This window comes from Caballeronia sp. ATUFL_F2_KS9A, from assembly GCF_023630765.1.
Classification (GTDB): Bacteria; Pseudomonadota; Gammaproteobacteria; order Burkholderiales; family Burkholderiaceae; genus Caballeronia; species Caballeronia zhejiangensis.
In genome coordinates this window covers 113650-170392 of sequence record NZ_JALQEK010000031.1, presented here as the reverse complement: position 1 = coordinate 170392, position 56743 = coordinate 113650, and the positions used below count along the sequence as shown (strand labels likewise).

Annotated in this window: 53 protein-coding genes and 1 pseudogene (2 of these 54 running past the window's edge); 23 read left to right on the top strand and 31 right to left on the bottom strand. The window is 63.1% G+C overall.

What is annotated here, in order from left to right; translation table 11 throughout:
* From chrA to NCS67_RS19615, 4 genes are all read right to left on the bottom strand, one after another.
* A protein-coding gene (gene chrA, locus NCS67_RS19630) for a chromate efflux transporter (protein WP_250436199.1) crosses the window boundary here: on the bottom strand, positions 1-115 show its 5' portion. The gene continues 1121 nt to the left of window position 1, outside the view; the window shows 115 of its 1236 coding nt (coding positions 1-115); its start codon is at positions 113-115; its stop codon lies beyond the left edge, outside the window.
* 887 nt (positions 116-1002) lie between these two features.
* Positions 1003-1275 carry a hypothetical protein gene (locus tag NCS67_RS19625; RefSeq protein WP_250436198.1) on the bottom strand — a complete coding sequence of 91 codons (273 nt, stop codon included), beginning with the start codon at positions 1273-1275 and terminating at the stop codon, positions 1003-1005.
* 59 nt (positions 1276-1334) lie between these two features.
* On the bottom strand, positions 1335-2294 hold the full coding sequence (locus NCS67_RS19620) for an SOS response-associated peptidase family protein (RefSeq protein WP_250436197.1): 960 nt from the start codon (positions 2292-2294) through the stop codon (positions 1335-1337).
* 38 nt (positions 2295-2332) lie between these two features.
* The gene (locus NCS67_RS19615; protein WP_250436196.1) at positions 2333-2677 is read right to left on the bottom strand and encodes a hypothetical protein; all 345 of its coding nucleotides are present in this window, start codon (positions 2675-2677) and stop codon (positions 2333-2335) included.
* Between the two features lie 270 nt (positions 2678-2947).
* Between NCS67_RS19615 and imuA the strand changes: the two genes are divergently transcribed.
* The 4 genes from imuA to NCS67_RS19595 all read left to right on the top strand — a co-directional run bounded on the left by imuA (position 2948) and on the right by NCS67_RS19595 (position 9592).
* Positions 2948-3661 carry a translesion DNA synthesis-associated protein ImuA gene (gene imuA, locus NCS67_RS19610; protein WP_250436195.1) on the top strand — a complete coding sequence of 238 codons (714 nt, stop codon included), beginning with the start codon at positions 2948-2950 and terminating at the stop codon, positions 3659-3661.
* Positions 3585-5048 carry a Y-family DNA polymerase gene (locus tag NCS67_RS19605; RefSeq protein WP_250436194.1) on the top strand — a complete coding sequence of 488 codons (1464 nt, stop codon included), beginning with the start codon at positions 3585-3587 and terminating at the stop codon, positions 5046-5048. Before imuA ends, NCS67_RS19605 begins: the two co-directional genes overlap by 77 nt.
* Before the next feature lie 12 nt (positions 5049-5060).
* A complete protein-coding gene (locus NCS67_RS19600) occupies positions 5061-8207 on the top strand; it encodes an error-prone DNA polymerase (RefSeq protein WP_250436192.1) in 3147 nt (1048 codons plus the stop codon).
* Positions 8208-9133: 926 nt separating this feature from the next.
* The gene (locus NCS67_RS19595) at positions 9134-9592 is read left to right on the top strand and encodes an acyl-CoA thioesterase (RefSeq protein ID WP_250436364.1); all 459 of its coding nucleotides are present in this window, start codon (positions 9134-9136) and stop codon (positions 9590-9592) included.
* Between the two features lie 44 nt (positions 9593-9636).
* On the opposite strand, the gene NCS67_RS19590 is transcribed toward NCS67_RS19595, so the two are convergent.
* Both NCS67_RS19590 and hpnN read right to left on the bottom strand, forming a co-directional pair.
* A complete protein-coding gene (locus NCS67_RS19590) occupies positions 9637-10611 on the bottom strand; it encodes an MlaA family lipoprotein (RefSeq protein WP_175982338.1) in 975 nt (324 codons plus the stop codon).
* Positions 10608-13268, bottom strand: a complete 2661-nt coding sequence (gene hpnN / locus NCS67_RS19585; protein WP_250436191.1) for a hopanoid transporter HpnN — start codon at positions 13266-13268, stop codon at positions 10608-10610. The genes NCS67_RS19590 and hpnN overlap by 4 nt, the downstream gene beginning before the upstream one ends.
* Before the next feature lie 213 nt (positions 13269-13481).
* On the opposite strand from hpnN, the gene NCS67_RS19580 reads away from it, so the two are divergent.
* Positions 13482-14099: an MlaC/ttg2D family ABC transporter substrate-binding protein gene (locus tag NCS67_RS19580; protein WP_175982336.1), complete on the top strand. Its 618-nt coding sequence runs from the start codon at positions 13482-13484 to the stop codon at positions 14097-14099.
* A 27-nt stretch (positions 14100-14126) separates the two neighbouring features.
* Here the strand turns inward: NCS67_RS19580 and NCS67_RS19575 are convergent, their stop codons facing one another.
* Both NCS67_RS19575 and NCS67_RS19570 read right to left on the bottom strand, forming a co-directional pair.
* Positions 14127-14765: a response regulator gene (locus tag NCS67_RS19575; RefSeq protein ID WP_008354278.1), complete on the bottom strand. Its 639-nt coding sequence runs from the start codon at positions 14763-14765 to the stop codon at positions 14127-14129.
* Entirely contained in the window at positions 14755-16182 is a 1428-nt protein-coding gene (locus tag NCS67_RS19570) for a cache domain-containing protein (RefSeq protein ID WP_250436190.1), read from the bottom strand. The genes NCS67_RS19575 and NCS67_RS19570 overlap by 11 nt, the downstream gene beginning before the upstream one ends.
* A gap of 195 nt (positions 16183-16377) precedes the next feature.
* Here NCS67_RS19570 and NCS67_RS19565 point away from each other — a divergent pair, with 195 nt between their 5' ends.
* The 3 genes and pseudogenes from NCS67_RS19565 to NCS67_RS19555 all read left to right on the top strand — a co-directional run.
* Positions 16378-18462, top strand: coding sequence for a carbon starvation CstA family protein (locus NCS67_RS19565; protein WP_250436189.1), 2085 nt, complete (start codon positions 16378-16380; stop codon positions 18460-18462).
* An 11-nt stretch (positions 18463-18473) separates the two neighbouring features.
* Positions 18474-18668 (top strand): YbdD/YjiX family protein, encoded by a 195-nt coding sequence (locus tag NCS67_RS19560; protein WP_008354281.1) that lies wholly within the window; start codon positions 18474-18476, stop codon positions 18666-18668.
* A gap of 95 nt (positions 18669-18763) precedes the next feature.
* Positions 18764-18922, top strand: a pseudogene (locus NCS67_RS19555) (PIN domain-containing protein); the annotation flags it as partial.
* 66 nt (positions 18923-18988) lie between these two features.
* On the opposite strand, the gene hpnH reads toward NCS67_RS19555, so the two are convergent.
* From hpnH to NCS67_RS19540, 3 genes are all read right to left on the bottom strand, one after another.
* Complete coding sequence (gene hpnH, locus NCS67_RS19550; RefSeq protein ID WP_008354282.1) at positions 18989-20143, bottom strand: adenosyl-hopene transferase HpnH; 1155 nt, start codon at positions 20141-20143, stop codon at positions 18989-18991.
* Between the two features lie 13 nt (positions 20144-20156).
* Entirely contained in the window at positions 20157-21119 is a 963-nt protein-coding gene (ispH, locus tag NCS67_RS19545; protein WP_250436188.1) for a 4-hydroxy-3-methylbut-2-enyl diphosphate reductase, read from the bottom strand.
* A 94-nt stretch (positions 21120-21213) separates the two neighbouring features.
* On the bottom strand, positions 21214-21534 hold the full coding sequence (locus tag NCS67_RS19540; protein WP_152563215.1) for a hypothetical protein: 321 nt from the start codon (positions 21532-21534) through the stop codon (positions 21214-21216).
* 15 nt (positions 21535-21549) lie between these two features.
* Here NCS67_RS19540 and NCS67_RS19535 point away from each other — a divergent pair, with 15 nt between their 5' ends.
* Positions 21550-22752, top strand: coding sequence for a glycosyltransferase (locus NCS67_RS19535; protein WP_250436187.1), 1203 nt, complete (start codon positions 21550-21552; stop codon positions 22750-22752).
* 10 nt (positions 22753-22762) lie between these two features.
* On the opposite strand, the gene NCS67_RS19530 is transcribed toward NCS67_RS19535, so the two are convergent.
* From NCS67_RS19530 to hpnA, 4 genes are all read right to left on the bottom strand, one after another.
* Positions 22763-23281 (bottom strand): hypothetical protein, encoded by a 519-nt coding sequence (locus tag NCS67_RS19530; protein ID WP_008354286.1) that lies wholly within the window; start codon positions 23279-23281, stop codon positions 22763-22765.
* A gap of 104 nt (positions 23282-23385) precedes the next feature.
* On the bottom strand, positions 23386-24897 hold the full coding sequence (locus NCS67_RS19525) for a tetratricopeptide repeat-containing glycosyltransferase family protein (RefSeq protein WP_250436186.1): 1512 nt from the start codon (positions 24895-24897) through the stop codon (positions 23386-23388).
* A gap of 149 nt (positions 24898-25046) precedes the next feature.
* The gene (locus NCS67_RS19520; protein WP_008354288.1) at positions 25047-27293 is read right to left on the bottom strand and encodes an NADP-dependent isocitrate dehydrogenase; all 2247 of its coding nucleotides are present in this window, start codon (positions 27291-27293) and stop codon (positions 25047-25049) included.
* Positions 27294-27540: 247 nt separating this feature from the next.
* Positions 27541-28548 (bottom strand): hopanoid-associated sugar epimerase, encoded by a 1008-nt coding sequence (hpnA, locus tag NCS67_RS19515; protein WP_250436185.1) that lies wholly within the window; start codon positions 28546-28548, stop codon positions 27541-27543.
* 161 nt (positions 28549-28709) lie between these two features.
* Here hpnA and NCS67_RS19510 point away from each other — a divergent pair, with 161 nt between their 5' ends.
* Genes NCS67_RS19510 through NCS67_RS19490 form a run of 5 tightly spaced genes read left to right on the top strand, consistent with a single transcriptional unit; the run spans position 28710 to position 34810 of the window.
* Complete coding sequence (locus NCS67_RS19510) at positions 28710-31862, top strand: response regulator (RefSeq protein WP_250436184.1); 3153 nt, start codon at positions 28710-28712, stop codon at positions 31860-31862.
* Positions 31859-32704: a CheR family methyltransferase gene (locus tag NCS67_RS19505; RefSeq protein ID WP_008354292.1), complete on the top strand. Its 846-nt coding sequence runs from the start codon at positions 31859-31861 to the stop codon at positions 32702-32704. The genes NCS67_RS19510 and NCS67_RS19505 overlap by 4 nt, the downstream gene beginning before the upstream one ends.
* 2 nt (positions 32705-32706) lie before the next feature.
* On the top strand, positions 32707-33303 hold the full coding sequence (locus NCS67_RS19500) for a chemotaxis protein CheB (RefSeq protein WP_008354293.1): 597 nt from the start codon (positions 32707-32709) through the stop codon (positions 33301-33303).
* 22 nt (positions 33304-33325) lie between these two features.
* Complete coding sequence (locus NCS67_RS19495) at positions 33326-34465, top strand: hybrid sensor histidine kinase/response regulator (protein ID WP_175982330.1); 1140 nt, start codon at positions 33326-33328, stop codon at positions 34463-34465.
* 48 nt (positions 34466-34513) lie between these two features.
* The gene (locus tag NCS67_RS19490) at positions 34514-34810 is read left to right on the top strand and encodes an acylphosphatase (RefSeq protein ID WP_008354295.1); all 297 of its coding nucleotides are present in this window, start codon (positions 34514-34516) and stop codon (positions 34808-34810) included.
* Here the strand turns inward: NCS67_RS19490 and egtD are convergent.
* A complete protein-coding gene (egtD, locus tag NCS67_RS19485) occupies positions 34807-35775 on the bottom strand; it encodes an L-histidine N(alpha)-methyltransferase (RefSeq protein ID WP_033535963.1) in 969 nt (322 codons plus the stop codon). The two genes, NCS67_RS19490 and egtD, sit on opposite strands and share 4 nt — an antisense overlap.
* A 374-nt stretch (positions 35776-36149) precedes the next feature.
* Between egtD and rarD the strand changes: the two genes are divergently transcribed.
* Entirely contained in the window at positions 36150-37127 is a 978-nt protein-coding gene (gene rarD / locus NCS67_RS19480) for an EamA family transporter RarD (RefSeq protein WP_250436182.1), read from the top strand.
* Between the two features lie 205 nt (positions 37128-37332).
* Here rarD and NCS67_RS19475 read toward each other — a convergent pair whose 3' ends face one another.
* On the bottom strand, positions 37333-38040 hold the full coding sequence (locus NCS67_RS19475; RefSeq protein WP_239295346.1) for a hypothetical protein: 708 nt from the start codon (positions 38038-38040) through the stop codon (positions 37333-37335).
* Positions 38041-38191: 151 nt separating this feature from the next.
* Here NCS67_RS19475 and NCS67_RS19470 point away from each other — a divergent pair, with 151 nt between their 5' ends.
* Together NCS67_RS19470 and NCS67_RS19465 are read left to right on the top strand one after the other, a co-directional pair.
* Positions 38192-38509 carry a hypothetical protein gene (locus tag NCS67_RS19470; RefSeq protein WP_250436180.1) on the top strand — a complete coding sequence of 106 codons (318 nt, stop codon included), beginning with the start codon at positions 38192-38194 and terminating at the stop codon, positions 38507-38509.
* Positions 38510-38620: 111 nt separating this feature from the next.
* Entirely contained in the window at positions 38621-38971 is a 351-nt protein-coding gene (locus NCS67_RS19465; RefSeq protein ID WP_008354301.1) for a hypothetical protein, read from the top strand.
* A 91-nt stretch (positions 38972-39062) separates the two neighbouring features.
* Here the strand turns inward: NCS67_RS19465 and NCS67_RS19460 are convergent, their stop codons facing one another.
* The 3 genes from NCS67_RS19460 to NCS67_RS19450 all read right to left on the bottom strand — a co-directional run bounded on the left by NCS67_RS19460 (position 39063) and on the right by NCS67_RS19450 (position 41819).
* Positions 39063-39638 (bottom strand): lytic transglycosylase domain-containing protein, encoded by a 576-nt coding sequence (locus tag NCS67_RS19460; RefSeq protein ID WP_350029138.1) that lies wholly within the window; start codon positions 39636-39638, stop codon positions 39063-39065.
* Between the two features lie 105 nt (positions 39639-39743).
* The gene (locus tag NCS67_RS19455; protein ID WP_250436179.1) at positions 39744-41153 is read right to left on the bottom strand and encodes a DHA2 family efflux MFS transporter permease subunit; all 1410 of its coding nucleotides are present in this window, start codon (positions 41151-41153) and stop codon (positions 39744-39746) included.
* A gap of 117 nt (positions 41154-41270) precedes the next feature.
* The gene (locus tag NCS67_RS19450) at positions 41271-41819 is read right to left on the bottom strand and encodes a phosphonate degradation HD-domain oxygenase (RefSeq protein WP_250436178.1); all 549 of its coding nucleotides are present in this window, start codon (positions 41817-41819) and stop codon (positions 41271-41273) included.
* Positions 41820-41923: 104 nt separating this feature from the next.
* Here NCS67_RS19450 and NCS67_RS19445 point away from each other — a divergent pair, with 104 nt between their 5' ends.
* Positions 41924-42244: a hypothetical protein gene (locus NCS67_RS19445; protein WP_239295348.1), complete on the top strand. Its 321-nt coding sequence runs from the start codon at positions 41924-41926 to the stop codon at positions 42242-42244.
* Between the two features lie 88 nt (positions 42245-42332).
* Positions 42333-42926 carry a DnaJ domain-containing protein gene (locus NCS67_RS19440; protein WP_250436177.1) on the top strand — a complete coding sequence of 198 codons (594 nt, stop codon included), beginning with the start codon at positions 42333-42335 and terminating at the stop codon, positions 42924-42926.
* A gap of 6 nt (positions 42927-42932) precedes the next feature.
* On the opposite strand, the gene NCS67_RS19435 is transcribed toward NCS67_RS19440, so the two are convergent.
* The 3 genes from NCS67_RS19435 to NCS67_RS19425 all read right to left on the bottom strand — a co-directional run bounded on the left by NCS67_RS19435 (position 42933) and on the right by NCS67_RS19425 (position 44229).
* A complete protein-coding gene (locus NCS67_RS19435; protein WP_008354307.1) occupies positions 42933-43181 on the bottom strand; it encodes a hypothetical protein in 249 nt (82 codons plus the stop codon).
* A 341-nt stretch (positions 43182-43522) separates the two neighbouring features.
* Positions 43523-43894, bottom strand: coding sequence for a VOC family protein (locus tag NCS67_RS19430; protein ID WP_250436176.1), 372 nt, complete (start codon positions 43892-43894; stop codon positions 43523-43525).
* A gap of 11 nt (positions 43895-43905) precedes the next feature.
* On the bottom strand, positions 43906-44229 hold the full coding sequence (locus NCS67_RS19425; protein WP_175982322.1) for a hypothetical protein: 324 nt from the start codon (positions 44227-44229) through the stop codon (positions 43906-43908).
* Between the two features lie 245 nt (positions 44230-44474).
* Here NCS67_RS19425 and NCS67_RS19420 point away from each other — a divergent pair, with 245 nt between their 5' ends.
* The 3 genes from NCS67_RS19420 to NCS67_RS19410 all read left to right on the top strand — a co-directional run bounded on the left by NCS67_RS19420 (position 44475) and on the right by NCS67_RS19410 (position 48494).
* Positions 44475-46670 (top strand): SulP family inorganic anion transporter, encoded by a 2196-nt coding sequence (locus tag NCS67_RS19420; protein ID WP_250436361.1) that lies wholly within the window; start codon positions 44475-44477, stop codon positions 46668-46670.
* A 53-nt stretch (positions 46671-46723) separates the two neighbouring features.
* Positions 46724-47251 carry a DUF3280 domain-containing protein gene (locus tag NCS67_RS19415; RefSeq protein WP_250436175.1) on the top strand — a complete coding sequence of 176 codons (528 nt, stop codon included), beginning with the start codon at positions 46724-46726 and terminating at the stop codon, positions 47249-47251.
* Between the two features lie 172 nt (positions 47252-47423).
* Positions 47424-48494: a beta-propeller fold lactonase family protein gene (locus NCS67_RS19410; RefSeq protein WP_033535973.1), complete on the top strand. Its 1071-nt coding sequence runs from the start codon at positions 47424-47426 to the stop codon at positions 48492-48494.
* Positions 48495-48730: 236 nt separating this feature from the next.
* On the opposite strand, the gene NCS67_RS19405 is transcribed toward NCS67_RS19410, so the two are convergent.
* Complete coding sequence (locus NCS67_RS19405) at positions 48731-51034, bottom strand: TonB-dependent receptor (protein WP_250436358.1); 2304 nt, start codon at positions 51032-51034, stop codon at positions 48731-48733.
* 176 nt (positions 51035-51210) lie between these two features.
* Between NCS67_RS19405 and NCS67_RS19400 the strand changes: the two genes are divergently transcribed.
* Positions 51211-52215, top strand: coding sequence for an ATP-binding protein (locus tag NCS67_RS19400; protein WP_250436174.1), 1005 nt, complete (start codon positions 51211-51213; stop codon positions 52213-52215).
* Here NCS67_RS19400 and NCS67_RS19395 read toward each other — a convergent pair.
* The 7 genes in view from NCS67_RS19395 to NCS67_RS19365 are tightly spaced (at most 46 nt apart) and all read right to left on the bottom strand, a layout consistent with a single transcriptional unit that may run on beyond the window.
* Positions 52161-52835, bottom strand: a complete 675-nt coding sequence (locus tag NCS67_RS19395; protein WP_175982318.1) for a response regulator — start codon at positions 52833-52835, stop codon at positions 52161-52163. The two genes, NCS67_RS19400 and NCS67_RS19395, sit on opposite strands and share 55 nt — an antisense overlap.
* Positions 52832-54028 carry a pyrroloquinoline quinone biosynthesis protein PqqE gene (pqqE, locus tag NCS67_RS19390; protein ID WP_250436172.1) on the bottom strand — a complete coding sequence of 399 codons (1197 nt, stop codon included), beginning with the start codon at positions 54026-54028 and terminating at the stop codon, positions 52832-52834. Before pqqE ends, NCS67_RS19395 begins: the two co-directional genes overlap by 4 nt.
* Before the next feature lie 4 nt (positions 54029-54032).
* Positions 54033-54341, bottom strand: coding sequence for a pyrroloquinoline quinone biosynthesis peptide chaperone PqqD (pqqD, locus tag NCS67_RS19385; RefSeq protein WP_008354319.1), 309 nt, complete (start codon positions 54339-54341; stop codon positions 54033-54035).
* Positions 54338-55084: a pyrroloquinoline-quinone synthase PqqC gene (gene pqqC / locus NCS67_RS19380; protein WP_008354320.1), complete on the bottom strand. Its 747-nt coding sequence runs from the start codon at positions 55082-55084 to the stop codon at positions 54338-54340. Before pqqC ends, pqqD begins: the two co-directional genes overlap by 4 nt.
* 22 nt (positions 55085-55106) lie before the next feature.
* A complete protein-coding gene (gene pqqB, locus NCS67_RS19375) occupies positions 55107-56027 on the bottom strand; it encodes a pyrroloquinoline quinone biosynthesis protein PqqB (RefSeq protein ID WP_008354321.1) in 921 nt (306 codons plus the stop codon).
* Positions 56024-56596: a cytochrome b gene (locus NCS67_RS19370; protein WP_008354322.1), complete on the bottom strand. Its 573-nt coding sequence runs from the start codon at positions 56594-56596 to the stop codon at positions 56024-56026. The genes pqqB and NCS67_RS19370 overlap by 4 nt, the downstream gene beginning before the upstream one ends.
* Positions 56597-56642: 46 nt before the next feature.
* Positions 56643-56743, bottom strand: the final stretch of a protein-coding gene (locus tag NCS67_RS19365) for a formylmethanofuran dehydrogenase subunit C (protein WP_250436170.1). 721 nt of this gene lie beyond the right edge of the window; the window shows 101 of its 822 coding nt (coding positions 722-822); its start codon lies beyond the right edge, outside the window — the gene reads right to left on this strand; the stop codon is at positions 56643-56645.

The following is a 56743-nucleotide window of genomic DNA, read 5'->3' as shown; positions in this document are numbered from 1 at the left end:
CGATATGAGCGACCGGGCCGCCGAACGACGTCAACCCGAGCTTCAGAAAAACCGAAAGAACTTCAAATGCTGACCCCGACCGGCGCTGATCGGACGTCGATACGCTTTTTTCCATAAAATTTTCTAATCCCGGGGGGCGTTAAGCGCAATTTTGGAGGGGCGCGAACCAGTCATCTTCGGAAGGCTCGCCGAAGACTTCATGCGCTTTACAGCTGGCCGACGTCACTGCGCGCCGTCCGCCGGTGGTCGCTCGACGGACACGTCGTCCCATTCGACCGGAGCGTTCCGGAGAGGACTTAAGATATTTCTTCTTCTCGAGGCCGTGCAGGATCGGAACGTACACCGTCACAAGCTCAACCTCATTGTCGGCGTCCGATGGATGCACTATGTTCCGGTGCCTGGTCTATCCCTTTGCTGTACCGGCGTCTTTGTTCGAAGTAAAGCGCTGAAATGGCGCGGATGACCGAATGACGTTCAGCAACGGACGTCAAGCCTACAAGCGCTGAGTGACTCAGAAGGGTCGGGTCCAGCCGACGGCGTCGGACAGGGACCGGCCACGACGCGACATTTCGGACTCACCGTCGCGCTGCCGTTCGAATGGCTGCTCCGCCGCCGGCATAGTCGGTTGCAGACGACTTTCGTGCAACCGCCGAGAGGACCAGTGGGGGCGTGAAACCGGTGCGACGGGAGCGTTGAGCAGCTAGCGCTCCAGTTCGCGTGCCCGCGATCGCCGGGGCCTGCGGTCGATGTCGCACGAGCACGTCAAAGAGCGACTGGAAGCCGCTTGCCAGCACACCTCGTGATTCGATCGACGACCCCGCGGCTTAACCGACCGCTTCCGTTTCATCGCCGCGATACGCCGCGAATTTGGAAGTTGCACCGATGAAGCCGGTCCGTACCACACTTACGGTTCGCTCGGCCATGTGCGGCTGCCAGCGTTTGCGTATTCAGACGCCATCTAGTGGAAAATGGACACCTTAGCAACGGTCGGTTATTTTGGCCTTAATCACCGAATGGGTCGGTAGCGGATTTTGATTCGGTGCTAAGGTTGTACTCGGCGCGTACGGCCTTAAGTACACCATCTATGTTGCGTTCGAAGCCAACCGCATTTCCAAAGTGCGTCATGTTCCAGTTACATCCCGTTTTATCGGGCTCCTGCAGATGGGGCCGCGGCACTCGAATCTTTACGCCGTCTTCATCGATTTCCTGTAACCGATGGATTCGTCGGTCAACTTCTTGCTGAAGTCGAGAGGCATTAAGTGTCTTGCGTATCATTCGACGCTCCTTCTCTCGCGATGTTCCGTTCCACCAAGCTATGCTCGAGCAGCCGACCGTTACGCCGCAAGTCGATGCTCGTAGTATGGTCGGTCTCGATCATCAAGGATGGCATACATCGCATTCAAGTTGGACTGGCTGGGATTGAGCCACGCTTCGATATTGTCGACTTTGATGGGCACGATGCATCGGTCGTGGCCAGCGGCCTCGACTTCGGGCGGTGGCTCGTCCGTGATTGCGGCGAAGGACAGCAGGTCGGGCTGCCCTGGCGCGGTCCATCTGGACCAGAGGCATGCAACATGCATTAACTGGCCATTGTTTGGGCGAAACTCGAGGACGACGTTCTCGTCTCGGTCGTGCGTCTCAAGCAGCGTGTTCTCGTACTTCGCCTTCTTGACGTTTTCGTAGAAGACGTCCACTAGCATCACGCCATGCGTGTAGCCGAAGCAGGGCTTCCAGAAACCCTCGAGATTATCGCGTCGCGCGTTGTAAGTCCCCGGGTATTTGAAGTCGTAGTTCGCGGGCTTGCCTGCGATTCTGCACTGGTAGCGCATCGGCTTCACCACATATCTTCCGTTCTCCATCACAAGCACGGGCGCGTAAGTGCCGGGGAAGATGCGTGAGTCGCGCGGTTCTGGCTTGGTCCGATTGATGTCCTCGAGTCGGCGTAGCGAGGCTTCGATTTTGGCGGTCGCAATGCGCATGCTCTCGGTGGCCGCCTTCGTAACCTTCGACTGCAATGTGCGCTCGGCATCCGCAAGGCGCGTTCGCTGCTTGAATAGCTCCTGCTCAAGCTTCGTCGTCTGGTCTTGATTGTACCGGTCGATTAACGCTTTTATCTCGCTCTCGGCATCAGTCTGCGGTTCGCGAAACGCGTCGTCGACCGCTTTGGGAATCTTCGCCTTGCTGCCCTCGGCACGCTCGAAGTATAGGCGCGCGAATTCCTCGATGTCCATGTGTGCACCGAATAGCTTGACGTACTTGCGATAGTCCGCCTGAATTTGGGCCGAGTAGCACATGCGTTGCCTTCCTTTGGTCGATTGATTGGCTGACCGGCTCAGAGAGATTGTTTGCACAGTTTCATCATCTTCTGAACGACCGCGCTCGCGTGATTAAGCTTCATTTCGCCGGTGAACAGCACCTGCACGTCGCTCTGCCGTACCGCGATGCCAGCGGCCTTCAACTCGCGCTCGGCAATCTTCATCGCAAGCTGGCCAAGCAGCACTCGGTTAAGCCAATGCATCGATACACCGCTTCTCGCCAGCCAAAGTCGACTGCTCTCAACGACATGGTCAATGCGCCATTCGCGCGTCAGCGTGTGCGACGCAGCGACGGTTGCCACCAGGAAGCACAGCAAATCGGCGCGTGCGCCCGGCACTTCGTCTATATCAGGTTTATCCATTCCGTGGGTCCCGTTTGTTCTCCTTGCTCGAACTTCGGTGCAGTCGGTGATGGTTCGGTCGACGACGTGTTCAACCGGTCGGCGCCGTCAATCCCTTCAATCCTCCGCGCTGACTACACCGCGTTTCGTTCCGACGCAAGAACCGTCGCACCCCTAGGGTACCTCCGCACAAGCATAGCCATTCGACTTCCCAGTAGCGACTAAAAGGGGCAATTCACTGCTTCACTTTTTGCGTTACGATACTGTACATCCATACAGTGTTTTAGCAACATGGCCGCTCTACCTCAACACATCGAGTCGATTCATCCCAGCCTTTGGCGCGGGTCTCAGCTCGCCCGTGCGTATGGCAAGACGGTCGACACCGGATACGCCGCACTGTCGGCCGAGCTGCCGGGCGGCGGCTGGCCGCTCGGCGCGTTGGTGGAACTGCTTGTCCAGCAGCCAGGGACTGGCGAGATGCGGCTATTGAAGCCGGCTCTCCTCGAACGCAGTACGCGCCCCATCGTGCTTCTGCAGGCGCCGCACGTTCCAAACGCGTTGGCGTTCTCGTATCTCGGTTTGCCGTTGAACAAGGTGTTGAGATTACAGGCGCCCAAGACGGCGGACGCCCTCTGGTGCGCCGAACGCGTGCTGCAAGCGAAGAGCTGCGGCGCGTTGGTGTTCTGGCAGCAGCACATCAGGGCTGAAGCGCTTCGGCGCCTTCACGTGGCTGCCCAAGCGACCGAAACTTTGCTCGTGCTCATCCGGCCGTTGGCGAGTGCGCAAGACGCCTCGCCCGCAACGCTGCGGCTTGGAGTGAGGCCCGCTGATGGTGGCCTCGTCGTCGATGTGGTGAAGCGACGAGGCCCAACCAAAACCGAGCAGCTGTCCGTCTCTTTGCAACCATCGCCGATTCTATTGAGCCCTTATGGCCGTGTTCGTCGCCATCTTCCTGCCCAGGCTTTCGCTGGAGGTGTTTCGTCCGAGGTGGTCACCTCCGACTGAACACGGGTGTGCGGTGCTTGAACGCGACAAGGTGATTGTGATGGATGCGGCGGCACGAGAAGCAGGCGTGCTACCGGGGATGAAACGAGGCGGGGTGACGACGCTCGCCCCGGATGCGGCGGTGTACGACCGGAGCGTCCAGCTCGAGGCGGAGATGCAGCGTGCAGTCGCCTTTGGCCTGCTGCGCTTCTCGCCACAGGTCGCGCTATGCGACGAACAAACCGTCGTCATGGACGTGACCGCCAGCCTGCGGCTCTTCGGCGGCATTCGAAGCGTCTGCTCGCAAATTCGACGCGTCGTGAAGTCGATAGGCGTAACCGTTCGCATGAGCGTGGCGCCCACCGGGCAGGGCGCCTGGCTGCTTGCCAAGCGCGGCCGTTGCCGCGTACTCAAGATGCGCTCGCTCGAGCGGCATCTTGACTCGTTACCGTTTATGGTCGTACAGGAAGTCCGCGCATTCGCTGACTGGTTTCACGGTCTCGGCTGCCGAGCGTTGAGCGACATCCGGCGCCTGCCGCGCGCTGGACTAAAGAAGAGGTGTGGTGTGGATTTGTTGGATTCTCTCGACCGTGCTTATGGTCTGTCACCGGAGCTATATGAATGGCTCGAGGTCCCGCCAAACTTCAGCGCGCGCACCGAGCTTCCGGACCGTGTCGAGCATGCCGAAGCGGTGCTGTTCTCCGCACGTCGCCTCATCGTGCAGCTCTGCGGCTGGTTGAGCGCGCAACAGCTTGCGCTCACGCATGCGACGGTGTCGCTTGAACACGAGCGCGGTCGCCAGGCGGTCGAACCGACCATTCTCGAAATTGCGCTCGCAGAGCCAACGTGGCACGAAGAGCATCTCGTTCGTTTGCTGAAAGAACGGCTCGGTCGCACGGAGTTACAGGCGGCAGTTATCGCAGTGCGCTTGACCGCGTCGAAGGTTCAACCAGCCGAGCCGCCGTCGGAGGACCTATTCCCCGACCCGGGCGGTTCGGCGGAAGACCATAACCGCCTCCTTGAACTGCTAGTCGCAAGACTGGGTGCTGAGAACGTGCTGCGCCCGGCGCCGACGTCCGACCACCGGCCCGAGCTCGCGAACCGATGGGTGTCCGTCCAGGACGACGCAAAGTTGTCGGTGCCGCCCGAAGGTTTGCCACGTCCAACATGGCTGCTCGAGGAGCCGCTTCGCTTGATGATGAAGAACCATCGTCCGTTCTATGGTTCACCGCTCAAGCTCGTCTCGACGGGTGAACGCATCGAAGCGGGCTGGCACGATGGCGAGCTGGTCACGCGCGACTACTACGTCGCCGAGGCGAGCGACAAGAGCTGCTACTGGATATACCGCGAACGCCCGAGCGTGAAGACGGAAGAAGTCCGATGGTTCCTCCACGGCCTGTTCGGATAAGCAGGTGTCGTCGTGGACTTCCCCTCGTCGGCGTTGCCGGACTACGCGGAGCTATTCGCATTCACCAACTTCTCTTTCCTCCATGGCGCTTCTCACGGCGAGGAATTGGTGCTGCGCGCATCGCAACTCGGCTATTCTGGGCTCGCCGTTACCGATGAGTGCTCGCTCGCGGGTGTAGTGCGCGCTCACGTCCAGGCGAAAGAAGAGAAGCTCCCCCTCATCATCGGGTCGTTTTTCCGGCTTGTGAATGCAGACAAGAGTCCGGCGTTCGGGCTCATCTTGCTGGCTCAAAACCGCAATGGCTACGGCAACCTCTCCGAACTCATCACGCTGGGCCGCATGCGGGCAGCCAAGGGCGAGTACCTGTTGACCCCGAATGACATCTCGAGGCCGGAGAGAGAATACGCACATCTGAGAGGCATGCCCGATTGCCTCGCGATTCTCGTGCCAGATTTCCCCGCAAAGGAAGGCCCACTTGCTGCTCAGCTTGAGTGGATGACCGATGTCTTCGCCGAGCGCGCGTGGGTCGGTCTCACGCTGCATCAGCGCGCGATGGACGACATCCACCGCGGTGTAGTTGAGCACATCGCCGACCAGTATCGCGTTCCGGTTGTCGCGACGGGCAACGTCGTCATGCACGTGCGGTCGAGAAAGCCGCTGCAAGACACGATGACGGCAATCCGAATTGGGAAGCCCGTTGCCGAGTGCGGTTATGACCTGGCGCCAAACGCAGAAGGGCATTTGCGCTCGCGGTTGCGGCTCGCGAATCTCTATCCACCGCATACGCTGTCCGAAACGCTCAATATTCTGGAGCGGTGCAATTTTTCGTTGGAAGAGCTTCGATACGAATACCCCGACGAACTGGTCCCCGAGGGGTTCACGCACGAGGCCTACCTGCGACAGGAAACGTACATCGGTGCACACCGTCGGTTCCCGTCCGGCATCCCGCACGCGGTGCAGGAGCAGATTGAGCACGAATTGCAGCTCATCCGTGAACTGCGATACGAGGCGTATTTCCTCACCGTCTATGACATCGTCCGCTTCGCTCGCAGCCAGCATATCCTCTGCCAGGGGCGCGGTTCCGCTGCTAACAGCGCCGTGTGCTACTGCCTCGGCGTGACCGAGGTCGACCCCTCTCGCGGCAACATGCTGTTCGAACGTTTCATCTCGAAAGAGCGAGGCGAGCCGCCTGACATCGACGTCGACTTCGAGCACCAGCGTCGCGAAGAGGTCATCCAGTACATCTATGGCAAGTACGGTCGCGACCGCGCTGCAATCGCTGCTGCGGTGTCGACCTATCGTCCAAGAGGCGCCCTGCGTGAAACCGGCAAGGCGCTCGGCATCGACCCACAAATCGTCGACAAGGTCGCCAAGTCGCATCAGTGGTTCGACCATTCTCAGGACCTGCTCAGGCGGTTCGAGGAGTCCGGCCTCGACCCTTCCAATCCACTTATTGCGATGTGGGCGACGCTGGCCGCGCAGGTACTGAATTTCCCACGCCACCTGTCGCAGCACTCTGGTGGCTTTGTCATCAGTCGCGGCAAACTTACGCGGCTCGTGCCTGTTGAGAATGCCGCCATGCAAGACCGCAGCGCCATTCAATGGGACAAGGACGACTTGGAGGCGCTTGGCCTGTTGAAGATTGACGTGCTCGCGCTCGGAATGCTGTCGGCAATCCGTCGCACGCTCGACATTGTGTCCGAGCAGCGTGGCGAGCGCTTCGAGATGCAGGACATTCCTGCCGAAGACGAAGCGACGTACGAGATGATTTCGCGCGCCGATACAGTGGGCGTCTTCCAGATTGAATCGCGCGCCCAGATGAGCATGCTGCCGCGCATGAAACCGCGTGAGTTTTACGACCTCGTCATCGAAGTCGCTATCGTGCGTCCGGGTCCTATTCAAGGCGGCGCCGTTCATCCGTATCTGCGACGTAGGCAAGGCCTCGAGCCCGTAAGCTACCCAAGCGACGCGTTGAAAACAGCGCTCGGCAGGACGCTCGGCGTGCCCATCTTTCAAGAGCAGGTCATGCAAGTCGCCATCCTGGCTGCCGGCTTCACGCCGGGCGAAGCAGACCAGCTTCGCCGGGCAATGGCAGCGTGGAAACGCAAGGGCGGCTTGGACAAATACTATGACCGTATCGTTGGCGGCATGCTCCAACGAGGCTATGGCAAGGAATTCGCTGAGTCCATCTTTCAGCAGATTCACGGCTTCGGCGAATACGGTTTCCCCGAGAGCCACGCGGCAAGTTTTGCGCTTCTCGTTTATGCAAGCAGCTGGTTGAAATGTCACGAACCCGCCGCCTTCCTCGCGGCGATGCTCAATAGTCAACCGATGGGCTTCTATTCTCCGTCGCAACTGTTGCAAGACGCCACTCGTCACGGGGTGAAGGTCGTTCCTGTTGATGTGACCATCAGCGGGTGGGATTCTGTTCTCGAAAAGCAAGCTGACGGCTCTGTGGCAGTGCGCCTCGGACTCTCGCTACTGAAAGGCATGAAGGACGGTGCTGCAGAGCGAATTGAGGCGGCACGAGCCGTGAGACATTTCTCCAGTGTCAGCGACCTCGCAAGACGTGCGCAACTGGACCGTCGTGACTTGCAAGTGCTGGCCTCAGCAAATGCACTCTCGTCGCTCGCCGGGAACCGGCGCGAGGCGCTTTGGCAATCAGTCGCGGCGGTCCCGGACCGCGACATTCTTGCCGAAGCGCGAATCGATGACGAGACGCCGGTCCTTGGCGCGCCGTCGGAGGCCGAGAACATCGTCGCGGACTACAACTCGACAGGCCTCACACTCGGACGACACCCGCTCTCATTGCTACGCCCGACATTACTCGAGCAGCGCCTAATGCCGGCCTCAACTTTGATGACCTACGGAAACGGTCGGCTCGCTCGAGGCTGCGGCCTAGTCACGGTACGTCAGCGACCGGGTACGGCGAAAGGCGTCATGTTCGTGACGATTGAAGATGAGACCGGCAACGTGAACGTCATCATCTGGCCGTCACTGTTGGAACGCCAGCGGCGTGAGGCTCTCGGTGCGGCGTTGCTAGGCGTCTATGGCACGTGGCAATGTGAAGGCGACGTTCGACACCTCGTTGCGCAGCGGCTCGTAGACATGTCTCATCTGCTTGGTGGCTTAAACACGGTGAGTCGGAACTTCTGTTGAGAGACAAATAGCAAGATTGGTGGCTCCGACTCATCTGCACATAAGATGGTGACCGGTGGCACGACCGTCTGAGAGTCTACGAGAGAACGCGTCAGCAGGAGAGAACGATGGGGCACGCCAGAAATATTGTGCCGAGGCTGCGGCAGTTGCTCGTATAGCCGAAGCTGCCCGTGAAGTGCAAGCTGCCTCTGTTGCAGTCGAGCCTTATTATCGAGACGAGCGAAGCGGCGGTCCGTCAACGTTGCTTCTCGCTCGCCTTACGGCCGCTCTGGCTGACCTCCAGCAAGCTCGAGAGGCGTTCACGAAGCTGCTGGCGTCCGGAGCCGGTTCGCCGGAATAATGAATGCCGGTTTGCCGGCGACCAGCGATTGACTTGGTATTCTTCTGTCGGCCCGGGAAGGGACCGTTCGTCCGGTCCGCGCGCCGGACATTACCGACCGGATCGTCGGCGTTCGTGACACCATAGAGGCATCGGTTTGTTCGGGAGAGCGTAAGCTTCCGTAGGGACATTAGGACGTACTCGCGAGTCGAATGGCAGTCACTCCTAGTCATAAAGGGATCTAAAGCCTCAAGAAACTCTAAAGCGGCGGGACCGTTGTCGAATATGGGTCCCAGTGCGCGCCAGTAAGCGACGCCAGAGCCGTCCCTGAACCAGCCTCTATACCCAACTTCAGTCCGCTCGAAGATTCCCATCATGAGGTCCCAGGCGCATTGAACGGCGGGCCAGTCGCTACGCACATTCGTATTAATATTACGAACAAAAGCAACGGCTTTGGGGCGCCAAGAGCGACGGCCGTATCGCGTTCAGCGTTGGGGGCACGGCCACTTATCCGCCCCTATCGCGTGTCCATTTCATCAACGTGAATCGTCAACGCTTTTCGCAATGGTGCCAACCTTGCCGCGAATGCTGGAGCCCTCCCTCAAATATAGGCTCCTTTGACGATAATGGTAGTCTGGAAGACGAGGCGCTCTTCGGCGGCAGCCTGTTGCGCTGGATCGACGAAGAAGCCGCGATCTACGCCATCTCGCAGCTGGGCAATCAGCGCGTCGTGACCAAGTTCATGTCGGAAATCAACTTCGTGAGCTCGGCGCGGCAGGGCGACATCATCGAACTCGGCATCACCGCGACGCAATTCGGCCGCACGTCGATCACACTGCGCGCCGAAGTGCGCAACAAGATCACGCGAAAAAGCATTCTGACCGTCGAGAAGATGGTGTTCGTCAATCTGAACGAACAGGGCGAGCCCTCGCCGCACGGCCGGACGCAAATTCGCTACGCGGATGAATTGTTCGAAGCCTATCGCCGCGATCAGGGCGTCGTCGAAGCGCCGAAAGTGTCGGGCGACGACTTGCTCGAAGAAGTCGCGGAAGAAGCCGCACATTAAAGAGAAAACGGGCGCCGAAGCGCCCGTTTCGTTTTACGAGCTCGTCACTTCGCAGGCTGCGCTGCGGGATCGTCGTACTGCGGCAATCCCTGCGCCTTGCTCGAACTCGGCGACGGCTGAGTCTTCGGCGCGTTCTCTTCCGGCGCAGGCGATTTCCCGCCGACGCCACCGGCCGGCGATGCCGCCGCGCCCGGATCCACATACGTCGGCAAGCCTTGCTCCGTGCTGCCGCCGCCGGTTTCGCCCGGCGCGCTCGCGCCTTCGGGCGCCGATGCGCCTTCGTCGCCGTAGTCGGGCAGCGAGCTCGCGCCGCCGCCCGTCAGCAGATACTGACGCCGCTGCGTATACGCGTCGCGCACGAACGCGTATTTGTCGAGGGCGGCAGCGGAAAGCAGATCGGTCGCGCCGATCAGGTCGGCCCGCGCGCTCACGAAGTTCAGGCCGAAGAGCGGCCAGCGAATCTCCGCATCGGAATAGCTCAACGGATTCACGCGCCAGTCGACGAGCCACGTCGTCGAGTCGCGGAACGAGCTCGGGCCGAGCAGCGGCAGCACCAAATACGGTCCCGATGGCATGCCGTAGTGCCCGAGCGTCAGCCCGAAATCCTGATGATGCTTCGGCAGACCCGCCGGCGATGCGATATCGATCAGACCGCCGATGCCGAATACCGAGTTCATCGCGATACGCATCAGATCTTGCGTCGCATCGGTGATCTTCAACTGCAGCAGGTTGTTCGCGAAGTTGGAGAAATCGCCGAGATTCGAGAAGAAGTTGCTGACGGCCGTGCGGAACGGGCTCGGCGTGTAATCGACGTAGAACTGCGCGACCGGCTTGGCGACATAGGTATCGAGCGTGTCGTTGAACGTGAAGATCTTGCGGTTCATCGGTTCGAGCGGATCCTTCGGATTGCGATCCGGGCCGGTCGCGCATCCCGTCGTCGCGAGCGCGCCCACAATCGCGAGACTCAAGCCCAATTTACGCACAGCACGAGCGGTCAAAGCCGTCGATCCCGACTTCATTCTTCAATTCCTCTTAGGTTGTCATGTCGTTGCGCCGCCCTGAGCTTCGCGCGCGCCGCCGCGCGCACCTTGCGCGGCTTGCCCATCAATACCGGCTGAAAGACCACCGCGCCGATCAGCGTGCAAAAGAGCGACAGCGCCAGCAGCCGTCCCATGCTGGACGTGCCCGGATGATGGGAAAACCACAGGCTGCCGAATGCGGTCGCGGTCGTGGCCGCACTGAACATAACGGCATGCGTGAGACTGGACTGAAGCAGCCGGGTCTGGCCGGAACGCCACGCCATCACGAAATAGATCTTGAAGGCGACGCCGACGCCCAGCATCAGCGGCAACGCGATGATGTTCGCGAAGTTGAGCGGCATCCTGAAGACGACGCACAATTCCAGCGTGACGATCGCGGAAACGAGCAACGGTACCAAAGTTCTCAGAACGTCGCCAAAACGGCGCAGCGCGATCCACAGCAGCACCGCGATCGCGATCAGCGAATAGAGCGCCGCCTGCTCGAACGCCTTGATGATCGTTTCCGCCGAATGACGCACGGAGATCGGCCCGCCGATCGCGTTCGGCTCGGCTTTCTGCACGGCATCGGCGAAGTGCGCGAGCAGCGCGTCGTCGTTGGGATCGACGCCAGGCGGAATCTTCGGCGCGACATCGACGAGCGCCTGGCCGTTCGGCGTCACGAACGACGCGACCATGTGCGGCGGCAACGTTTCGCGCGTGATCTCCGCCGGCGTGAACAGCGCGCGCAATTGCGCGAGCGCGATACGCAGCGGCTCGGCCATCGCATGCTCGGCGCGATCGCGCGTCGCGGCGTCGGCTTGCGCCAGCTTCGCGAGCGTTTCGGACAGATGCTTCGCTTCCTTATCGCCCGGACCGGGATGCTCGTCGGCGGCGAGCGAAAGCTGGCTCGATACGCGCTTCAACGCCGCCACGCGCACGGCGTCCGTCACGGGCGAGGCCGTCTGCTGGTCGAGCGCGGGCAAAAGCTGATCGGCGGCGGCCTCGATCAGTTCGAGCTTCTTCGGCTGATCGCCGGGAATGAGCGACGAGAGCGTCGTGGCGCTGCCGACTTCCGGCAGCTTCTTCAGCTTCGCGGCGATGGCATCCGCATCGGCGAGCGAGGGCGCGAGCACGGCGACGTCGTTCACCGCGCCTTCCGGCGAGTCCTGCAGCGAGATGAGCGTCGCCATCGACTCGGTGTGCGGATCCTTCAGATGCAGCGGATTGAAGTCGAATCGCAGATTGAAGAGCAGCGGCAGCGCGCCGATCACGATGACGAGCGTGCCGATCAGCACCGGCTTGCGATGCCTGTCGAGGAACTCGTCGACGGGCGCAAGAATCGGAAAGCCCGGCGATTGCGCTTCGCCCGGCGGCGCGAACACCTTGATGAGCGCGGGCAGCAGCGTCATGTTGGTGGCATACGCGACGAACATGCCGACGCCCGCGATCAGCCCCAGCTCCGACACGCCGCGATACGCGGTCGGCAGAAACGAGAAGAAGCTCGCGGCGGTCGCGGCGGCGGCGAGCGTGAGCGGCACCGCGACATGGCGCGCGGTTTCCGCCAGCGACACATCGAGCCGCTTGTGCTTGTAGCGCTCTTCGCGATACTTCACGCCGAACTGGATGCCGAAGTCCACGCCGAGTCCGACGAAGAGCACCATGAACGCGACCGAGATCATGTTGAGCGCGTGGACCATCATGAGTCCGAGCGCCGCCGTGATCGCGAGCCCGACGAAAAGCGTGATGAACACCGCGAGGATCATGCGCTTCGAACGCAGCGCGACCCAGAGGATCATCAGCACGACGAGGAAGGTCAGCACGCCGTTGAGCACGGCGCCGTCCTGCACGGACGCGAACTCTTCGTCGGCGAGCGGCTGCGCGCCCGTCAGATGCAGCGTCGCGCCGTACTTCTTGTCGATGCCGAGTTCCGCCGCCTTCGCGCGAATCTCTTCCGAGGTGCCCGCCGCCGCCTTCAGCGCGTTGAAGTTCAACTCCGGCAACACGGTGACAAACGCGCGCCCGGGCGCATCGTTCGGCGATGAATCCGCGAGGCCGCGCCACGAGAACGCCGCCGGCTGATTCGCCAGCACGCGATCGAGCACGGTCGCGCTCTTGCCGAGCAAGCCGGCCATCTGGCCGAGATTGACCTGTCCGAGCGTCAGCGGCAGGTTGAGCGTGGTGTTGAGCGTCTGCGCGAGGCCGGTGAGCGTCGGGTCGTGCGCGAGCGTATTGATGAGCGGACGCGCCTGCACGAGCTGTTTCGTGACCTGCTCGACCTTCTCCGTCGGGAGATAAAGCAGTCCGTTGTGCTCGAAGAACTCGCCGCCCGCCGGTTGCGACACCGACCTGAAGCGCTCCGGCTCTTTCGCGAGCGCGGCGGCGAGCGCGCTTGCGGCGGCATCGGCGAATTCCTGCGCGGGCGCCTGAACGACGATCAGCAATGCCGCGCCGCGCTGCGGAAACGCTTCCTCGATGGCCTTGCTGCGCGCGGCCCACTCCGGCTCCGTCTCGATCAGCTGGCTGACGTCGGTGCTGATCTTGAAGTGATGGACGACATAAATCGTGGACAGCACGCCGAGCAGCAGCGAAACGGCGATAATCCACGCCGGCCGGCGAATGGCGAGGGTGACGAAGCGAGTAATGTTGGACGTCAGCATGAAGACGTTACCTGGAGTGCCTGTTATTTTTGCGCGCGCGAGCGCGTGAATCGCATGATGCTGCGCAAGTATACCGGGCGCACTGAACGGTCCGTCCTTGAACTGTTACGCTGGCAAGGTGTCGATATACTGACTCGCAGCCGCCTGGCCGCTCCTGCAACGTCCGAAGGCCGCACTACCCGCGCCACCAAACCTGATTAGAGAACGGGTGCCATGAAACGCTATCTGTCTATTTGCTTCGCTTTCCTCCTTGCCTCGATGTCTTTCACAGGCGAGGCATTCGCACAAACGAGTCCCGATGCCGTCGTCAAGAATGCCGTCGAAGGCACGGTCAAGGCCATGAAGGCCGACCCGCAGGCGCGCGGCGGCGACATGGCGAAGATCACGCAACTCGTCGAGACGCGTTTCCTGCCCGCCACCGACTTCCAGCGCACGACGCGCATCGCGGTCGGCAAGGCGTGGGCGACCGCCACGCCCGAGCAGCAGAAGCAGCTTTACGACCAGTTCCAGACGCTGCTGGTCCGCACCTACGCGGCATCGCTCGCGCAGCTCCGCGATCAGGACGTGACCTTCAAGTTCGACGCGCCCAACGTCGACGCCAACGCGAAGGACACCGTCGTCGAATCACATGTCATTTCCACGGGCGGCGACAATCCGGTGCGCTATCGCCTGCAGAAGACACCGCAGGGCTGGAAAATCTACGACATCGACATGATGGGCGCATGGCTCATCCAGGTCTATCAGCAACAATTCGTCGGTCAGCTGCAAAAGGGCGGCGTCGACGGTCTCATCAAGTTCCTTTCCGAGCATAACGCCCGTTCCGCGGGCTGATCGCTCTCTGTCGGGCCGGGCCGGGCTTCAGGTGCGGCGGTGCTCCACCGCGAATTTGATGAGTTCGGCCTGTCCGTCGATATCCAGTTTGCGCTTCATGTTCTGTCGATGCGTTTCCACCGTCCGCACCGACAGCCCATGCTGCTGCGCAATCTGCTTGCTCGATAAGCCTTCCGCGAGCGCATCCAGAATGTCGAGTTCGCGCGGCGTCAGGCGTTCGAGCGGCGTCTGCATCGACTGTGCCTGGATCATGCGCGCGGCCAGCCCGGCACTGAAAAACGTCTTGCCGGCGAGCACCGCGCCGATCGCCTGAATGATCTCGGCGGCGGGCGAATCCTTCAGCACGTAGCCGCTTGCGCCCGCGCGCACCGCCTGCTTCACGTATTCCACGTTGTCGTGCATCGACAGCATCAGCACGCGGATACCCGGATGCCGCTCGTGGAACAGCGCCGCGAGTTCGATTCCGCTCATGCCGGCCATGCCGACGTCCATTAGCGCGAGATCGGGCGGATTCGCTTCGTCGGCGGCGAGCGCGAGCGCTTCCTTCGCGTTGCCGGCCTCGCCGATCACGCGCAGATGCGGCACGGAGTCGAGCCGCGCGCGCAAGCCGTCGCGCACGAGCGGATGGTCGTCGACCAGAATGATGCGGGCGATTTCAGCGCTCATCGGTATGTCCTTGAAGATTCGGTGCGGCGAGCGGCAGCGGTACGCGCGCCACGATCGACGTGCGGCCCGGCTGCGAGTCGATCGCGAGCGTGCCGCCGAGCGTGTCGAGCCGCTCGCGCATGTTGCGCAGGCCGATGCCGCTCGCCGGATCGGAAAACGCGTCGTGCGCGTCGAAGCCCCGGCCGTTGTCGGTGATGTCGAGCGTGACGGCGTGCGTCGCGATATCGAGCGTGACCGCCGCGCGCGAAGCCTGCGCGTGCCGCGCGACGTTGGTCAGCGCTTCCTGCGCGATGCGGAAGAGCACGGTATTGACGGGATCGGGCAGCGTCGCGCGTTGCGGTGCACAAGGCTTGCCCTCGGCGGTCGCTTCGAAGCGCACTTCGGGGCCGTCCTGTCCGTCGAATTCGCGCGCGAGCTGTTCGAGCGCGGCGGCGAGGCCGAGATCGTCGAGCATCGCGGGACGCAGCGCGTGCGAGATGCGGCGCACTTCGCGCAGCGTGCCGGAAAGGCGTCCGAGGCTCGTCGCGAGCGCGGCTTCGGCGGTCGGTTCGCGCGCCGCGCTCCGTTCGAAACGCGCCAGCGCCGATTCGAGGAGCAGCTTCACGGAGACGAGCATCTGGCTGATGCCGTCGTGCAATTCGCGCGATAGCCGCGCGCGTTCCTGTTCCTGCGAATCGACGACTTGCCGCGCGAGGCGCTTCAACTTCGCGTCCGCGCTGCGGTGCTCGCTGATGTTGAGCACCGCGCCGCACACCGCGATGATCGCGAGCCCGAAAAGCGCGATCGCGCCGATCCACATGAGCGTGCGGCGGATATTCCCGGCTGCCTGCGAATCGATGCGCGCGAGCGTCGTCTCGACATCTTCCAGATAGATGCCCGTGCCCATCATCCAGCCCCAGCGTTCGAGCGGCACGACATAGCCGAGCTTCGGCGCGATCAGTCCGGTCGACGGACGCCGCCACACGTAGCGCACATAGCCGCCGCCTTTCGACGCCTGTTGAATCAGCTCCTGGATGGTCAGCGCGCCGTTCGGATCGCGCATGAGCCAGAGATCGCGTCCGACGAGATCCGGCTGGCGCGGATGCATCAGCGACGTGCCGCGCATCGTGTAGACGAAAAAGTAGCCGTCCTGCCCGAAGTCGAGACGTTGAAGCGCGTCGAGCGCGAGGCGGCGGCGTTCGTCGTCGCTGCGCGGATCGTCGGCGGGTGCGTCGTAATAAGGCGCGATCGCGCTCGTCGCAATCTCGACGTAATGGCGCAGTTCGATCTCCTTGCTCGACAGGTACGCGGCCTGCGTCGTGTCGTGCTGCGCTGCTGCGAGCGCTTGCGCCTGCTGGCGCACGCCGTAGGTGATGCCGCCGATCGCAAGCGCGAACGGCACGATCGCGAGCAGGAAGATCTTTGCCTTGAGATTCATCGATACAGGGTGTTCACATTCGAAGCCGCGGCGCGCCGCTTGCTGGAAACACAGGGTTTTCCGCTACGTGAAGCCACGTAGCGCGCATAAGTAGTTATGCGCTTGTAAGCGCCCGGGCGAAAGCGAATACTACCGCCCAATGCGCTATCACGGCGCAATCATCGGCCCGGAAGGGTCAATAACTAAGGAGACGCCATGAATCGGGCTTCCGGATTCCTGGTCTGGATCGCGCTCGCGCTACTGGGCGCGTTCGCATTCGGCACCATCGCGCTCGCGCACGGCGAGCGGATCAGCGCACTATGGATCGTCATCGCGGCGGTCTGCGTCTATCTCATCGCTTACCGCTTCTACTCACGCTTCATCGCGACGAAAGTGCTGCAGCTCGACGGCCTGCGCATGACGCCGGCCGTTCGTCACAACGACGGTCTCGACTACGTGCCGACCAACAAGTACGTGCTGTTCGGCCATCACTTCGCGGCGATCGCGGGCGCGGGTCCGCTCGTCGGCCCGGTGCTGGCGGCGCAGATGGGCTACACGCCCGGCATGCTGTGGATTCTCGCGGGCGTGGTGTTCGCGGGCGCGGTGCAGGACTTCGTCGTCCTGTTCATCTCGACGCGCCGCGATGGCCGCTCGCTCGGCGATCTCATCAAGATGGAACTCGGCACCGTGCCCGGCGTGATCGCGCTGTTCGGCGCGTTCCTCATCATGGTGATCATTCTCGCGGTGCTCGCGCTGATCGTCGTGAAGGCGCTGACGAATTCGCCGTGGGGCACGTTCACGGTTGCCGCGACGATTCCGATCGCGCTCTTCATGGGTGTCTATACGCGCTACATTCGCCCGGGACGCATCGGCGAGGTTTCCATCATCGGCTTCGTCGGTCTGATGCTCGCGATCGTGTACGGCGGACAAGTCGCCGAATCCGCGACGCTCGCGCCGTACTTCACGTTCACCGGCGTGCAGCTCGTGTGGATTCTGATCGGCTACGGTTTCGTGGCGTCGGTGCTGCCGGTATGGCTGCTGCTCGCGCCGCGCGATTATCTGTCGACGTTCCTCAAGATCGGCACGATCCTCGGCCTCGCGATCGGGATTCTCATCGTCGCGCCCGAACTGAAGATGCCGGCCTTCACGAAGTTCGTCGATGGCACGGGTCCCGTGTGGTCGGGCAATCTGTTCCCGTTCCTCTTCATCACGATCGCATGCGGCGCGGTGTCGGGCTTCCATGCGCTGATCTCGTCGGGCACGACGCCCAAGATGATCGACAACGAAGTCAACATGCGCTTCATCGGCTACGGCGCGATGCTGATGGAATCGTTCGTCGCGATCATGGCGCTCGTCGCCGCGTGCGTGATCGAACCGGGCGTCTACTTCGCGATGAACAGCCCGGCCGCGCTGCTCGGCTCGACGCCCGAAGCGGTCGCGCAGACCGTCTCGGGCTGGGGCTTCGTGCTGACGCCCGACATGCTGACGTCGACGGCGAAGGCGGTCGGCGAGACGACCATCGTCGCGCGTGCCGGCGGCGCGCCGACGCTCGCGGTCGGCATGGCGCACATTCTTCATCAGGTGATCGGCGGCCCGGCGATGATGGCGTTCTGGTATCACTTCGCCATTCTGTTCGAGGCGCTGTTCATCCTCACCGCCGTCGATGCGGGCACGCGCGCCGGCCGCTTCATGCTGCAAGACTTGCTCGGCACATTCCACCCGGCGCTGCGCCGCACGGAATCGCTGCCGGCCAACCTCGTCGCGACGGGCCTGTGCGTCGCCGCGTGGGGCTACTTCCTGTATCAGGGCGTGGTCGATCCGTTCGGCGGCATCAACACGCTGTGGCCGCTCTTCGGCATCTCGAATCAGATGCTCGCGGGCATCGCGCTGATGCTCGGCACCGTGGTGCTGTTCAAGATGAAGCGCGAACGCTATGCGTGGGTCACGCTCGTGCCGACTGCGTGGCTGCTCATCTGCACGTTGACGGCCGGCTGGCAGAAGATTTTCGATGCGAATCCGAAGGTCGGCTTCCTCGCGCACGCCGGCAAGCTGAAGGACGCCTACGACGCGGGCAAGGTGATGGCGCCGGCGAAGTCGCTCGCGGAAATGCAGCGCATCATCTTCAACGATTACGTCGATGCGGCGCTTGCCGGCCTGTTCATCTTCGTGGTGTTGAGCATCGCGGTATATGGCGTGCTGGCCGTGCTGCGGGCGCGTCGCGAAACGAAGCCGACCGTGCGCGAAACGCCGTTCGAAGCGATGCCTTCCGGCGCTTCCACCGCGGTGCGCGCGAGCCACTAAGGAGTCGAGCGATGTTCAGCGATCTTCGGCAGGCAGGACGGTATCTCGGCCAGACGATGCGTCTGATGGTCGGGATGCCCGATTACGACGCGTATGTCACGCACATGCAGACGACGCATCCCGACAAGCCGGTGATGAGCTACGCGGAGTTCTTCCGCGAGCGGCAGGAGGCGAGGTACGGGTCGGGAGCGGGGAAGTGCTGCTGAGTTGATGCTGCTGGGTGGTGATTGAAGATAACGCGACGGTGAGAGCCGTCGCGTTTTTTTTGGGCGCTGCGCGAGGTGCGATGTCCGCACCCATCGACCGTCATATCGCGCTTGCGTCGGCCAAGCTTCCCGGTGAGTTCCATAGCGATCCAGCCGACCGCATGATAGTCGCGACGGCGCGTTCGCTATCCGCTCCGCTGGTGACCAAGGACCGGCAGATTCGAAGGTACGAACACGTCAGGACGATCTGGTAGCAGAGAAAACAAAAAGGGCGAATGACCCAAGCCATTCGCCCTTTCCACGCTCCGTTCAACCGAAGCTCAATTCACCGCCGCCGCCGTCTTCGCGCCCTTGTTCTTCTGCGCGCGGCCGATCTCTTCCAGCTTGATCTCGACGTGCTTCGAGAACACGTACTCGGCCGGACGCTGCTTGTCGATCGGCAGATCCTTCGCGAACGCGCCCGTCGTGCGCGGGCCCGACAGCGCGATCTTCGCGGCCTTCAGCGGATGCGCCACCGTGTCCATCACGGCGGTCGCCTCGAAGCCGCAGTGGACCATGCAGTCCGCGCACTTCTCGTACTTGCCCGTGCCGTACTTGTCCCAGTCGGTGGTTTCCATCAGTTCCTTGAAGGTCTTCACGTAACCTTCGCCGACCAGATAGCACGGCTTCTGCCAGCCGAACACCGTGCGCGCCGGGTTGCCCCACGGCGTGCATTGATACGTCTGGTTGCCCGCGAGGAAATCGAGGAACAGCGTCGACTGGCTGAACGACCAGTTCTTGCCGTTGTTGCCGCGCTTGAAGATTTCGCGGAACAGGTTCTTCGTCTTTTCGCGATTCAGGAAGTGCTGCTGATCCGGCGCGCGCTCGTAGGCATAGCCCGGCGAAACCGTGATGCCGTCCACGCCGATCGGACCGAGCGTGTCGAAGAACTTCGCGACGCGTTCCGGCTCCGCATCGTTGAACAGCGTGCAGTTGATGTTCACGCGGAACCCGCGGCGCTTCGCTTCCTTGATGGCCGCGACAGCCTTGTCGTACGTGCCCGGCTGCGAAACCGAGTGATCGTGCGCCTCGCGATCGCCGTCGAGGTGCACGGACCAGACGAAGTACGGGCTCGGCTCGTAATCGTCCATCTTCTTTTCCATCAGGAGCGCGTTCGTGCAGAGATACACGAACTTCTTGCGCGCCATGATGCCCTTCACGATCTGCGGCATTTCCTTGTGCAGCAGCGGCTCGCCGCCCGCGATCGACACGACCGGCGCGCCGCATTCGTCGACGGCTTCGAGGCATTCCTGCAGCGACAGACGCTGGTTCAGGATCGGATCCGGATAGTCGATCTTGCCGCAGCCGTTACAGGCGAGATTGCAGCGGAACAGCGGTTCCAGCATCAGCGCGAGCGGGTAACGCTTGGTGCCCGTCAGGTGTTGCTTGAAGATATAGGCGCCAACGCGGGCCTTCTGGAGCATCGGGATAGACAATTGTGTCCTCTCCTTATTCTTCGCGAACCGCGGCTGCCGCAACGGCGGCGACCGGCTGAGTGAGCTTCGCGGGGAGTTTGAATTCGACCTTTTCCTCGCGGCCGTTCATCGTCGTGACTTCGACGTGTCCGAACGCGCGCAGGGCATCGATCACATGTTTGACCATTTCCTCGGGCGCCGAAGCGCCCGCGGTGATGCCGACCGCTTGCACGTCGGCAAACCATTCCGGCTTGATCTCCGAACCGTCCGCGACGAGATAGCTCGGAACGCCGCTCTCGGCGCCGATTTCCCGCAGGCGGTTCGAATTGGAACTGTTGGTGGCGCCGACCACGAGCAGCACATCGACTTGCGTGCTCAGCTCGCGCACGGCGGCCTGGCGATTCTGAGTCGCGTAGCAGATGTCGCGCGTGTCCGGGCCGACGATATCCGTGAAGCGGCGCTGCAGGGCATCGATGATGCCGCGCGTGTCGTCCACGGAAAGCGTCGTCTGCGTGACATAGGCGACGGGCGTATCGGGCGCGAGCGTCATTGTCGCGACTTCGGCTTCGCTCTGCACCAGCACGACGACGCCGGGAATCTGCCCGATCGTGCCTTCGACTTCCGGATGACCCGCATGGCCGATCAGAATGAGCGTGCGCCCCTGCGATACATACTGGCGGCCCTGCACATGAACCTTGGTGACGAGCGGGCAGGTCGCGTCGAGCACGTCGAGCCCGCGCGTCCGCGCATCTTTCTCGACGCTCTGCGCGACGCCGTGCGCGCTGAAAATCGCGACCGCGCCGTGCGGCACTTCATCGAGTTCTTCGACGAACTTTGCGCCCTTGCTGCGCAGGTTGTCGACCACATGACGGTTATGAACGATCTCGTGACGCACATAAACCGGTGCGCCATGCCGTTCGAGGGCCCGATCGACGATTTCGATCGCACGGACCACGCCCGCACAAAAGCCGCGGGGTTGAGCAAGGATGATACGCATATTCGAACGAACTCCGACTGGCGCGGGTCTCGGGTTAGCCGGCGCGAAGCTCGCACTTTCCCGAAGACCTGGCCACGAACGACGCTCGGAAGCGTCAGGAAGGCCGGGGAAAGCAGACCGGAAAAAAAGACACGGTGGGGTCGGTCTGCGCGCCGAAGTTGACCGCGTATTCTAACGCGTTCCCTTTTTGGGTGCTCAATGCCCGCTTCACTTCGCGACGCGCTTCCGCGCACGCAAATACGGCGATTTTGAGAACCCAGTAAACTGTCGGACGCTTCGGACCGCATGGCGTCGAGATCCGCGCCACGCGCCCTTGCCGCGCGGCCTCGCGGAGCGGCTCGCCGCGCTGTTTCCCTGGTGTATTTTTCGCGCAACGCCGGGTCGATCGCGCCATCGGCTGCGCCACTGTTTTCAAGCTAATCGTTTACTCATGCTATTGATCGCCTGGCTGTCTTTCTTGATCTGGATCGTGCTGCTGTTCGCCCGCGGCGGATTCTGGCGCGCGCAACCCGCGCCGGCGCTATCCGATACGACGATCCACGCTGTCGGCAACGCCGAGATCGCGCGCCGCGGCGCATGGCCCGCGCTCGTCGCCGTCGTGCCTGCGCGCAACGAAGCCGACGTCATCGGCCGCGCGGTCGGCTCGCTGCTCAAGCAGGACTATGCGGGCGCGTTCCATGTGATCGTCGTCGATGACCACAGCACCGACGGCACCGCGAACGTCGCGCTCGCCGCCGCCCGCGATCTCGGCCTCGAAGACCGTCTGACGATCCTGACCGCGCAGCCGCTGCCGCCGGGCTGGTCGGGCAAGGTGTGGGCGCAGTCGCAGGGCATCGGCGCGATCGACAAGCTCGGCCTGCCGGCGGAATTCCTGCTGCTCACGGACGCGGACATCCACCATCCGGCCGATGCCGCCACGCAACTCGTCGCGCGCACGATTCTCGAAGACCGCGATCTGGTCTCGCTGATGGTCCGTCTGCGCTGCGATTCCCTTTGGGAAAAGGCGCTGATTCCGGCGTTCGTCTTCTTCTTCGCGAAGCTTTATCCGTTCGAATGGGTCAACGACGCGAAGAAGGCGACCGCCGGCGCGGCAGGCGGCTGCATGCTGGTGCGCCGTTCGGCGCTCGTGGAGGCGGGCGGGATCGAATCGATCCGGCAGGAACTGATCGACGATTGCAGTCTCGCCGCGCGCATCAAGCATCGCGCGGGCCGCAACGACGCGCGCCCGATCCGCCTCGATCTCGCCGAGCGCAGTGCATCGCTGCGTCCGTACGATAGCTGGCGGGACATCTGGAACATGATCGCGCGCACGGCGTTCACGCAATTGCGCTATTCGCCTCTGCTGCTTGCCGGCACCGTGCTCGGTATGGCGGTGATCTATCTCGCGCCGCCGGTGCTCGCGCTGGCATACGGCGCGAGCGCGTGGCCCGCATGCGCCGCGTGGGCGCTGATGTGCATCGCCTATGGTCCGATGCTGCGCTACTACCGCAGATCGCTGTTGTGGGCGCCGCTCCTGCCGCTCGTCGCGTTGTTCTACGTCAGCGCGACGATCGGCTCGGCCGTGCGGTACTGGAGCGGGAAGGGCGGGCAATGGAAGGCGCGCGTGCAGGCGCCGACGCAGGAAGGTTCGTAAACGCGGCTTCTCACTTCTTCGTCAACATGGCATACAGCTCGATGACCATGTTCGGCGAGAACGTGAACGGCACCCAGCCGTGCCCGGCGTGGCGTAAGACCAGCAGGCGGTCGCCGTTCGCGTATTTCTGGGTCGCCATGACGGGATTCTTCGTGGCGGCGAAGCGCCATCCCGGTGCAATGCCCGCAGGCTGATCCGGCGACATCGACGCGCGCACGTTCGACAATTCCTCGATCAGTTCCGACACACCTTCCGGGCTCAGCTTCACCGTCTTGCCCGCGATCGTCATTTCGACCGCATCGCGCTCCGGGCGCGACACGACGAGCGTCGGGGGCTCGTTCAGCGCGGGCGGTTCGGCGGGCGCGTCGGCATCGACCGGTTCGCGCACATCGCGCAAAGCGGGCGGTTCGTCCGATACGGCGGGCGGAGCGGCAGGCGAGCCGGCGGATGAGCGCGCAGATGCGGCAGCGGTCTGAAGGAGCGTATCGAGGCTCGACTCCAGCGCGCCGAGCTGGTCTTGTAGATTCATGCGAGTGTGTCTGTAACGTGCGTGCTAGCAGTGAGGCCCCGATTCTACCCGCTGGACTTCTCCGATACCGCCACACCTTGTAACGAAATGCACGCAACCGTGTGTCAGACGACGCGCTCGCCGAGGTTTTCGAGTTCGGCGCGCACGCGCGTCAGCACGTCGGTCCAGTCGCCGCGCTTCGTCTGCGTGAAGAGGCGCATGTCCGGATACCACGGCGTGTCGTCGCGATCGCGCAGCCACCGCCAGCAGCCCGCGAAGCGATTCAGCAGCCAGACGCGCTTGCCCATCGCGGCGGCGAGATGCGCGACCGACGTATCGACCGCGATCACGAGATCGAGTCCGTCGATGAGCGCGGCCGTGTCCGCGAAGTCGCCGACGCGGTCCATCCAGTCGGCGATCTGGCCGGCGAACGCGGGCGGCAGTTGCTTGTCGGCGTGCTCGGCCTTTTGCAGGCTGATCCATCGCACGCCGCGATACGAGAGCAGCGGCGCGAGCGTTTCCGGCGCGATGCTGCGCCGTTTGTCGCCGCGCGAATGCGTGTGGCCGCCCGCCCAGACGAGACCGACCGCCGGCATCGAGCGCTCGCCGATTCGTTCCGCCCAGAAACGCGCGCGTTGGGGATCGGCGCGCAGATAGGGCGTCGGCGCGGGAATATTGCCGATGCGCGTGCCGAAACACATCGGCAAGGACATCAGCGGGCAATGGTGCGTCCACACGGACAGATCGACGGCGTCTCCGTCGACGAGAACGATGTTCGGCCAGCGCGCGCACAGCGATTCTTCGAAGAGCCGCCGCAGCGGCGCCGGACAGACATAGCCGACGCGCGCGAAGCGTTCCAGCGCCATCGGCAGGTAGCGGCAGAATTGCAGCGCATCGCCGAAGCCTTGTTCGTGCAGCACGAGCAGGCTCGCGCCGGCGGGAAGCGCGCCGCCGCGCCAGAGCGGAATCGGCAACTCGGGCGCGCGTGCGCCGAGCGTCTGACCGTCCGTCTGAAAGCTTGCCCAACGGTGCTCGAAATGCGGCCACGCTTCGTCGTAGCGTCCCGCCGCGAGCAGCGCATGGCCGAGATTGCTGTGCGCTTCGAGGTTGTCCGGATCGAGCGCGATGGCGGCTTTCGTATGCTCGATTGCCGTGTCGAGATCGCCCAGACGGTTGAGTACCGCGCCCAGATTGTTATGCGATGCCGCGTGATCCGGCCGATGCCCGAGCGCTCGCCGATAACTCTGCGCCGCCGCTTCCATCTGCTCGTCGAGTTGCAGCGCAAGTCCGAGGTTGAACCAAAGCAGGGCGATGTCGCCGTAATCCGGAAAGCGCTCATCGGCGATGCGCAGTCCGAGGCGCGCGCTTTGCGCCGCGGCCGGGAAATCGCGCAGGTGCATCTGCGTCACGCAAAGCGAGTTGCAAAAGCCCGGATGCGCGGAAAGTTCGATGGCGCGTGCGAGCCACGTTCGCGCGTCTTCCGGCTTGCGCAGCGCCAGCGCGATCAGGCCGCGCAGATGAAGCGCATCGGCGTTGCGCGGATTCTCGGCGATGGCTTCATCGGCCAATTCGACGGCGATGCCAAACGCGTGCTCCGCATAAGCTCGACTGGCGCGCTGGATGAGATCGTTCTGCATGAGGTTTCCTGTCGGGGCGGACAGTGTATGCAGAGGCGAACCGGCGTCTGTAAAGATCGTTGGATGCGGCGCGCGCAAAAAAAACCGGCATGCCCGAAGGCGATGCCGGTTTCTTCACCGAAGCGCGAACGAACGCGCTTCAGCCCAACTTACTTCGCGCGCACCTGTTCGAGCGCGGCATTGAACGTCTTGCTCGGACGCATCACGGCTTCGAGCTTCTTCTCGTCCGGCTTGTAGTAGCCGCCGATATCCACCGCATTGCCCTGCACGGCGGCGAGTTCATCGACGATCTTCTGCTCGTTCTCGGCCAGCGTCTTTGCGAGCGGCGCGAACTGCTCGGCGAGCGCCTTGTCTTCCGACTGCGACGCGAGTTCCTGCGCCCAGTACATCGCGAGATAGAACTGGCTGCCGCGATTGTCGAGCTGGCCGGTCTTCGGCGACGGGCTCTTGTTGTTGTCGAGCAGCTTGCCGGTGGCCGAATCGAGCGCCTTCGCGACGAGCTTCGCACGCGCGTTGTCGTTCTTGATGCCGAGCTCTTCCAGCGACACCGCCAGCGCGAGGAATTCGCCGAGCGAGTCCCAGCGCAGATGGTTTTCCTGCACGAGCTGCTGAACATGCTTCGGCGCCGAGCCGCCCGCGCCCGTTTCGTACAGGCCGCCGCCCGCCATCAGCGGAACGATGGAAAGCATCTTCGCGCTCGTGCCGAGTTCCATGATCGGGAACAGGTCGGTGAGGTAATCGCGCAGGATGTTGCCCGTGACCGAGATCGTGTCCATGCCGCGGATCACGCGTTCGAGCGTGTAACGCATCGCGCGCACTTGCGACATGATCTGGATGTCGAGACCGGTCGTGTCGTAATCCTTCAGGTACGTCTCGACCTTCTTGATGAGTTCGGCTTCGTGCGGACGATACGGGTCGAGCCAGAACACGGCCGGCGTGCCCGAGTTCTTCACGCGCGTGACGGCGAGCTTCACCCAGTCGCGGATCGGCGCGTCCTTCACGAGGCACATGCGCCAGATGTCGCCCTTCTCGACTTCCTGCGTCAGCCCTTCGAGGACTTCGCCCGTCGCGTTGTCGACGATGCGCGCGGTGCCGTCTTCCGCGATCTCGAACGTCTTGTCGTGCGAGCCGTACTCTTCCGCCTTTTGCGCCATCAGGCCGACGTTCGGCACCGTGCCCATCGTCTTCGGATCGAACGCGCCGTTGGTCTTGCAGAAGTTGATGATTTCCTGATAGATGCGCGCGAACGTGCTTTCCGGAATCAGGCACTTCGTGTCTTGCGGACGGCCGTCGGCGCCCCACATCTTGCCGCCCGCGCGGATCATCGCGGGCATGGATGCGTCGACGATCACGTCGTTCGGCGCGTGCAGGTTCGAGATGCCCTTGGCCGAATCGACCATGGCGAGCGCCGGGCGCTTCTCGTGGCACGCGTGCATGTCGCGGATGACTTCATCGCGTTGCGATTCCGGCAGTGCTTCGATCTTCGTGTACAGATCGACGAGACCGTTGTTCACGTTGATGCCGAGCTCTTCGAAGAGCTTGCCGTGCTTGGCGAACGCGTCCTTGTAGAACACCTTCACGGCGTGGCCGAAGACGATCGGGTGCGAGACCTTCATCATGGTCGCCTTGACGTGCAGCGACAGCATGACGCCCGTGTCGAACGCATCCTGCATCTGGTCTTCGTAGAACTCGACGAGCGCCTTCTTGCTCATGAACATGCTGTCGACGATCTCGCCTTCCTGCAGCTTGACCTTCGGCTTCAGCACGATGGTTTCGCCGCGCTTCGTCACGAGTTCCATGCGCACTTCGCGGGCTTTATCGTTCGTGATGGACTTTTCGCCGTGATAGAAGTCGCCGTGTTTCATGTGCGCGACGTGCGTGCGCGACGCCATGCTCCACTCGCCCATGCTGTGCGGATGCTTCTTCGCGTAGTTCTTCACGGCGAGCGGCGCGCGGCGGTCCGAGTTGCCTTCGCGCAGCACCGGGTTCACGGCCGAGCCGAGGCACTTGCCATAGCGCGCGCGGATGGCCTTTTCTTCGTCGTTCTTCGGCTCTTCGGGATAGTCGGGCAGCTTGTAGCCCTTGCTTTGCAGTTCCTTGATCGCGCTCGTCAGCTGATGCAGCGACGCGCTGATGTTCGGCAGCTTGATGATGTTGGTGTCGGCGTCCTGCGTGAGTTCGCCGAGCTTCGCGAGGTTGTCGGGGACCTTTTGCTCGTCGGTCAGGAATTCGGGGAATTCGCCGAGGATGCGGGCCGCGACGGAGATGTCGCTCGTCTCGACGTTGACGCCCGCCGGCGCGGTGAAGGCACGGATGATCGGCAGAAAGGCGCTGGTCGCGAGCAGCGGAGCTTCGTCGGTCAGGGTGTAGATGATGGTGGGTTGCTGATTACTCATCGCTTGTCTCGACATCCGAAAACAGGTTGGAAAAAACCGCCGGCCTCGTCACCCCTCCGGCAACAAACCGCTATTCTGCCTGATTTTGCAGGGCGCGCGTGTGAATTTCGGCTTGCGAAATTGGCCAAAACGGGCGTTTTTCTTGCGAATTCAATGACTTAATTTTTTTCGAGTCTTATACAAGAGTTGCTGTCTTCCGGCCGCGTCGCGATGGCCGGAACGTTTCACGGAATGATTTGGCGCTTCATCAAGCGAGATACCCGTTCTCCCGGAACCAGTCCAGCGCGTCCTTCAGACCTTGCGCGTACGGCCGCGCGGCGTAGCCCAGCTCGCGTTCCGCCTTCACCGACGTGAAGTACATCTTGTTCTTCGACATGCGCAGCGCGTCGACGGTCACGAACGGCTCCTTTCCGCTCACTTTCGCGAACAGCTCCGCGCCGATCGCGAGCGGATAAAGCGGCCCGCGCGGCAGCTTGATGGTCGGCGGCTTGCGCCCGACGAATCCGGCGATGTCCGCCAACATCTGCTGCAAGGGCAGATTCTCGCCGCCCAGGATATATCGCTCGCCGATCTTGCCGCGTTCGAGCGCGAGAAAGTGCCCGTTCGCGACATCGTCGACGTGCACGAGATTGAGGCCCGTATCGACGAACGCGGGGATCTTGCCCGTCGCCGCTTCGACGATGATGCGCCCGGTCGGTGTCGGGCGCACGTCGCGCGGGCCGATCGGCGTCGACGGATTCACGATCACCGCCGGCAGCGCGTTCTGCGCGACCATGCGCTCGACCGCGCGCTCCGCGAGCACCTTGCTGCGCTTGTATGCGCCGATGGTGCTCTGCGCATCCGACGGCTTCGTCTCGTCGACGATCGCGCCCGAGCTCGTCACCTTGAGCGTCGCGACGCTGCTGGTATGAACGATGCGCTCGACACCTTCGGCCAGCGCCGCGCGCATCGTCGCTTCGGTGCCTTCGAGATTCGCGCGTTCGATTTCGGCCGGATCCGGCGCCCAGATGCGGTAATCGGCGGCGACGTGAAACAGGAAGCGGCAGCCCTTGAGCGCGGCGCGCATGGACGCTTCGTCGCGCATGTCGCCGACGACGATCTCCGCGTCCAGCGATTCGACGTTCTTGCGCGGGCTGGTCTTGCGCACGAGCACGCGCACGTCGAAACCGCGTTCGATGGCGAGCCGCGCGACCGCGGAACCGACGAACCCCGAAGCACCCGTGACGAGCACGCGAGAGCCGGAAAAATCAGTCATTCTTACCTCGTTGAAAACGTCCGCGCGGCCTCGATTGTAACGATTGCCGCGCCGAAAAAAGGCTGCAAAGCCCGATGTGACAAGGGCTTGCGGCTCATGCTATGGTCCTCGCCTGCCGCGGCCGCGAGGACCGCGCAAAACATGGACACAACCGGTAAGCGATGCCTCAAGACACTCGAAACCTAAGCGCCTGGATTTACCTCGCAATCGCAATCACGCTCGCCGTGGTGTTCTGCATCGACGTGCTCACGCCGATCCGCATCGCGATCTGGGTGTTCTACGTGCTGCCCGTCGTGCTCTGCGTCTGGGCCGACCGCCCCGCCGTGCCGATCGTCACGGCGGGCGTCTCGACCGTGCTGACGCTCGCAGGATACGCACTCGCCGCCACCGATCCGAACACGAGCCGCGACGTGCTGCAGATCAACCGCGCAATGGGCATCGTCGTCATGCTCGCGCTCGCAGCGGTGGCGCATCTGTATATCAAATCGCGGCTCGCCGTACAACGCACGACCTGGCTGCAACAGGGCATCGTGCAACTCGCGCAGAAATTGCGCGGCGAGCAGTCTCCGGCTTCGATCGGCGTGAGCATCCTGCGTTCGATCATTCCGTACGTGAATGCAAAAGTCGGCGTCGTCTACGCGCTCGAAGGCGATGCGCTCGTGCGGGTCGCGTCGTGGGCGCTGCCGGACGATGCCAGCGCGCCAGCGAGGATACCGCGCGGCCAGGGACTCGTCGGACAGGCAGTCGAAGAGGCGCGCGTGCTCGAATTGCGCGACGCGTCCGCGCACTATCTGAAGGCCGGTTCGGCGCTGGGATCGGCGGCGGCGTCGCGCGTCGTGATCGCGCCGCTTCTCGCCGATGGCGACGTCGTGGGCGCGATCGAACTCGGCTTCGTCGGCAACGAAGGCCGTTTCGACGATACCCGCGCGCTGCTCGACATGGCCTCGGAACCGATCGGCATGGCGCTGCGTTCGTCGCGGTATCGCGCGCGTCTCGTCGAACTGCTCGAAGAAACGCAGCGCCAGAGCGAGGAATTGCAGGTCCAGCAGGAAGAGTTGCGCGTGTCGAACGAGGAACTGGAGGAGCGCGGCCGCGCGCTGCAGGATTCGCAGGCGCGTCTCGAACAGCAGCAGGCCGAGCTCGAACAGACCAACGTGCAGCTCGAAGAGCACACGCAACATCTGGAGCGGCAAAAGTCCGAGCTGATGCAGGCGCAGCAGGAACTGACCGCGAACGCGCTGGAAATGGAGCGCGCGAGCCAGTACAAGTCGGAGTTCCTCGCGAACATGTCGCACGAACTGCGCACGCCGCTCAACAGTTCGCTGATCCTCGCGAAACTCTTGCAGGACAACAAGCAAGGCAACCTGACCGAGGAACAGGTGCGCTTCGCCGCGACGATCCATTCGTCGAACAGCGATCTGCTTTCACTCATCAACGACATTCTTGATTTGTCCAAGGTCGAGGCCGGACAGATGGACGTGCAGTTCGCGCACACATCCGTCGATGCGATCCTGCAGACGTTGCAGCAATCGTTCGCGCCCATCGCGGCGAACAAGGGCGTCGAATTCGTCACCGCGCACGGCGAGAACGTGCCGCAATACTTCGTCACCGACAGCCAGCGGCTCTTGCAGGTGCTGCGCAATCTGCTGTCGAACGCATTCAAGTTCACCGAGCGCGGCCGCGTGACGGTCGCGGTCGAGCGCGCCGGCGACAACGCGCTGCGTTTCGATGTGCGCGACACGGGCATCGGCATCGCGCGCGACAAGCAAGAGATGATCTTCCAGGCGTTCCAGCAAGCCGACGGCACCACGAGCCGCAAATACGGCGGCAGCGGCCTCGGATTGTCGATTTCGCGCGAGTTTTCGCGACTGCTCGGCGGATCGGTGTCCGTGTCGAGCGAACTTGGGCAGGGCAGCGTGTTTTCGGTGACGCTGCCGATCGCGGCGCACGAAGGCACCGTCACCGCGAAGCTCGATACGATCGGTCACATGCGGGAAGCGCAGCCCATGGCCGCGCCCGCGCCCGCGCCTGCACCTGCGCCAGCGCCTGCGCCTGCGCCGGTACAGCCGATGCCGGCGCCCATGGTCAGTCCGGAGCCGCTCGGCATCGCCGACGACCGCGCCGACCGCAAGCGTCCGGATCGCGTGATTCTCGTCATCGAGGACGATCAGCCGTTCGCGCGCATCCTCTACGATCTCGCGCACGAACTCGATTTCGACTGCGTGCACGCGGCGACCGCCACGCAAGGCGTCGAGCTCGCGCGTTCGCTGCAGCCGAACGGCATTCTGCTCGATATCGGCCTTCCGGATCAGTCGGGCCTCACCGTGCTCGAATGGCTCAAGCACGATCCGCTCACGCGTCACATTCCGATTCACATCGTCTCCGCGACCGATCACGCCGATGTCGCGCTGCATCTCGGCGCGATCGGCTACACGCTGAAGCCGAGCGCGCGCGAAGAACTGGCGCACGCGATCCGCAAGCTCGAAGCGCGCTCGTCGCAGGGCATGCGCCGCGTGCTCGTCGTCGAGGACGATCCGGCGTTGCGTCAGAGCATTCACGCGCTGCTCGCGAGCGACACGGTGGGCATCGTCGAGGCAGGATCGATCGCGGAGGCCATCGAGGAGATGCAGCGCGTGCCGTTCGATTGCGTCGTGATGGATCTCGCGCTGCCCGACGGCTCCGGTTACGAACTGCTCGAACGCGTGTCGACGAGCGGCGGGCACGCGTCGCCGCCGGTCATCGTCTATACGGGACGCCTGCTGTCGCAGGAAGAAGAGCAGCGCCTGCGCCGCTATTCGAAATCGATCATCATCAAGGGAGCGAAATCGCCGGAGCGTCTGCTCGACGAAGTGACGCTGTTCCTGCATAGCGTGGAAAGCGCGCTGCCGCCGGAGCAGCAGCGCATGCTGCGCGCGGCGCGTCAGCGCGACGACGTGTTCGAAGGCCGCACGATCCTGCTCGCCGAGGACGACGTGCGCAACATCTTCGCGCTGTCGCGCGTGATCGAGCCGCTCGGCGCCACGCTCGAAATCGCGCGCAACGGGCGCGAAGCGCTCGAAGCGCTCGCGCGCCGCAGCGATATCGACCTCGTGCTGATGGACATCATGATGCCCGAAATGGACGGCCTGACCGCGATGACCGAAATCCGCAAGCGCACGGAGCACGCGCGTCTGCCGATCATCGCGCTGACGGCGAAAGCGATGCCGAGCGATCGCGAGAAATGTCTCGAGGCAGGTGCGGACGATTACATATCGAAACCCATCGACGTGGATAAGCTCGTGTCTTTATGTCGGGTTTGGTTGCGGCAGCGATGAACATGGCGAACGACGGCAGTCACGACGAAGAAGCGACGTTCGACATCGAACTGAAGCTGATTCTGGAAGCGATCTACCTGCGCTATCAGCACGACTTCCGGCATTACTCGATGAGTTCGCTGAGAAGACGCCTCGCGCAAGCCGTGAACGATCTCGGCCTGCCGACGCTCTCGCATTTGCAGGAGCGGATTCTGCGCGATCCGGCGCTGTTCGCGCGGCTGTTCCAGTACCTCACGGTGCAGGTGAGCGAGATGTTCCGCGATCCGCACTACTTTCGCGCGATTCGCGAGCAGGTCGTGCCGATTCTGCAGACGTATCCGTCGATCAAGGTCTGGGTCGCGGGATGCAGCACCGGCGAGGAGCTGTGGTCGCTCGCCGTGCTCTTCGCCGAAGAGAAGATCGCAGATCGCACCGTGTTCTACGCGACCGACATCAACGCCGAAGCGCTGCGTCAGGCCGAGAGCGGCATCTATCCGCTGGAACGCATGGCGAGCTTCAGTCAGAACTATCTGGCGGCGGGCGGCAAGCGTTCGCTGTCGGACTACTATCACGCCGCGTACGGCGCGGCGAAGTTCTCGCAGACGCTCAAGTCGCGCGTCGTGTTCGCGGATCACAGTCTCGCGACCGACAGCGTGTTTCTCGAAGCGCATCTCGTGTCGTGCCGCAATGTGCTGATCTATTTCGATCGCGCGTTGCAGGATCGCGCGCTCGGTCTGTTCAGCGATTCGCTCGTGCGGCGCGGATTTCTCGGGCTCGGCAGCAAGGAAAGCCTGCGCTTTTCCACCTATGCAGACCGCTTCGCGGATTTCAATGCGCGCGAGCGGCTTTACCAGAAGGTGTGACGATGTTCGACGCGCATCGCATCGGAGCAGTCGTGATCGGCGCATCGGCGGGCGGCGTCGAGGCGCTCAATCATCTGTTGCCCGCGCTGCCGAAGACGTTCGTGCTGCCCGTGCTGATCGTCGTGCATGTGCGGCAAGGACAGCCGAGCCTCTTGCCGGGATTGTTCGCGTCGCGCTGCGAACTGGCCGTCGAAGAGCCGTTCGACAAGGACGAGATCGCGCCCGGCACCGTGTATTTCGCGCCGCCGGGATATCACATGCTCGTCGAGGCGGAAGGCGGCGCGGCGCCGGCGATCGCGCTGTCGGTCGATCCGCCGGTGCGCTTCTCGCGGCCATCGGTGGACGTGCTGTTCGAATCGGCGGCGCATGCGTATGGCGAACGTCTGCTCGGCATCGTGCTCTCCGGCGCGAACGACGACGGCGCCCGCGGCGCGCGCGCGATCCGCGAGGCGGGCGGCGCGTGCTGGGCGCAGAACCCGGAGACGGCCTCGGCCCCGGCCATGCCGCTCGCGGCGATCGCTGAGGACGCGGTGAATGAAGTACTGACGCTCGATGAAATGGCGTTGCGGCTGTCGCAATGCATCGGCCGGCAGCCATGAAAAGAAGGCAAGGAGTCACCAGATGACGCAACCCATCCACGTGCTGATCGTCGATGACATTCGCAACAACATCACCGCGCTCGAAGCGTCGCTCGCGCGGCCGGATCTGTCGGTGCTGAAGGCCGAGTCGGGCCCCGCCGCGCTGGAGCTGCTGCTCAAGCACGAAGTCGCGCTCGCGATCCTCGACGTCAACATGCCGGGCATGGACGGCTTCGAGCTCGCCGAACTGATGCGCGGCAGCCCGCGCACCGCGCACGTGCCGATCATCTTTCTCACGGCGACGGCGCAGGACGCGAGCCGCACGTTTCGGGGCTATGAAGCGGGCGCGGTGGATTTTCTCTACAAGCCCTTCGATTCGCGCATCCTCAATTCGAAGGTCGATGTCTTCATTCAGATGGAGCGTCAGAAGCAGCAACTCGCGACGCAGCTCGCGACCGTGCAGCAACTGCTCGATGCGAACGAAATGCTGATGGCCGTGCTCGGTCACGATCTGCGCACGCCGCTTTCCGCGGTCATCGCGTCGGCGGAATATCTCGCGCGTTTCGTGCAGGACGAGAACGTGGCGAACATCGGCACGCGCATCAAGTCGAGCGGCATGCGCATGGTGCGGATGGTCGATCAGTTGCTGAACCTTGCGCGTCTGCGTGGCGGGCGCGTGACGCTGCAGCCGCGCGCCGTCGAGTTGATGACGCTCGCGAAGAATATCGTCGATGAATACGAGGCGCGCGTCGGCAAGGGGCGCATCTTCGTGCTGCGTCAGGGCGACACGCTGTTGCAGGGCGACGGCGATCTGCTGTCGCAGGTGTTCTCGAATCTCATCGGCAACGCGCTGCAGCACGGCCACGAAGGCTCGGCGATTCAAGTGCGCCTCGACGGCAACGCCGAGGACATCACCATCGCGGTGCAAAACGCCGGCGAGATTCCCGCGGACGTTCTGCCGACGATCTTCGCGCCGTATCGATCGGGCCGGCGTCAGAACGAGTCGAGCGGCCTCGGGCTCGGGCTTTACATCACGCGTGAAATCGCGCAGATGCATGGCGGCGACGTATCCGTGCGCTCGACGTCCGAAACGGGCACGGTGTTCGAAGTGAGGCTGCCGCGCGTGCCGCATCCGCGCTCGGGCGAACACGCCGACATGGCGCAGCCCTTTCGCCTGAGTTGAAGCGCGTGTCTACAATGCGCCTATGAACACTGGAAAGGAGTGAGCGCGATGCCGGGCCCGGATCTGGATACGAGAATCGAAACCTATTACGTGCGTGTGCGCGGCGTCGTGCAGGGCGTCGGTTTCAGGCATCACACGGTGCGCAAGGCGCACGCGCTGGGCGTGCGCGGCTGGGTCGCCAATCTTGATGACGGCTCCGTCGAAGCGGTCGTGCAGGGCGCGGCCAATCAGGTCGATCTGATGCTCGAATGGCTGCGACGCGGGCCGCCGCATGCCCGCGTCACCGAGTTTCACAGCGAGGAGCGCCACATCGAGAAACGCTACGAGCGCTTCGAGCAGCACTAACGCGCGACCAGCAGGCTCTCCGCGAACTGCCATTCCTCGTCGCGCCACTGATGCGTGCATTCGAAGCCCGCATCGGCGGCGATGGGCGCGACTTCATCGGCCGCATATTTGTGGCTGCTTTCCGTCCAGATCGTTTCGCCTTCGCGGAAGTCCACGCGCAGATCCGCGCCGCGCACGCGTACGGAAAGCGCGCGCTTCGCACGCAAATGCATCTCGACGCTGCGCGCATCCGGATTGAAGCGCGCGACGTGCTCGAAGGCGTCGATCGGAAAGTCGCCGCCCAGTTCGCGATTGATGCGCGCGAGCATGTTCAGGTTGAACGCGGCCGTCACGCCGATCGGATCGTCGTACGCGGCGATCAACACCGGCAGCGGCTTGATGAGATCGGTGCCGAGCAGAAGCGCGTCGCCAGGTTGCAGCATGCCGCGAATCGAGCACAGGAACTTCGTCGCCGCAAGCCGCGCGAAATTGCCGATGGTGCTGCCGAGAAACAGCACGAGCAGTCTTTCGCCGTCCTTGCGCTTGGCGCTGACTTCGGAGAGTCCGGCGAGGTAGTCGCGTTCATGTCCGACAATCGACACGCGCTCGATATCGCTCAGTTCGCGCCGGCACAACTGCAATGCGGTGCGCGAAATTTCAATCGGATGATAGGCGGTCGGCTGCTTCTTACACAGCGCTTCCAGGATGCGGCGCGTCTTGCGGCCGCTGCCGCTGCCGAGTTCCGCGACCTGAATGTCGCCGGGCATCGCCGCGACGATGTCCGTCGCGTGGTCCTTCAGCACGCGCTCTTCGGCGCGCGTCACGCCGTACTCGGGCAGCGCGGTGATCACTTCGAAGAGGGCCGAACCCACTTCGTCATACAGATACATCGACGGCAGTTCTTTCTGCGGACGCTTGCTGAGTCCTGTGTGCACAGCCTCTGCGAAGGCATTGTTGAAGCGGGGGGAAAGGGCAGCTTGAGTCATGACGTCTCCATCGATGCGGCGTTTTCTTCGCGTGCCACCGGGAAACGATGGCACGGCGCGTTGTTGCAGCGGATGCTTCGACGTGAGCGGCGGATGATCGCGCGGTGTGCCGCTCGGACTGAGGGACAGGCCGGCTGAACGCGCCGGACCGACAAGGGTCGCCGATCAACATGACCGGCAAAAGACAACCGCAAGAGACAATGTTCACGCGGCAGAGTTCATGCCGAATGCGAAGCATGAAGGAAGCAAAAAGCGGGCGCGCGCGGCAGTTTTCTTTGAAGCGCGTTCCGAAAACAAAGCGCTCGCGGCGTTTAGAATGCGCAGTTCACGTTGTGTCCGGCTTGCATTCACCTTCAACGCGCAGCGACTTTCCGATGAATCAGCATGACCTCGCGCGCGGCATCGCGCTGTCCGTCGCGGCTTCCGCGCTCTTCGCGCTCATGTCGGGCTACACGAAATGGCTCGCGCCGCTCGACGGCCTCGACATCTTCGCGTGGCGTATCGTGTGGACATTGCCGGGCGCGCTCGCGCTGGTCGCGATGAGAAAGCGCTGGCCGCAATTATGCGCGCTCGTCGCGAGGCTCGCCAAAACGCCGCGACTGCTGCTGATGTTCGCGATCACGGCCGCGCTGCTCGGCCTGCAATTGTGGATCTTTCTCTGGGCGCCGCTGCACGGGCGCGCGCTCGAAGTATCGCTCGGCTATTTCCTGCTTCCCCTCGCGATGGTGCTGCTCGGACGCTTTCACTACGGCGAGCGGCTCGATGGATTCCAGTGGGCAGGCGTCGCGGCGGCGGCCGTCGGCGTTGCGCATGAGCTCATCGCCACGCATGCGTTCGCATGGCCGACGCTCGTCGTGATGCTCGGTTATCCGCCGTACTTCATGTTGCGTCGACGGCTCAACGCGGACCCGCTCGTGTCGTTCGCGGTGGAGATCATGCTGATGTCGCCCGTCGCCGCGCTCATGCTGTTCGCGCGCGGCGCGTTCACGGAGGTCGCGGGCGCGCCGCATCTGTGGCTCGTGCTGCTTCCCGGACTCGGCGCATTGAGCACGATCGCGCTCGCGTCGTATCTGCGCGCGAGCCGTCATCTGCCGCTCGCGCTCTTTGGCATTCTCGGCTATGTGGAACCGGTGCTGCTCGTCGGCGTCGCGGTGCTGCTGCTCGGCGAGCCGTTTTCAGCGCACCAGCTCGGGACTTATGTGCCGATCTGGATCGCTGTCGTGCTGACGGGCGTGCATAGCGCGCGTCTTCTGATGCGCTCGCGCAAAAAGGCATCGCCGACGCCGATGAGCGAGCATCACGCGAGCGTCGAGCATGAAACCGTCGCGGATGAAATCGAGCGCGTGGATTGATCAGCGCGCCCCGTGCGTTTCGATGGGGGCGTCGTGCGGATCGCGCATGAGGTCGAGCCCGAACACGACGCCATCGAAACGCGTGCCGCGCTGATCCGAGAACATAGGCAAGTAAAAAGGCGAGCCCGAAGGCTCGCCTGAATCGAACGCACCGGTCTGTTGATATGCAATGCCCGATGCGCAATGCGAGGGACGCTCGCCTCCCTTACTTCTTCGCCGCGTCGACCTTCGCATCGGCGGCCGACTTGTTCGCGTCGTTTTGTGCTTCGACTTTTTCCTTGTCGGCCTTCGCTTGTGCCACGTTGGCATCCTTCGCTGCGTCCTGCTTTTTCTTGTCGGCCTTGCTTTGTGCAGCGTGCTTTTTCTTGTCGGCTTTCGCCTGTGCCTTGGCGGCATCACCGCGAGCGTCGGAAGCCTGTTCCGGCGTGGTCGCCTGCGCTACCTTCGCGGCTTCCTTGTTGGCGTCGGCTTGCGCCGATGCCTTGTCCTCGTTCGCCGATGCCTGCGCCTTCGCGGCGTCGTGCTGTGCTTCGGCCTTCTTCTTGTTGGCGCTCGCCTGCGCCTCGGCCTTTTCGTTGTTCGCCTTCAGTTGCGCTTTGCCGGCGTCGGTGGCGGCGGTTTGCGCGAATACGGTGGAGACCAGCATGGCGGATGCGAGAGCAGCGACGATCTTCTTCATGGTTTGAAACTCCCTTGATCTTTTATTCGAGGACGCGTGGCGCGCAGTGCGCCGCGCTGACGATGAAAACGCCGCGTGCTTCGATCCAGTTGACGTTCTTCTGGTGACAAACAGTAACCAGTGGCGAGCAAATGAAACGGCATGCGGTAAAAGCGGCGGGATTGCTTGGGCGCGAGCATCTGCATTACCGAACCGGCTGAAAAAGCTGTTACGTCGTAGCGAATTCGCTTCCATTTGTAACTGTGGTTTTAACGATTGGGAATCCGAACGAATCAGCCTATTTGTAATCATTGAAATGCGCGGTTACCAAGTAATGCAGTTATTTCTTAGCTGTCTGCTTAAGATGATTTCCACGAGCCCGGCTAAACGGGAAATGGAGAAGCTCATGAAACGCACAGCACTTGTCTTGTTGATGATCGGTAGTCTGACGATGGCGGGCCAAGCCTCGGCGCACGGACACGGCGGTGGCCGCGGCCACGGCGGCGATGGCGGTGCGATCGTCGGCGCGCTGATCGGCGGTGCGGTGCTCGGTGCGCTGGTCACATCGGTCGCCAATGCTCAACCGGCTTACGCGCAACCCGTCTATCAGCAACCCGCGTATGCGGAGCCCGCATACGCACAGCCTGTTTATGCGCAGCCGACGCAGCCGCCTGGCTACTGCTACGACAACTATCGCAATGCGTACGTGCCGTGCGGCTACTGATCCTCTGATCGTCTGACGCGATGAGACTCGCGGCACGTCCCTTGCGCTAATGCGGACACGGTCGTTGCACGACATACGCGACGACCGATACGCAAACTCGGGAGACTTGCAATGAACGCGACTACGAAGAAGTTGGTGATTTCCGCGCTGGTACTCGGCTTGTCGGGCGGCGTCTATGCGCAAGCGGGCGGCGGCGGTTCGATGGGCGCAGGCGGCAACGGTTCGGCCGGCGCCGGTTCGGCTGCGGGCGGCAAGGGCGGCGGCGTCGGTATGGGCGGAACGGGAATGGGCGGCTCGGCGGATGGCACGACCGGCACCGGCGCGAAGAGCGGCATGGGCAACGACGCGACCAACGGCATGAGCCAGGATCAGGGCACGGTGCAACGCAGTGCGCCGAACAACGGCAACATGAATTCGGGCGGCACGAAGTCCGACGGCAGTGGCACCAAAAAGGCCTATTGAAGCGAGGCCGGCGCGCAGTCGGGTGCGATCGCCGCGACGTCCTCGGGACGTGTTGCGGCATCCGCCCGGCGGCGGCGCGCGAGATTAAAGCTTATTGAGGGCTCGCCGACGCCGCATCGACGGATGCGGCCGGTTCGAACGCCTTTGCGCGCACGCTGACCTTCTCGGCGTAGGCGCGCGAACCGCCGTAGCTTTTCAGCGCGGCATCGACATCGCCCTGAGCGGACTTCACATAGCCGTGCAGGATGGCAGAGCCCGTCTCGATGTTGTCTTCCGGATCCGTCAGATCGACGTTGCGCACCAGTTTCTTGTGCGCCGACGGCACCACTTGCATGAGGCCCGTTGCATTGTTCGGCCCTCGGGCGGTTTCCTTGAAGCGCGATTCGATCGAGATGATGGCGAGCAAAAGCGCCGGAGGCAGCGAATATTTCGACGCGGACGACATGACCGCCGTAGCGATGGTTTCCGCCTTTTGGCGCGCCACGCCGAATTTGCGCGTGAGCATTTCCGAAATCTTGTGACTTGCCTGCTCGGCCTTTGGGTCTTGCGCGACGGCGGACTGCGCGACCGGACTGCTGGCGGCGAGCGGATTGTCCTGTGCGTGGGCGGCAGGCGCGCCGTTCAGCGAGAGGGCAAGGGCGGCAAAGATGACAAGTACACGACGCATCGGATGGACAGATCAAAGCGGAATCGCATTATAGCCACATAAAAAAGCCTTGTGGATCATGTACTTGTCTTAAATCTGATGTTTTGTTTCGCGGATCGGAAGGAATTACGTGCGTTCGGCACGCTTGGAAGCCGGCGCCGATATGCCCTCGCCCGCATCGTCCGAGAGACGCGCGAACATCGGGAGCGAGGCCAGGACGACCAGCGCCGTCACGATGAAACCGCACGCCAGTTGCCAGCGCTCGGTATGCGCGCTGCCGGAAACGAGCATCGTCGCCTGAATCGTGCCGGCGGCGACCGTCACGCCGACCGCCTTCATCAACTGTTGCGCGGTGCCCTGGAACGAGGTCGCGGCGGCGAGGCGCGGCTTGGGCACATCGGCGAAGGCGAGCGCGCCCATCGTCGCGAAACTCAGCGACCGGCCGAGTCCGCCGAGCAGCAGGAGCAGGAAGATCGCGGCGGCGGGCCAGGCCTGCGACATCGTCGAGCAGACGAGCAGCACGGCCGCGAACACGACGCTGCCCGCGCATAAAACCGTCCGCACGGAGAAGCGCCGCAGCGCGAGCGCCGTCATCGGGCGCATGCAGAACGAGCCGAGCGCGCTCGCGAACGTGACGAGGCCGCTCGCCGTCGCGCTGTAGCCGAAGCCCGTCTGTAGCGTCAGCGGCACGAGAAAGGGCAGCGCGCCCGCGCCGGCGCGAAACAGGCTGCCCGCGACCGTCGCGGCGTGGAACGTGGGGATCGAAAGCAACGAAAAGTCGATGGCCGGATTCGGCACGCGCCGGCAATGCAGCACGGTCGCGCGAAAGAGCAGCAGGCCGACGGCGACGCAAATCCACGGCACGCCGGCCGGCAGCACGCCGCGCCCCGCGCTCTCGATGCCGATCATGAACAGACTCAGCGACGCGCCCGACATCAGCATGCCGCGCAGATCGGGCGGCGTGCGTTCTTCGGGCGGCGAAGGCGGCAATAACTTCCAGGTGAGAAAGAGACCGGCGACGCCGACCGGCACGTTGACCCAGAAGATGCTGCGCCACGAGAGCGCGTCGGTGAGAAAGCCGCCGAGCGGCGGGCCGAGCAACGGACCGACGAGCGCGGGCATCGTGAGCCATGTCGTCGCTTGCAGCAGTTCCTCGCGTTTGACGCCGCGAAACAGGATCAGACGGCCGACAGGCACCATCATCGCGCCGCCGAGGCCTTGCACAACGCGCGCGGCGAGCAGTTGCGGCAGGTTCATCGCCGCGGCGCACGCAACGGACGCGAGCGTGAACGTCGCGATCGCCCACATGAACACGCGGCGCGCGCCGAAACGGTCGGCGACCCAGCCGCTCGCGGGAATGAAGACGGTCAGCGCAACGAGATAGGCGGTGATCGCGCTGGACAGATGAACGGCGTCGACGTTCAGATCGCGGGCCATCGCCGGGATGGCGGTCGCGACGATCGTGCCGTCCATGTTTTGCATGAAGAGCGCCGAAGCGACGACGGCGGCGGTGATGCGGAAGTTGCCGCCTTTCACGATGCGGCGCTCGTATGCGCGCTGAAGGCTTGTTGCAAGGCGCTTTCGAATGGGAATGGACGCATGGCGCACAGTCTAGCGCGATACGCGAACGTGCGTTCTTCGATGCAGCGACGCCTAACTCAGCGCGACGCTCGCAACGATTTCCATGAAATGCGGCAGCGCGGGCGTAACGCGCCGCGCGTCCTTCGCTTCATCGTCCCATCGGCGCAGCGCGATGGCATCGCGCGCGTAGGGCTTCGCGAGAAAGGCCTGCGCGGTTTCATCGTCGAATATGCCGCCTTGCAATTGGAGGCTGCGCAACGAATCCGCCGACAGCCGCGCGTGATACGACGCATCGATCGCACAAAGGCAGCGTTTTGCATCGACGTGCAGGCGAATCGGTTCGAGCACGGCGTCGGAAAACAGCGGACGCAGAAACGGCAGCGCGAAGTACTGATGCAGATCGTCGATGCCGCGTTCGCTCGGTGTCTCGCCTTGCAGATTCAGCAGGTGCCCGAGATCGTGCAGCAAGGCCGCGACGATCAGCTCGCGGCTCGCGCCCGCCTGCTCGGCGAGCGTCGCGCTTTGCAACGCGTGCTGCAATTGCGTGACCGGCTCGCCGCTATAGGCGATTGAACCGTGTTCATCGAAGAGATGACGGATGTCGTCGAGTGAAAGCGCCATCGTAAGGAAAGGGTCGGGCGGGTATGCTTGGAGCGAAATGACGCGCGATTCTCGCAAGGCTTTATGACGCGATGATGGCGCACGCAAAGCGTGCGTTGAACCTCATGCCTTTCTCTTTCCGCCGACGCCCCGAACTCGCAGGCCTCGATCGCGCTTCACGACGCGATGTGCGCCGCATCGCGTGGCATTTCGCGCAGCGTCATTGGACGCTGCATGCGCCGGCGTTCGTGTGGATCGTGTTCGTGCTGCTGCATACGCGTTATCACCTCGTACCGGAGCGGCGCGACTATCTGCTCATCACGCTTCTTATCTTCGTGGCGGGCGTGGTGAACATACGGCTGCATATCGCGCGCTATCTGAAGCCCGCGCGCGCCATCTTCGATTCGTTAGGCGCCATGGCCGCACGCGCGATCACCGGCCGCTAGCCGTTCGTGTTGCAATGCCGCATCGCGCGAAAAGACCCTGTTTTTCGCGTGTTAGGATGCTCGACGACCCGCATCCACCGAACGCAAGATGGCAACGTTATACGAAACGCTCGGCGTGGACGAGCACGCCACCGAAGAAGAAATCAAACGCGCGTATCGCAAGGCCGCGATGCGTTGCCACCCGGATCGCAACGTGGGCAACGAAGACGTCGCCCGCGCGAAGTTCCTCGAGATCAAGGAAGCCTACGCGATTCTCTCCGACCCCGCGCAACGCGAGGTCTACGACCGCATCTACAAGGAAGAGATGCGCCGCTGGGAAGAGCGCGTGCGGCAGGAAGAAGCCGAACGCGAAGCGCGCGAAACGAAGGAGCGTGAAGCCCGCGAGGCGCTCTATGCGCAGCGCGTATCGCTCGCGATGCGCTTTGCATCGCAAGGCCATAATCGTGACGTCGTGTTCGGCGTGCTGCTCGGCGCGCAATGCGACGAGTCGACCGCGCGTCAGATCGCGGACAGCGCGATCGCGCTGCATGAATCGCGTCAGGAGAGGGAAGAATCAAAAGAGAAAGAGCGCGAAGAAGAACCGGTCGCGGCGAAGAAAGAAGAGAAGGAACCGGCGGCTGCCGACGCGTCGAATCCGCTCGGCGCGATGTGGTTCCAGTTCCTCAACAACCTGCGTTTCTGAACCGCCTCAGGCCGCGAGTCTTTCGCCGCGCATGTTGCTTTGCTTCGGTGCGGGCGGATACACGCACCAGTGCCCGTCATCGTGGCGGAAGAAGAACAGCGCTCGCGACACCGCGCCGTGCAACGCCTCGACGCATACATAGCGCCGCCTGTCGGCACGCGTGCGACTGAACTGCCTCACATGCACCGGCATGCTGCCCGGCGCGAGCCATTTTTCTACCTGATAACGAAGGGACTGCTCGTTCGCGCATTTCATTTCAGTCTCCAGCACGCGGCTTTCATGTTAGGGATAACGGCCGAACACGCCGATGATTGAAGCCCTATCAGTGAAACCCCTGCCGCGACGCATCACATTCTTGACAAAGCACTTGAACTCTACGCTTCAAATCCTGAGCCGTGCCCGTTTTGGCGAAATAGCAACAGCGAGCTTGAACGCGTCTTTCGCCGTGCTCGTTGATGAAAGATGCGTAGCGCTGTTGAACTCATCGTCTTGCAACGCGATGCGAGGGTATGTGCGCGATCGGTCATATGAAATGGCCGATTCGTACGTTACCCGTCACTGGTTTCAAAGCGAACGTCGTGCCTGAGTCGTGCGAATCAGAGCGGGCGCGCGAAGCTGAGTTCGTGGCCGTCCGGATCGGTGAGATGGAAATAGCGCTCGTTCCAGGGCGCATCGCGTGGCGCGAATTGCGGCTCGAGGCCGTGTGCCACTGCTTTCCGATAGAACGCGTCCACATCGGACACATGGATGATGACGCGGCCCCAGAAACGAATCGGGTCGTGCGTCTCGCTGGTCAGATTGAGAAACGAACTGCCGAGCGCGAACGAAGTAAAGGCCTCGTTCGCGCCGCCGTGGACGATGCGAAAACCGAGCGCCTCATAGAAGCGCACGGCGCGCGGCATGTCGTTCGTCGCGAGCGTGATCGCGCTCAGGCTTTCGACGCGTGCCTCGTCGCTTGATTCTTCCATGCTGTCGTTCGTCATCCCGGATGATGCTGATGCGACACGAGCGGCAGCACCGAAAGATCCGGATGCGTGCCATCGACGATGCTCTTGCCGATATGCCGCGCATCGTCCACGGCGTCCTGCGCGCGCGTGTAGGCGTCGTCGCCGTCGGCATGGAAGTGCACCGCTTCGCCCGGCGTGTTCGCGTTCGCGCCGGGCCTGCACACATATCCGACATACACGTAGCGCTCCATCGTGCTCGGCGGCGCATGTTCGGGCGTGGGCTTCAGTTGCGGCTGCACGTGGATCTCGAAACCTTCGTAGTCGAAAACGTGCCATTGAGCGGGATCGTCAGGCATGACCGCCTCCTTGGTGTAGCGTTCGCTCGCGATTCAACGTTACTCCTGTTGGCGCGATGAAGCCACCGCGAAGCGCATTCGCGTCAGAAGAAATGCGTATGTGTGGCGCGGGAAATTGACAGCGTCTTCGCGCGCGGCGGATACTTTCCGGCGCACTTGCTTGAAGCGGAGACGTCTGCCGTTGTCCCGATCCGGGAGGCGCGGTGAAGCCAGCCACGACACATCGTACTGTCCTTGCCCGCGCGATGCCGCGCATGACCGCGCTCGTCGGCGACATCACCGCGGGCACCGTGTCCACGCTGATGATGCTGTGCTACGCGATGAGCCTCGGCACGCTCATCTTCAGCGCCGATCTCGCGCGCTATGCCGAACTCGGCGTGCCCACCGCGCTCGTGAGCTGCATCGTGACCGCGTTCGTCATCGCGGTGACGAGCTCGATGCGTATGAACATAGGCGGGCCGGACAGCAACGCGACGGCGTTTCTCGTCGGCGTCGCGGCGGGCGTCGCGAGCAGCGTGCGCGCGAACGGCGGCACGCCCACGGTCATCCTGCTGACGGTGCTCGTCGCCATCGCGCTGTGCTCGCTCGTGACGGGCCTCATTCTCTTCGCGATCGGTTCATCGAAACGCAGCCGTTCGCTGCAATTCCTTCCCTATCCGGTGATGGGCGGGTTTCTCGCGGGCACCGGCTATCTTCTGATCGCGGGCGCGTTTCGCGTGCTGACCGGCGTCACGCTCGACTGGCACACGTTGCCTAAGCTCGCGCAACTGCACTGGCTTGCATGGGCGCCCGCGCTTTTCGTCGGCGCGCTCGCGACGATTCTCGCGCGCACCTGGCGTCACGCGGCCGCATTGCCGATCACGCTCGCTATCGGCATCGCGCTCTTCTACGTGCTGTTGCGCGTCGCCGGCATCTCGCCCGACGATGCGCGCGACATGGGCCTCCTGCTTCAGCATGTGCCGGCGCATGCGCTGCACATTCCCGAGTTGCATTTGCCGTCGTCGCTCGCGCGCGGCGAGATCGACTGGCACGCGATCGTCGCGCACTTGCCCGAGACGCTCATCGTCACGTCGGTGTCGGCGATCACGATCATCATGAATTCGACGGCGATAGGCGCGGCCACCGGCCAGGACATCGACCTCAATCGCGAGATGCGCGCGGCCGGTCTCGCGAATATCGCGAGCGGTCTTTTCGGCGGCATGGTCGGCTATCAGTCGTATAACCGCTCGATGCTCAACGCGCGCGCCGGCGCGACGAGCCGCGCGGCGGGCGTGTTCGCCGCGCTCGCGTGCCTCTTCCTGCTGATCGCATCGCCCGATCTCGTGTCGCTCTTTCCGGTGCCCGTGCTCGTCGGCATGCAGATCTACATGGGCTTGCGTCTGATGATGGACTGGCTCGTCGGCGCATATCGCAAGCTGACGTGGCACGAGTATCTGCTCGTGCCGCTGATCCTCGCGGTGATCGCGTTCTATGGCGTGATCGCGGGCGTCGTCGCGGGCGTGGTCGCGGCGTGCGTGACCTTCGCGCTGCTCTATGGTCGAGCGGGATGCGTTCGCATGGAGTTCGACGGCCGCACGCGCACATCGAATGTCGAGCGCAGCATCGAGGAAACGCGCTTGCTGATCGATCGCGGCGATCAGATCTGCGGCGTCTGCCTGCAAGGGTTTCTTTTCTTCGGCTCCGCGAATTCGATGTTGCAGCGCATCCGCGAGCGCATTCGCTCGCATGGTCCGCGTCCGGTGCGCTATGTCGTGCTCGATTTCGCGTGGACCAACGGCATGGACGCGTCGGTGTCGCTCGCATTCGTGAAGCTGCGTCAGGCGTGCGCGGCGATCGGCGCGGATCTCGTGCTGACCGCTCTGCCGCGCAACTCGCGCGCGCTGCTAGGGCGCACGGGCGCGCTTTCGCTCGGCATCCACGAGTTCGACACGCTCGACGCCGGCCTCGAATGGATCGAAGCGCAGCAGCTCGCCACGACGACGCGCACGCTCGAACCGCGCGCGCCGGCCGGCGATTTCCGCGCGATGCTCGCGCCGCATTTCAGCGAGCGCGCGCTGCAGGGACTGGCCGCGTTCCTAGACGTATGCGATATCGGCGCGGGCGAGGCGCTCTTTCGTCGAGGCGATGCGGGCGATGCGCTTTACATCGTCGAAGAAGGGCGCGTGACCGTGTCGCTGCCGCTCGCCGATGGCCGTTCGGTGCGGCTGCGCTCGTTCGGTCCGGGCACGATCATCGGCGAGATGGCCGTGTACACGCATGCGCCACGCAGCGCGGATGTCGTCGCCGACGAACCGGCGCGCCTGCGCCGTCTCACGCTCGCGGCGCTGCGCAAGATCGAGCGGGACGATCCATTGACCGCGCAGGAGTGGCATCGCTTCGTCGTGAAGATGATGGCGTCGCGGCTCGCCATCGCCGATGAAGCGTTGCGCGCGGCGTCGTGATGACAGGCATGCGATCTGCTTTTGCCGGGAAGCACAACGCCGGGGCCTTCAACATGACACACACTGTCCGCGCGATGCGCGCGCTTGCGCTCGCCATCGTCATGACGAACGCGCTTGCCCAGAGCGCGCCGCAATCGATCGCGATGCTCGACTGCACCCTCATCGACGATAACGCCGCCTACAACGACGCCGAAATCGACCGCATTCAGAGCGCGCGCCTCGCGATGGTGAGCGGCGCGTTTCGCGACGACTTGCGCGAGCGCGCGCTCTTTCGCGTCGCCGACAATGCGAAGGCCAGCGATCTCATCGCGACGCTGAAAAGCACGCAGGACATGAACGCGTGCAACGGCTGCGAACTGCGTGTGGCGAAGGAACTCGGTACATCGCGCGTCGGCGTGTGCTGGGTGCAGAAGATCAGCAATCTCATCCTCAACATGAACCTGCGCGTCGAAGACGCGAACAGCGGCGCGATGCTCTTTCAACGCTCCGTCGACATACGCGGCAACACCGACCTGTCGTGGAAGCGCGGCGCGAAGGCGCTCGTCGATCTCCTTGCAAGCGATCCATCCGCGACGCGCTAGATTGGCGCCACGCGAAAAGTCCAGCGGAATTCGGGAATTTCTCCCGGCCGATGCCGTTGCCTCGGCCGCGCCGATTGGGCTAAGTTGAGGCTGCCGGCACGCGCGCCGTGCCGTGCTGCGCGCGTGCGCTCACGAACTCGAACAATCGGTATCGAAACCGCTGGAGACGACCATGCAAGTCAGATTCAAGGCGGCGCGCATCGCCTGCGCGTCGGCGATCGCGACATCGCTTGCGTTTGCATTGGCGGCGAACGTCGCCCATGCCGCCGCGCCGACCGCCTACGTGACGACCGAAAACGCCGGCGTCGGCGTGATCGATCTCGACACGCTCGCGCTCGCGACGACCTGGGATGTCGGCAAGGACGGCCCGCGCGGGCTGTCGCTCAACAAGGAAGGCACGCGTCTTTACGTGGCGAACAAGGCGACGAGCGATCTCTCGGAGATCGATACGTCGACGGGCAAGGTCACGCGGCGCGCGAAGATCGGCAAGAATCCCGAGTTCGTGCGCGTGTTCGGCGGCTATGCGTATGTGACGTACGAGCCGGGTGAAAGCGGCGGCCCGCCGAAACCGGGCCAGCCGGAGAAGGACGACGACGACGCGAATTCGCCGCCCGCCGAGATCGCCATCGTCGATCTGAAGACCATGAAGATCACGCATACGGTCAAGAGCGGGCACGAGACCGAAGGCGTCGAGTTCTCGCCGGACGGCAAGCTGATCCTCGTGACGAACGAGGGCGACGATACGGTGTCGGTGTATCGCGTCGGGACGGGCAAGCCGGTCCGCACGGTGAACCTCGACAAGGGTTCGCGTCCGCGCGGCATCAAGGTGTCGCCGGATGGCAAGCAGTATGTCGTCACGCTGGAGAACGCGAACAAGTTCGTCGTGCTCGATGGCAAAAGCCTGAAGACCGTGAAGACCGTCGATACGAAGACGGGCCCGTATGGCGTTTCGTTCGATCCTTCCGGCAAGCGCTTGCTGATCGCGGCATCGCGCGACAAGACCTTGCAGGTGTTCGACGGCTCGACCTACGAGCATAGGAAGGATGTGCCTGTCGGTCAGCGTTGCTGGCACTTCAGCTTCACGCCCGACGGCTCGAAGCTGCTGCTGGCCTGCGGACGTTCGAACGCGGTGTACGTGCTCGACGGATCGGACTACAAGGAAGTCAAGCAGATCGGCGATCTGCCGCTGGCGTGGGGCATCGTCACTTATCCGCCGAGCGCGGGGTCGATCGTCGGGCGTTGAGCGGCAAGGAGGCGTTGCCGAGTGTGAAATGGCCGCATTGCGCGGCCACTTCCATTCGTGCGCCGTGGCATTGCGCATATTGCAACGTCGATCACGACGAATGCGCGCGAGGGACAGGACGCATCCGCGCAGCGAGGAAGACAGGCTTCGCTGTCAGGCTGCGCTTTGGGAAGGCATCAACGCGCGCGGCATTCCGTGGAAGTCGTATCGGGATTGAGCCGCGCTATCACGTCATATCACTTCCACGCATACCGCATCCCCACCCACACGCCACGCGGCGCACCGACGCCGAGAAACTGCTCGTTCACCGTCGCGCCGTTGTTGAACGTGTGATTGGGCCCGTCGAAGAAGTTCTCGCCGAGAATCGCGAAGTTCGCATAGCGCTTGTTGAGCAGGTTCTTCACGGTCGCATAGACCTGCAACTGTTTGGTCACGTTGTAGGTCGTGTCGAGATCGATCAGGAAATAGCCCGCGACGCTGCCGTTGACGTCCTGATTGTTTTCGTCGCCACGCGCGAAGATATTGCTGCGATACGTGAGATTCGTGCCGATGTTCCAGTGCGCAAACGGGTTGTAGTCGATGCGCATCTTCACCGTATTCGCCGGAATGCCCGGAATGCGGTCGCCCGAATGCACGGTGATGTTGCCATCGGCGTCCGCGCTCGAATTGCTCGCGCTGCTTTCCGTCCACGTCGATCGATACGTCGCGTTCACATAGCTATAACTCGCCGCGATGCCCACCGGTCCCCATTGCGTGCGGCCCGCGAGTTCGAAACCTTGCCGTCGCGTCTTGCCGACGTTCTGAAAATAGCCGAGCGTGCTGCCCGCGCCTTGCGCGCTGACGAACTGGATGTCGTCGTCGAGCGTCGTGCTGTAGGCCGCGGCGCTCCACTGCGTATGACTGCCGAGACGCCCGCGCGCGCCGACTTCGAACGTCTTCGAAATCACCGGCTTAAGATCCGGGTCCGCGATGAAGTCATTGGGCAACGAGCACGGCGCGGCGGGGTCCGCGCACGCGAGTTCGATTGCGGTCGGCGAGCGCATGCCTTCGTTGTACGTCGCGTAGGCGGTGAAGTTCGGCGTCGGATTCCAGTTGAAGCCCACGGCCGGGTTGAAGCGCGAGAACGTGTGATTCCCGTCGAGCAGCGGCTGCACGCCGCTCTCGTCGCCGATGGTCGCCTTCGCCCAGTTGTAGCGTCCGGCGAGCGTCATCGACCATTGTTCGTTGAACGAGAACGTATTCTCGAAGTAGATGCCGAGATTCGAGTTGTGCGTCTTCGCGTCGGTCGTCGGTGCGAACGGACCCGTGGCGATCGTCGCGCGGTTGTCTTCGAATGCGGCCGGCTGCTCGGCCTGCGTGAAATGCGAATTGGCGAAGTCGCCCGCCGCGCCGACGATCAATTGATTGTCGTGATCGAAGAGCCTGTTGAGCAAGGTGAGTTGCAGGCTCGCGCCGTAGCTGTCCGTCACGATCACCGACTGGTCGTTGAAGGCTTGCGTGAGTTCGTCGGCATCGTCGCCGTCCGGATCGAAATCGTCGTTGACGTTCGAACTCACGTTCTTGTTGCGATAGTGGCGATAGTACGCGTTGCCGCTCAACTGCACGTTCGGCGTGATGTAGTGCTCGGCGTTGATCGTCAGATAGCCGACCTGATTCTCGTTCGTGTCGGGAAACGTGTACGCCTGACGGAAGTTGTCCATGAACGAGCGCGGAATCGTCTGCGAGCCGTTCAGCGTGTTGTCCGCGCCGCCCATCGAAACGGAGACCGTCGTGTCGGCGTCGGTATAGCGGATCTTGCCGAACGCCTGGCGCAGCTTGCTCGCGTTGTGATCGGCCCAGCCGTTGTCGTTCGTGACGTTCGCGGTGAAGTAATAGTCGAGATGATCGCCGATCGCGCCGCCTTGCTCGATCTGCGCATACTTGCGTCCGAACGAACCGAAGCCGACATCGACGTTGCCGCCCGGATTGCTGCGCCCGTTCTTCGTCGTTACCGCGACCGCGCCGCCGAGCGTGTTCAGGCCGAACGTCGGATTCGACCCGGGGATGATCTGCATCGTCTGGATCGCGGCCTGCGGAATCAGATCCCAGTTGACGACATCGCCGAACGGCTCGTTGATGCGTACGCCGTCCATGAACACCGACAAGCCCTGCGGCGTGCCGAGCAGCGGCGACGCAGTGAAGCCGCGATAGTTGATGTCGGTCTGCCACGGATTGCCTTGCGCGTCGTTGGTATCGACGCTCGCGACGTTCTTCTCCAGATAGTTCGTGACGGTCGGCGAATGCTGCGCCTGGATCTCGCTGCCCTTGATCGTTTGCACGTTCGCGGGCACTTTCTCCAGCGGCGTGCCGACGCCGACGAGCGGCGTGGTCCCGACGACGACGATCGAAGGCAGTTCGGTTGTCGGCGTCGTATCGGCTGGCGGCGTCTGCGCCCATGCGGCCACAGTGATGCTCGCGAACGCGCCGCCGAAGACGAGCCGCAGCCCCGCTCGGGGTTTGAACGGATGCGCGGGCGCGCGCAGGCGCGGCATGCTCTTCATCATCGTCTCCTCTTTATATTTCGATTCACGCGCCGAGCGTGTTTCTTTCGATGAAAGCGTCGCATAAGACAGCGCGCGTGGACCGGGAGCTTTTCCCGATCGCGCAGGGAAGCGTTCCCAATTGCGTTCCACCCACCGCACGGCGCGATGACGCCGTGCGTAGAATGCATTCCACGATGCCGACCGAATCCTTGCCCTCTTTCGCGAAAGAAGCCGACCGCCGCGCGCCGCGCTCGCCGGTGTGGCGCGATCTTGCTTGCGTGCTCGCGGCGACGCTGATCGCGGCCGCGCTCTTTGCGCGTTTCGATTTCAGCGAGTACGCGTATCGGCTGACGCGCAGCGCCGAACGGTTTCAAGTCGATGAATTGCCGCCGACGCTCGTCGTGCTCGCGATCGGTTTCGCGTGGTTCGCGTGGCGGCGTTATCGCGAGGCGCAATCGGAAGTGCGCAGACGGCGCGCGCTCGAAGAAGAGGCCGAGCATCTGCTTGCGGAGAATCGTCGCCTTGCGAATCAGGCGCTCGCCGCGCAGGAGACCGAGCGGCGTCATCTCGCGCGCGAGTTGCACGACGAGCTCGGGCAATACCTCAACGCGATATCGCTCGATGCGGGGCGTATCCGCGATTTGTCGGCTACGCGCGAGGCGGAGATTCATCGGCTGTCGCTTGCGCTGATGCAAAGCGCGACGCATGTGTATCGCGAGATCGGCGGGATGATTCGCAGGCTGCGTCCCATCGGCCTCGATGAATTCGGCTTGCCGACGGCGCTCGAACATTGCGTCGATGGCTGGCGCGAGCGCTTGCCCGATGTGACGTTCACGCTCGCTGTCGACGGCGATTTCGACAATTTGAGCGATGCGCTCAACATCACGCTGTATCGGCTCGTGCAGGAAGGGCTGACGAACGTATCGAAGTTCGCACGGACTTCACGCGTGGAGATTTATCTGGCGCGCGCGCCGGAAGAAATTGTCGTGACGATGGCCGATGACGGCCCGGGCGTCGATCTCGCGAAGCCGCGCAAGGGACTCGGTTTGATCGGCATGCGCGAGCGCGTCGAAGCGCTCGGCGGCGAGTTTCAGATCGTGAGCGAGCCGGGCGCGGGTTTTCTGTTTTGCGCGCGCGTGCCGGCTCAGGCGGGGCTGCCGTTGCCTGCGACCGCCGACGAAGCGAAATCGGCGAAGTGAAGCCCCAGGCGGTTCGCGATCTGTGCCAACTGCACGCCGTTATCCGCGCCGAATTTTTGGCGGATCACCGATTGATGATTCGCAACCGTCTTCTGGCTCAAGCCTAACTTCTCCGCGATGCTCGGCAGCGTATAACCCTGCACGAGCAATCTCAGCACCTCGAATTCGCGCGCGGATAACTGCCGTCCTTCCTGAATGCTCGCGCGCAATGCAAGCGCTTGCGACACATCGGGACTCAGATACGAAACGCGCCGCGCAACCGAACGCACCGCTTCGACGAGCACATCGGGCGCGCTCGCCTTCGTCACATAACCGCGCGCGCCCGCATCCAGCGCGCGTCGCACGAAGATCGCTTCTTCATGCACGCTGAAAATGAGCACATGCGCGTGCGGCTCGCGCGCCAGCATGCGCCGCATCGCCTCGATGCCGCTTGCGCCCGGCAACGCGAGATCCATCACGACGACATCCGGCTGCAGCGCGCAAAACTTCTGATAAGCCTCGGCTGCATCCGCCGCTTCGCCCGCGACGTTCACATCGGGACTCAGTTCGAGCAGACGCTTGTAGCCTTCACGCACGACGGCGTGATCGTCCACCAGCAGCACGGAGATATCGGCAGTCATGGCTTGTCTTCTCCTTCTTTTGAACCACTACCGGAGGCCTCGGCCGCGATGCGCTTCGAGTTCGCATCGTTGCGAAAGACGATGGGTTGCTCTTGCGGTTCCTGCCGTGCCGATGCAGCGCGCACGACTTCGATCACGCGCTCGTGATGCGGGGACTTGTCGCAAACCGGATCGGCATTCGCGGGGTCCTGCGTCAGCAGATACGCCTGACAGCGGCAGCCGCCCATGTCGATGGCCTTCTCGTCGCAACTGCGGCACGGCTCCTTCATCCAGCCGAAGCCGCGAAACCGGTTGAACGCATCGCTCTCGTACCAGATGTCCTTGATCGGCATATCGGTGACGTTCGGAAACGTGAGGCCCGGCAATGACCGCGCGGTATGACACGGCAGCGCGGCGCCATCGGGCGCGATGCCGAGAAACACCGAGCCCCAGCCGTTCATGCAGCGCTTCGGTCTGCGCTCGTAGTAATCCGGCACGACGAAGAAGATCTTGCACCGGTCGCCGATCTCGCTGCGATAGCGTTCGACCACCGCTTCGGCTTCGTCGAGCTGCTCTTTGGTCGGCATGAGTTGCGCGCGATTCTTGTGCGCCCAGCCGTAATACTGCGTGTTCGCGAGTTCGAGATACTCCGCGCCCATCGCGAGCGCCATGTCGATGATGCGTCCGATATGCGGCAGGTTATAGCGGTGAAGCACGCAATTGAGCACCATCGGAAAGCCATGCGCCTTGATGAGATTCGCGACGCGCTTCTTGTAGTCGAAGGTCTTCGTGCTGGAAAGGAAGTCGTTCAATTCCTGCGACGAGTCCTGAAACGAAAGCTGTATGTGATCGAGCCCGGCGTCCTGCAACGCACTGATGCGCTTCTCCGTCAGACCGATGCCCGATGTGATGAGGTTCGTATAAAAGCCGAGCTTGCGCGCTTCGCCGACGAGCGTTTCGAGATCGTCGCGCAAGAGCGGCTCGCCGCCGGAGAAGCCGAGTTGCGCGGCGCCCAGCGCGCGTGCCTGACGTAATACGTCGATCCATTGATCGGTGTCCAGCTCGCGCGTGTGATCGGCGTAATTCACCGGGTTGTAGCAGAACACGCAATGCAGCGGACAGCGATACGTGAGCTCGGCAAGCAGCCAGAGCGGCGGCGCGACGGTTGCGTCTTCGTGCTCGGGCTTCGCAATCGGTTCGGACAAGTCGGTCATGACGCTACTCCAGCCAGCCTCGCGCACGCGCGCCGGCGATGAACGCGCGCACGTCGTCGCCGAGGCCGGTCGCATTGAACGCCTGCTCCAGATCGGCGACGAGCGCGGGGATATCGCGCGTGCCGTCGCATCGCAGAAGAATCTCCGATGCGCTCTGATTGAGCTTCACCATGCCTTCCGGATAAAGCAGCACATGCGCGTTCTGCGCAGGTTCCCATTGCAGCCGGAAGAGGCGTTTCAGTTTCGGATGCAACGAATCGTCCGGCGCTTCGACGGCTTCCTGCTTTCGTTGAGTCGGGTTCGTATCGCTCATTGCGGAAAAGCCTTTTCGATGGAATCGAGCATGGTCCAGAGAATATCGAGCTTGAACTGCAGGATATCGAGCGCGCGTTGCTGTTCCTGACGCGTCGTGAAATGCGCGAGCGTCACTTCGAGACCGTGCTCGACATCGCGCTGCGCAAGCGACACGCGCGAGCGGAAATACGAAAGCCCTTCGGGCTCGATCCACTTGTAATGCTCGGGCCATGTCGCGAGCCGGTCCTTGTGAATCTGCGGCGCGAACATCTCCGTAAGCGATGAACACACCGACTCCTGCCACGGCGCACGCCGTGCGAAGTTCACGTAGGCATCGACGGCGAAGCGCACGCCCGGCGTCACCAGCTTGAGCGACCATAGATCGTCGCGCGAGAGGCCGACCGCATCGCCAAGACGCGCCCATGCCTCGATGCCGCCGGGCTGATCGTCGTAGCCATCGTGATCGAGAATGCGCAGCACCCAGCGGCGGCGCGTGTCGCGATCGGGGCAATTCGACATCACCGCCGCATCCTTCAGCGGAATGTTGATCTGATAGTAGAAGCGGTTCGCGACCCAGCCGCGTATCTGTTCCTTCGAGCAGCCGCCGCTGTTCATCTTCACGTTGAACGGATGATGAATGTGATACGCCGTGCCCTTCGCGCGCAACTGCGCTTCGAATTCGTCGCGCGTCCACGCGGGGCCTTCGTCTGTCACTTTCGTGAAGATCGGGCCTGTGGTCGGGTTGAGCATCGGGTCGAACATCTAACGGTCTCCAGTACGAATGTCACAGCTCGAAAGTCATGCCGTCGTGCGCGACCTCGATGCCGTGCTCCGACAACATGCGCCTTTCAGGTCCATCCTCGATGAGGATCGGGTTCGTGTTGTTGATGTGGATCAGCACCTTGCGCACGCCCGCGCGATCGATCGAATCGAGCACGTCGATCATGCCGCCCGCGCCGGTTTGCGCGAGATGGCCCATATCCTTGCCGGTCTTCTTCGTGAGGCCGAGGCGAATCATTTCATCGTCGGTCCAGACGGTGCCATCGACGAGCAGCAAGTCTGCTTCGCGCATCGCATCTAGCACATGCGGCTCCAGCGCGCCGAGCCCCGGCGCATAGAATGCGCGCTTGCCCGAAGCGCGATTCGTGAACATAAGGCCAATGTTGTCGCCTGTTTCCGGCGCATCGCGATGCGGCGAATACGGCGGCGCCTTGCTCGACAGAGGCAATGCGTCGATGCCCACGCGCGGCAGCTCAGGCACGGACAACGATGCGCCATCGAGCGCGATGCGCCTGTGCTCGACGCCACAGTAATGCGAAAGAATCGACGTGATGGGAAAGCCCGTCGAGAGGTCCTGCCACACGGCGTCCGTCGTATAGAGCGGCAAGGGCGTGCCGCGCTCGCGCAGCATCAGCAGACCGGTGACATGATCGATCTGCGCATCCATCGTGATGACGGCAGCGATGCCGGTGTCGCGCACGCGGCGCGCGGGCTGCAATTCCGGGTTTGCGGCGATCTGCGCAAGAATGTCCGGCGATGCGTTGACGACCAGCCAGTCCTCGCCGTTATCGGTAACAGCAATGGACGACTGAGTGCGCGCACGCGCCAGAATGGAGCCGCGCCGCACGCCATCGCAATTGCGGCAGTTGCAGTTCCATTGCGGAAAGCCGCCACCCGCCGATGAACCGAGCACGCGAATCTTCAAGGCAGCATCCTCCGCAAGAGACCGTCGCGATCGATCAACTGATGCTTCATCGCGCCGAGAAAATGCACGATGACGAGCGCGGCCATGATCCACGCCAGATACTCGTGAATGCCGAAGAAGATCTGCCGCATGGATTTGTCGTCCCAGCCCCATTGCGGCAGCGCGATGCCCCAGAACTTCGTGCCGAACTTGTTGAACGACGAGCCGAGATAACCGGTGAGCGGCATCGCCACCATGCCAACGTATAAAAGAGCCTGCGTAATGCTCGCGGCGGCGCGTTGCCACGTTCGCATCGGCGGCAAAGGCGGCCGGCGATAAGCCAGACGTGCCAGGATGCGGAGCAGCACCAGCAGGAAAACGGTGATTCCGAGCGACTTGTGGAAGTTGATGAGGTCCGACTTGAACGGCAACCCGCGCGGCAGGCCGACCATATAGAAGCCGATGCACAGCATCGCGATGATTGCGATCGCAATTATCCAGTGCAACGCGATCATCGGGCCTGCGTAACGCTCGCTTGCGGCATCGATACGGCCGTCGCGCGACGTTGCTGATGTCCGCGCGGTGCTCATGGCGTGTCTCCCCGGAAGTGCCAACGGTCCATTGTTCATCTCCTTGCTACGAATTGGCGATCAGCAATTCCCCCCGTCCATCGACGGCGAGATCGCCCGCGTAGCGTCGCGGCAATATCTTGCCAGCGAACTGCGAAAAGGGTGCGA

Coding starts and splice junctions, on each gene's coding strand:
- NCS67_RS19620 (WP_250436197.1), bottom strand. CDS start 2,294: ATGTGCTACTCGGCCCAAATTCAGGCGGACTATCGCAAGTACGTCAAG.
- NCS67_RS19370 (WP_008354322.1), bottom strand. CDS start 56,596: ATGAGCACCGCGCGGACATCAGCAACGTCGCGCGACGGCCGTATCGAT.
- NCS67_RS19605 (WP_250436194.1), top strand. CDS start 3,585: ATGGCCGTGTTCGTCGCCATCTTCCTGCCCAGGCTTTCGCTGGAGGTG.
- NCS67_RS19435 (WP_008354307.1), bottom strand. CDS start 43,181: ATGAAATGCGCGAACGAGCAGTCCCTTCGTTATCAGGTAGAAAAATGG.
- pqqC (WP_008354320.1), bottom strand. CDS start 55,084: ATGTTCGACCCGATGCTCAACCCGACCACAGGCCCGATCTTCACGAAA.
- NCS67_RS19535 (WP_250436187.1), top strand. CDS start 21,550: ATGCTATTGATCGCCTGGCTGTCTTTCTTGATCTGGATCGTGCTGCTG.
- NCS67_RS19490 (WP_008354295.1), top strand. CDS start 34,514: ATGCCGGGCCCGGATCTGGATACGAGAATCGAAACCTATTACGTGCGT.
- egtD (WP_033535963.1), bottom strand. CDS start 35,775: ATGACTCAAGCTGCCCTTTCCCCCCGCTTCAACAATGCCTTCGCAGAG.
- NCS67_RS19475 (WP_239295346.1), bottom strand. CDS start 38,040: ATGGAAGCGAATTCGCTACGACGTAACAGCTTTTTCAGCCGGTTCGGT.
- NCS67_RS19395 (WP_175982318.1), bottom strand. CDS start 52,835: ATGACTGCCGATATCTCCGTGCTGCTGGTGGACGATCACGCCGTCGTG.
- NCS67_RS19470 (WP_250436180.1), top strand. CDS start 38,192: ATGAAACGCACAGCACTTGTCTTGTTGATGATCGGTAGTCTGACGATG.
- NCS67_RS19500 (WP_008354293.1), top strand. CDS start 32,707: ATGTTCGACGCGCATCGCATCGGAGCAGTCGTGATCGGCGCATCGGCG.
- NCS67_RS19565 (WP_250436189.1), top strand. CDS start 16,378: ATGAATCGGGCTTCCGGATTCCTGGTCTGGATCGCGCTCGCGCTACTG.
- pqqE (WP_250436172.1), bottom strand. CDS start 54,028: ATGACCGACTTGTCCGAACCGATTGCGAAGCCCGAGCACGAAGACGCA.
- NCS67_RS19580 (WP_175982336.1), top strand. CDS start 13,482: ATGAAACGCTATCTGTCTATTTGCTTCGCTTTCCTCCTTGCCTCGATG.
- NCS67_RS19520 (WP_008354288.1), bottom strand. CDS start 27,293: ATGAGTAATCAGCAACCCACCATCATCTACACCCTGACCGACGAAGCT.
- NCS67_RS19430 (WP_250436176.1), bottom strand. CDS start 43,894: ATGGAAGAATCAAGCGACGAGGCACGCGTCGAAAGCCTGAGCGCGATC.
- NCS67_RS19525 (WP_250436186.1), bottom strand. CDS start 24,897: ATGCAGAACGATCTCATCCAGCGCGCCAGTCGAGCTTATGCGGAGCAC.
- NCS67_RS19495 (WP_175982330.1), top strand. CDS start 33,326: ATGACGCAACCCATCCACGTGCTGATCGTCGATGACATTCGCAACAAC.
- NCS67_RS19530 (WP_008354286.1), bottom strand. CDS start 23,281: ATGAATCTACAAGACCAGCTCGGCGCGCTGGAGTCGAGCCTCGATACG.
- NCS67_RS19505 (WP_008354292.1), top strand. CDS start 31,859: ATGAACATGGCGAACGACGGCAGTCACGACGAAGAAGCGACGTTCGAC.
- NCS67_RS19460 (WP_350029138.1), bottom strand. CDS start 39,638: ATGCGTCGTGTACTTGTCATCTTTGCCGCCCTTGCCCTCTCGCTGAAC.
- NCS67_RS19615 (WP_250436196.1), bottom strand. CDS start 2,677: ATGGATAAACCTGATATAGACGAAGTGCCGGGCGCACGCGCCGATTTG.
- NCS67_RS19510 (WP_250436184.1), top strand. CDS start 28,710: ATGCCTCAAGACACTCGAAACCTAAGCGCCTGGATTTACCTCGCAATC.
- NCS67_RS19440 (WP_250436177.1), top strand. CDS start 42,333: ATGGCAACGTTATACGAAACGCTCGGCGTGGACGAGCACGCCACCGAA.
- imuA (WP_250436195.1), top strand. CDS start 2,948: ATGGCCGCTCTACCTCAACACATCGAGTCGATTCATCCCAGCCTTTGG.
- NCS67_RS19450 (WP_250436178.1), bottom strand. CDS start 41,819: ATGGCGCTTTCACTCGACGACATCCGTCATCTCTTCGATGAACACGGT.
- rarD (WP_250436182.1), top strand. CDS start 36,150: ATGAATCAGCATGACCTCGCGCGCGGCATCGCGCTGTCCGTCGCGGCT.
- NCS67_RS19405 (WP_250436358.1), bottom strand. CDS start 51,034: ATGAAGAGCATGCCGCGCCTGCGCGCGCCCGCGCATCCGTTCAAACCC.
- NCS67_RS19425 (WP_175982322.1), bottom strand. CDS start 44,229: ATGCCTGACGATCCCGCTCAATGGCACGTTTTCGACTACGAAGGTTTC.
- ispH (WP_250436188.1), bottom strand. CDS start 21,119: ATGCGTATCATCCTTGCTCAACCCCGCGGCTTTTGTGCGGGCGTGGTC.
- NCS67_RS19400 (WP_250436174.1), top strand. CDS start 51,211: ATGCCGACCGAATCCTTGCCCTCTTTCGCGAAAGAAGCCGACCGCCGC.
- NCS67_RS19590 (WP_175982338.1), bottom strand. CDS start 10,611: ATGAAGTCGGGATCGACGGCTTTGACCGCTCGTGCTGTGCGTAAATTG.
- NCS67_RS19415 (WP_250436175.1), top strand. CDS start 46,724: ATGACACACACTGTCCGCGCGATGCGCGCGCTTGCGCTCGCCATCGTC.
- pqqD (WP_008354319.1), bottom strand. CDS start 54,341: ATGAGCGATACGAACCCGACTCAACGAAAGCAGGAAGCCGTCGAAGCG.
- hpnA (WP_250436185.1), bottom strand. CDS start 28,548: ATGACTGATTTTTCCGGCTCTCGCGTGCTCGTCACGGGTGCTTCGGGG.
- NCS67_RS19420 (WP_250436361.1), top strand. CDS start 44,475: ATGCCGCGCATGACCGCGCTCGTCGGCGACATCACCGCGGGCACCGTG.
- NCS67_RS19465 (WP_008354301.1), top strand. CDS start 38,621: ATGAACGCGACTACGAAGAAGTTGGTGATTTCCGCGCTGGTACTCGGC.
- NCS67_RS19445 (WP_239295348.1), top strand. CDS start 41,924: ATGCCTTTCTCTTTCCGCCGACGCCCCGAACTCGCAGGCCTCGATCGC.
- hpnN (WP_250436191.1), bottom strand. CDS start 13,268: ATGCTGACGTCCAACATTACTCGCTTCGTCACCCTCGCCATTCGCCGG.
- NCS67_RS19625 (WP_250436198.1), bottom strand. CDS start 1,275: ATGATACGCAAGACACTTAATGCCTCTCGACTTCAGCAAGAAGTTGAC.
- NCS67_RS19575 (WP_008354278.1), bottom strand. CDS start 14,765: ATGAGCGCTGAAATCGCCCGCATCATTCTGGTCGACGACCATCCGCTC.
- NCS67_RS19570 (WP_250436190.1), bottom strand. CDS start 16,182: ATGAATCTCAAGGCAAAGATCTTCCTGCTCGCGATCGTGCCGTTCGCG.
- NCS67_RS19410 (WP_033535973.1), top strand. CDS start 47,424: ATGCAAGTCAGATTCAAGGCGGCGCGCATCGCCTGCGCGTCGGCGATC.
- NCS67_RS19560 (WP_008354281.1), top strand. CDS start 18,474: ATGTTCAGCGATCTTCGGCAGGCAGGACGGTATCTCGGCCAGACGATG.